The organism is Ferruginibacter sp. (assembly GCF_014377975.1).
GTDB lineage: Bacteria > Bacteroidota > Bacteroidia > Chitinophagales > Chitinophagaceae > Ferruginibacter.
On the sequence record NZ_JACMOO010000006.1, the window covers coordinates 1 to 57671 of the forward strand.

53 protein-coding genes and 1 pseudogene (1 of these 54 running past the window's edge) are annotated in these 57671 nt (G+C 37.8%); 35 read left to right on the plus strand and 19 right to left on the minus strand.

The features are described 5' to 3' along the window. Positions 1–238 precede the first annotated feature (238 nt). The 3 genes from H7254_RS00340 (at position 239) to H7254_RS00350 (ending at position 1374) form a co-directional block, all read left to right on the plus strand. Complete coding sequence (locus tag H7254_RS00340; protein WP_301922483.1) at positions 239–778, plus strand: gamma carbonic anhydrase family protein; 540 nt, start codon at positions 239–241, stop codon at positions 776–778. Between the two features lie 11 nt (positions 779–789). Then, positions 790–984: a hypothetical protein gene (locus H7254_RS00345; RefSeq protein ID WP_301922484.1), complete on the plus strand. Its 195-nt coding sequence runs from the start codon at positions 790–792 to the stop codon at positions 982–984. A gap of 87 nt (positions 985–1071) precedes the next feature. After that, positions 1072–1374 carry a hypothetical protein gene (locus H7254_RS00350; RefSeq protein ID WP_301931077.1) on the plus strand — a complete coding sequence of 101 codons (303 nt, stop codon included), beginning with the start codon at positions 1072–1074 and terminating at the stop codon, positions 1372–1374. An 80-nt stretch (positions 1375–1454) separates the two neighbouring features. Here the strand turns inward: H7254_RS00350 and rsgA are convergent, their stop codons facing one another. Next, positions 1455–2381 carry a ribosome small subunit-dependent GTPase A gene (rsgA, locus tag H7254_RS00355; protein ID WP_301931078.1) on the minus strand — a complete coding sequence of 309 codons (927 nt, stop codon included), beginning with the start codon at positions 2379–2381 and terminating at the stop codon, positions 1455–1457. A gap of 284 nt (positions 2382–2665) precedes the next feature. Here rsgA and H7254_RS00360 point away from each other — a divergent pair, with 284 nt between their 5' ends. The 3 genes from H7254_RS00360 (at position 2666) to H7254_RS00370 (ending at position 7019) form a co-directional block, all read left to right on the plus strand. Continuing rightward, positions 2666–4003, plus strand: a complete 1338-nt coding sequence (locus tag H7254_RS00360) for a pitrilysin family protein (RefSeq protein ID WP_301931079.1) — start codon at positions 2666–2668, stop codon at positions 4001–4003. 28 nt (positions 4004–4031) lie between these two features. Then, positions 4032–6128 carry a pitrilysin family protein gene (locus tag H7254_RS00365; RefSeq protein ID WP_301931080.1) on the plus strand — a complete coding sequence of 699 codons (2097 nt, stop codon included), beginning with the start codon at positions 4032–4034 and terminating at the stop codon, positions 6126–6128. A 195-nt stretch (positions 6129–6323) separates the two neighbouring features. Continuing rightward, complete coding sequence (locus H7254_RS00370) at positions 6324–7019, plus strand: response regulator transcription factor (protein WP_301922489.1); 696 nt, start codon at positions 6324–6326, stop codon at positions 7017–7019. Between the two features lie 69 nt (positions 7020–7088). Here H7254_RS00370 and ruvB read toward each other — a convergent pair whose 3' ends face one another. Continuing rightward, entirely contained in the window at positions 7089–8120 is a 1032-nt protein-coding gene (ruvB, locus tag H7254_RS00375; RefSeq protein WP_367875406.1) for a Holliday junction branch migration DNA helicase RuvB, read from the minus strand. Between the two features lie 1068 nt (positions 8121–9188). Here ruvB and H7254_RS00380 point away from each other — a divergent pair. Further along, the gene (locus H7254_RS00380; RefSeq protein WP_301931082.1) at positions 9189–10250 is read left to right on the plus strand and encodes a sensor histidine kinase; all 1062 of its coding nucleotides are present in this window, start codon (positions 9189–9191) and stop codon (positions 10248–10250) included. A gap of 12 nt (positions 10251–10262) precedes the next feature. Next, positions 10263–10991: a LytTR family DNA-binding domain-containing protein gene (locus H7254_RS00385; RefSeq protein WP_301931083.1), complete on the plus strand. Its 729-nt coding sequence runs from the start codon at positions 10263–10265 to the stop codon at positions 10989–10991. A gap of 20 nt (positions 10992–11011) precedes the next feature. On the opposite strand, the gene H7254_RS00390 is transcribed toward H7254_RS00385, so the two are convergent. After that, positions 11012–11770: a geranylgeranylglyceryl/heptaprenylglyceryl phosphate synthase gene (locus tag H7254_RS00390; RefSeq protein ID WP_301931084.1), complete on the minus strand. Its 759-nt coding sequence runs from the start codon at positions 11768–11770 to the stop codon at positions 11012–11014. Between the two features lie 104 nt (positions 11771–11874). On the opposite strand from H7254_RS00390, the pseudogene arfB reads away from it, so the two are divergent. From arfB to H7254_RS00405, 3 genes and pseudogenes are all read left to right on the plus strand, one after another. Continuing rightward, a pseudogene (arfB, locus tag H7254_RS00395) lies at positions 11875–12276 on the plus strand (alternative ribosome rescue aminoacyl-tRNA hydrolase ArfB); the annotation flags it as partial. A 3-nt stretch (positions 12277–12279) separates the two neighbouring features. Further along, positions 12280–13038: an MbnP family protein gene (locus tag H7254_RS00400; protein ID WP_301931086.1), complete on the plus strand. Its 759-nt coding sequence runs from the start codon at positions 12280–12282 to the stop codon at positions 13036–13038. Between the two features lie 15 nt (positions 13039–13053). After that, positions 13054–14091 (plus strand): cytochrome-c peroxidase, encoded by a 1038-nt coding sequence (locus H7254_RS00405; protein WP_301931087.1) that lies wholly within the window; start codon positions 13054–13056, stop codon positions 14089–14091. On the opposite strand, the gene H7254_RS00410 is transcribed toward H7254_RS00405, so the two are convergent. Together H7254_RS00410 and H7254_RS00415 are read right to left on the minus strand one after the other, a co-directional pair. After that, a complete protein-coding gene (locus H7254_RS00410) occupies positions 14088–14417 on the minus strand; it encodes a hypothetical protein (RefSeq protein WP_301931088.1) in 330 nt (109 codons plus the stop codon). The genes H7254_RS00405 and H7254_RS00410 overlap by 4 nt on opposite strands. Before the next feature lie 76 nt (positions 14418–14493). Next, positions 14494–15132: a hypothetical protein gene (locus H7254_RS00415; protein ID WP_301931089.1), complete on the minus strand. Its 639-nt coding sequence runs from the start codon at positions 15130–15132 to the stop codon at positions 14494–14496. 187 nt (positions 15133–15319) lie between these two features. Here H7254_RS00415 and H7254_RS00420 point away from each other — a divergent pair, with 187 nt between their 5' ends. The 9 genes from H7254_RS00420 (at position 15320) to H7254_RS00460 (ending at position 24362) form a co-directional block, all read left to right on the plus strand. Beyond that, entirely contained in the window at positions 15320–16828 is a 1509-nt protein-coding gene (locus H7254_RS00420) for a lipopolysaccharide biosynthesis protein (RefSeq protein WP_301931090.1), read from the plus strand. 13 nt (positions 16829–16841) lie between these two features. After that, complete coding sequence (locus H7254_RS00425) at positions 16842–17858, plus strand: metallophosphoesterase (protein WP_301931091.1); 1017 nt, start codon at positions 16842–16844, stop codon at positions 17856–17858. A 314-nt stretch (positions 17859–18172) separates the two neighbouring features. Next, positions 18173–19498 carry an O-acetylhomoserine aminocarboxypropyltransferase/cysteine synthase family protein gene (locus tag H7254_RS00430; RefSeq protein WP_301931092.1) on the plus strand — a complete coding sequence of 442 codons (1326 nt, stop codon included), beginning with the start codon at positions 18173–18175 and terminating at the stop codon, positions 19496–19498. A gap of 46 nt (positions 19499–19544) precedes the next feature. Beyond that, a complete protein-coding gene (gene metX, locus H7254_RS00435) occupies positions 19545–20615 on the plus strand; it encodes a homoserine O-acetyltransferase (protein ID WP_301931093.1) in 1071 nt (356 codons plus the stop codon). A gap of 237 nt (positions 20616–20852) precedes the next feature. Beyond that, positions 20853–22061 (plus strand): peroxiredoxin, encoded by a 1209-nt coding sequence (locus H7254_RS00440; protein ID WP_301931094.1) that lies wholly within the window; start codon positions 20853–20855, stop codon positions 22059–22061. A 29-nt stretch (positions 22062–22090) separates the two neighbouring features. Next, positions 22091–22540: a DUF4395 domain-containing protein gene (locus H7254_RS00445; RefSeq protein ID WP_301931095.1), complete on the plus strand. Its 450-nt coding sequence runs from the start codon at positions 22091–22093 to the stop codon at positions 22538–22540. 132 nt (positions 22541–22672) lie between these two features. After that, the gene (locus H7254_RS00450; RefSeq protein ID WP_301931096.1) at positions 22673–22837 is read left to right on the plus strand and encodes a hypothetical protein; all 165 of its coding nucleotides are present in this window, start codon (positions 22673–22675) and stop codon (positions 22835–22837) included. Between the two features lie 100 nt (positions 22838–22937). Further along, positions 22938–23168 (plus strand): hypothetical protein, encoded by a 231-nt coding sequence (locus tag H7254_RS00455; RefSeq protein ID WP_301931097.1) that lies wholly within the window; start codon positions 22938–22940, stop codon positions 23166–23168. A 129-nt stretch (positions 23169–23297) separates the two neighbouring features. Further along, entirely contained in the window at positions 23298–24362 is a 1065-nt protein-coding gene (locus H7254_RS00460; protein WP_301931098.1) for an NADH:flavin oxidoreductase/NADH oxidase, read from the plus strand. Positions 24363–24393: 31 nt separating this feature from the next. On the opposite strand, the gene H7254_RS00465 is transcribed toward H7254_RS00460, so the two are convergent. Continuing rightward, positions 24394–27072: a glucosidase gene (locus H7254_RS00465; protein WP_301931099.1), complete on the minus strand. Its 2679-nt coding sequence runs from the start codon at positions 27070–27072 to the stop codon at positions 24394–24396. Positions 27073–27343: 271 nt separating this feature from the next. Continuing rightward, the gene (locus tag H7254_RS00470; RefSeq protein WP_301931100.1) at positions 27344–29749 is read right to left on the minus strand and encodes a bifunctional YncE family protein/alkaline phosphatase family protein; all 2406 of its coding nucleotides are present in this window, start codon (positions 29747–29749) and stop codon (positions 27344–27346) included. Positions 29750–30000: 251 nt separating this feature from the next. On the opposite strand from H7254_RS00470, the gene H7254_RS00475 reads away from it, so the two are divergent. Beyond that, positions 30001–31287 carry an amidohydrolase family protein gene (locus H7254_RS00475; RefSeq protein WP_301931101.1) on the plus strand — a complete coding sequence of 429 codons (1287 nt, stop codon included), beginning with the start codon at positions 30001–30003 and terminating at the stop codon, positions 31285–31287. 388 nt (positions 31288–31675) lie between these two features. Then, a complete protein-coding gene (locus tag H7254_RS00480; RefSeq protein ID WP_301931102.1) occupies positions 31676–31927 on the plus strand; it encodes a hypothetical protein in 252 nt (83 codons plus the stop codon). Between the two features lie 56 nt (positions 31928–31983). Here H7254_RS00480 and H7254_RS00485 read toward each other — a convergent pair whose 3' ends face one another. After that, complete coding sequence (locus tag H7254_RS00485; protein ID WP_301931103.1) at positions 31984–32784, minus strand: carbohydrate-binding family 9-like protein; 801 nt, start codon at positions 32782–32784, stop codon at positions 31984–31986. Positions 32785–32937: 153 nt separating this feature from the next. On the opposite strand from H7254_RS00485, the gene H7254_RS00490 reads away from it, so the two are divergent. Together H7254_RS00490 and H7254_RS00495 are read left to right on the plus strand one after the other, a co-directional pair. Beyond that, positions 32938–33240 carry a hypothetical protein gene (locus H7254_RS00490; protein ID WP_301931104.1) on the plus strand — a complete coding sequence of 101 codons (303 nt, stop codon included), beginning with the start codon at positions 32938–32940 and terminating at the stop codon, positions 33238–33240. Positions 33241–33635: 395 nt separating this feature from the next. Beyond that, entirely contained in the window at positions 33636–34019 is a 384-nt protein-coding gene (locus H7254_RS00495) for a hypothetical protein (protein ID WP_301931105.1), read from the plus strand. 168 nt (positions 34020–34187) lie between these two features. Here the strand turns inward: H7254_RS00495 and H7254_RS00500 are convergent, their stop codons facing one another. After that, positions 34188–34388 (minus strand): DUF6496 domain-containing protein, encoded by a 201-nt coding sequence (locus tag H7254_RS00500; RefSeq protein ID WP_301931106.1) that lies wholly within the window; start codon positions 34386–34388, stop codon positions 34188–34190. Positions 34389–34413: 25 nt separating this feature from the next. Further along, positions 34414–34998, minus strand: a complete 585-nt coding sequence (locus tag H7254_RS00505) for a type 1 glutamine amidotransferase domain-containing protein (protein WP_301931107.1) — start codon at positions 34996–34998, stop codon at positions 34414–34416. Positions 34999–35791: 793 nt separating this feature from the next. Between H7254_RS00505 and H7254_RS00510 the strand changes: the two genes are divergently transcribed. The 3 genes from H7254_RS00510 (at position 35792) to H7254_RS00525 (ending at position 36772) form a co-directional block, all read left to right on the plus strand. Beyond that, complete coding sequence (locus tag H7254_RS00510) at positions 35792–35917, plus strand: hypothetical protein (RefSeq protein WP_301931108.1); 126 nt, start codon at positions 35792–35794, stop codon at positions 35915–35917. Positions 35918–36244: 327 nt separating this feature from the next. Beyond that, positions 36245–36373, plus strand: coding sequence for a hypothetical protein (locus H7254_RS00520; protein WP_301931109.1), 129 nt, complete (start codon positions 36245–36247; stop codon positions 36371–36373). A 54-nt stretch (positions 36374–36427) separates the two neighbouring features. Further along, positions 36428–36772: a hypothetical protein gene (locus H7254_RS00525; protein WP_301931110.1), complete on the plus strand. Its 345-nt coding sequence runs from the start codon at positions 36428–36430 to the stop codon at positions 36770–36772. A gap of 352 nt (positions 36773–37124) precedes the next feature. Here the strand turns inward: H7254_RS00525 and H7254_RS00530 are convergent, their stop codons facing one another. The 3 genes from H7254_RS00530 to rsmA form a co-directional block, all read right to left on the minus strand. Continuing rightward, positions 37125–37991 (minus strand): aldose 1-epimerase family protein, encoded by an 867-nt coding sequence (locus tag H7254_RS00530; protein ID WP_301931111.1) that lies wholly within the window; start codon positions 37989–37991, stop codon positions 37125–37127. A gap of 175 nt (positions 37992–38166) precedes the next feature. Next, a complete protein-coding gene (locus H7254_RS00535; RefSeq protein ID WP_301931112.1) occupies positions 38167–41664 on the minus strand; it encodes a methylmalonyl-CoA mutase family protein in 3498 nt (1165 codons plus the stop codon). Positions 41665–42155: 491 nt separating this feature from the next. Beyond that, positions 42156–42908 carry a 16S rRNA (adenine(1518)-N(6)/adenine(1519)-N(6))-dimethyltransferase RsmA gene (rsmA, locus tag H7254_RS00540; RefSeq protein ID WP_301931113.1) on the minus strand — a complete coding sequence of 251 codons (753 nt, stop codon included), beginning with the start codon at positions 42906–42908 and terminating at the stop codon, positions 42156–42158. 113 nt (positions 42909–43021) lie between these two features. Between rsmA and pdxA the strand changes: the two genes are divergently transcribed. Next, positions 43022–44110 carry a 4-hydroxythreonine-4-phosphate dehydrogenase PdxA gene (gene pdxA, locus H7254_RS00545; RefSeq protein WP_301931114.1) on the plus strand — a complete coding sequence of 363 codons (1089 nt, stop codon included), beginning with the start codon at positions 43022–43024 and terminating at the stop codon, positions 44108–44110. Between the two features lie 100 nt (positions 44111–44210). Here the strand turns inward: pdxA and H7254_RS00550 are convergent, their stop codons facing one another. Genes H7254_RS00550 through H7254_RS00560 form a run of 3 tightly spaced genes read right to left on the minus strand, consistent with a single transcriptional unit; the run spans position 44211 to position 46730 of the window. Further along, positions 44211–44918: a hypothetical protein gene (locus tag H7254_RS00550; protein WP_301922528.1), complete on the minus strand. Its 708-nt coding sequence runs from the start codon at positions 44916–44918 to the stop codon at positions 44211–44213. A gap of 11 nt (positions 44919–44929) precedes the next feature. Continuing rightward, a complete protein-coding gene (locus H7254_RS00555) occupies positions 44930–45862 on the minus strand; it encodes an ABC transporter permease (RefSeq protein WP_301931115.1) in 933 nt (310 codons plus the stop codon). After that, positions 45801–46730: an ABC transporter ATP-binding protein gene (locus tag H7254_RS00560; protein WP_301931116.1), complete on the minus strand. Its 930-nt coding sequence runs from the start codon at positions 46728–46730 to the stop codon at positions 45801–45803. The genes H7254_RS00555 and H7254_RS00560 overlap by 62 nt, the downstream gene beginning before the upstream one ends. Positions 46731–47018: 288 nt before the next feature. On the opposite strand from H7254_RS00560, the gene H7254_RS00565 reads away from it, so the two are divergent. After that, positions 47019–47453 carry a T9SS type A sorting domain-containing protein gene (locus H7254_RS00565; RefSeq protein ID WP_301931117.1) on the plus strand — a complete coding sequence of 145 codons (435 nt, stop codon included), beginning with the start codon at positions 47019–47021 and terminating at the stop codon, positions 47451–47453. A gap of 57 nt (positions 47454–47510) precedes the next feature. Here the strand turns inward: H7254_RS00565 and H7254_RS00570 are convergent, their stop codons facing one another. From H7254_RS00570 to H7254_RS00580, 3 genes are all read right to left on the minus strand, one after another. Further along, positions 47511–47801, minus strand: coding sequence for a transcriptional regulator (locus tag H7254_RS00570; protein ID WP_301931118.1), 291 nt, complete (start codon positions 47799–47801; stop codon positions 47511–47513). A 257-nt stretch (positions 47802–48058) separates the two neighbouring features. Next, entirely contained in the window at positions 48059–48700 is a 642-nt protein-coding gene (locus H7254_RS00575; RefSeq protein ID WP_301931119.1) for a hypothetical protein, read from the minus strand. Positions 48701–48757: 57 nt separating this feature from the next. Next, the gene (locus H7254_RS00580) at positions 48758–51010 is read right to left on the minus strand and encodes a carboxypeptidase-like regulatory domain-containing protein (RefSeq protein WP_301931120.1); all 2253 of its coding nucleotides are present in this window, start codon (positions 51008–51010) and stop codon (positions 48758–48760) included. A 475-nt stretch (positions 51011–51485) separates the two neighbouring features. On the opposite strand from H7254_RS00580, the gene radA reads away from it, so the two are divergent. The 6 genes from radA to ricT all read left to right on the plus strand — a co-directional run. Further along, positions 51486–52880, plus strand: coding sequence for a DNA repair protein RadA (radA, locus tag H7254_RS00585; RefSeq protein WP_301920706.1), 1395 nt, complete (start codon positions 51486–51488; stop codon positions 52878–52880). A gap of 66 nt (positions 52881–52946) precedes the next feature. Continuing rightward, positions 52947–53648, plus strand: a complete 702-nt coding sequence (locus H7254_RS00590; protein ID WP_301931121.1) for a ComF family protein — start codon at positions 52947–52949, stop codon at positions 53646–53648. A 49-nt stretch (positions 53649–53697) separates the two neighbouring features. Continuing rightward, a complete protein-coding gene (locus tag H7254_RS00595; protein WP_301931122.1) occupies positions 53698–55128 on the plus strand; it encodes a hypothetical protein in 1431 nt (476 codons plus the stop codon). A gap of 116 nt (positions 55129–55244) precedes the next feature. Beyond that, positions 55245–55751: a glutathione peroxidase gene (locus H7254_RS00600; protein ID WP_301931129.1), complete on the plus strand. Its 507-nt coding sequence runs from the start codon at positions 55245–55247 to the stop codon at positions 55749–55751. Between the two features lie 100 nt (positions 55752–55851). After that, entirely contained in the window at positions 55852–57066 is a 1215-nt protein-coding gene (locus H7254_RS00605; protein WP_301931123.1) for a hypothetical protein, read from the plus strand. 295 nt (positions 57067–57361) lie between these two features. Continuing rightward, positions 57362–57671 carry the start of a regulatory iron-sulfur-containing complex subunit RicT gene (gene ricT / locus H7254_RS00610; RefSeq protein WP_301931124.1) on the plus strand. It continues 1235 nt past the right edge of the window, so only the first 310 of its 1545 coding nucleotides appear in the window; the start codon lies at positions 57362–57364; its stop codon lies beyond the right edge, outside the window.

Consider the following 57671-nt stretch of genomic DNA (forward strand, 5'->3'; position numbering starts at 1 on the left):
AAGCACCAACCTGCTTTAAAGCCGCCAAACACAGGCTTATTAAAGTGCATTAGCAGATGGCAAATGATATCAACAGGCATAGCAGCCTAAAAAATAGGGACTGGCAGATTGCCTGTAATGAAATTAAAAACAAGTTGCAGGGCGAAAAAAATTTTTTTAAACCGCAATTTTTAGTTTTTGCACAGTCTGTCGTTGCTGCCATGGAAAACAAATGCCCGTAACAAAAAAATTAAAAAATATGCCAGTAATTCTTCCGGTAAAAGGTGTGATGCCCCTGATGGGCGACAATTGTTTTATTGCTCCCAACGCTACTATTGTTGGTGATGTTATAATGGGTAACGACTGCAGTGTGTGGTTTAATGCCGTGATACGTGGCGACGTTAACAGCATTCGCATGGGCAACAGAGTAAACGTACAGGATGGTGCTGTAATTCACTGTACATACCAGAAAACGAAAGCCATCATTGGAAATAATGTTAGCATTGGACACAATGCAATTGTACATGGATGCGTTATAGCTGATAATGTGCTGGTTGGCATGGGTGCTATTGTCATGGACAATGTTCAGGTAGGAAGCAATTGTATTATTGCTGCAGGGGCAGTAGTGCTTGAAAATACCATCATAGAACCAGGATGTATTTATGCAGGCATACCTGCAAAAAAAGTAAAAATGATCAGCGAAGAATTAATTAACGGAGAGATAAATAGGATTGCAGAAAATTACTTAATGTATAGCGGTTGGTTTAAAAATCCGGATGCCGCAGATATTAATGTTTAACTAATTAGATTATGAGAAAATTTTTATTTGCGGTAATAGTTTTTTCATTTTTATCCGGTGTAACTGGATGTTCGATATTTAAAAAAACAGAAAAATATGGTTGCCCAGGTAGCCCTCAACCGGGAGAATTGAGCAATGATCAAAAAATTGCCAAAGGCGAAAAAGTTAAGAAGTCGAATTATAAAGGTGGTAGAAAAATTTATTAACTCATTTTAAATAACCGATGCTTATTATTAGTAACCCAATATGTTTTTTATATTAATTTAACCCCAAACCCTAAACCCTCTACCCACATGTGTTATCATTTAAAAACTAAATTTGGCAATACCGAAGCCGTTATTGACGATAACTGCGGCATCTCCAAATTTTATGCTATCGCAGAAACTTTAGCCGCCGACCTGCAGATTAATTTTTTAAACCAGGTAGACGATAGTGAAACACTCGACTGGGATTTTCATTATAAAAATCATTTACTAACCCTGCATTACAATATTTTTAACGGAGTATCTATTTTTCCGCAACACATAAAAAGTGTACAGCAGGAAAATAATGCAGTGTTGGAAATTGCTCATTTTTTAGAGCACAAGGCGTACTGATTTTTAATGAAGTAGATTTTACTAATTATACGAATTTTACTATTTGAAATAATTATTATAATCCGTTTAAATCAGCGTGATCAATACGATTTTTCTTCCGTTTTATCAAGGATGGTGCAATAGCTAATGTATCGGTCTATGTGAATAATACCTGCTTCCACAGCGGCTTTTACAGCACAGCCAGGTTCATTGGTATGAATACAATTGTTGAACTGGCAATCGTTGATCAGTTGACGCATTTCAGGAAAATAGTGAGACAGTTCCTGCTTTGGAATATCAACCAGGCCTAATTCCCGTATGCCAGGTGTATCAATTACACGACCACCAAAAGGCAGGTTAAACATTTCTGCAAAAGTGGTGGTATGCAGGCCTTTGCCGCTCCAGCCGCTTACATCCTGCGTTTTTAATTGCAGCTCCGGAAAAATGGTATTGATGAAAGAAGATTTACCCACACCGCTGTGGCCGCTAAGCAAAGTCGTTTTGTCTTTCAATAAATCTTTTACGGCATCTACCCCTATATTTTTTTCAATACTCATGCCCATTACCTTGTAACCGATTGCTTCGTAAATTGATTTTACTTCCACAAATTTTTCCTGTTCCTTTTCTTTGTACAGGTCACTTTTATTAAACACTATTATAGAAGGAATGCGGTAGGCTTCCGAGGTAATTAAAAACCGATCGATAAAACCCTGCGAAGTTTTGGGATCTTTTAAAGTAGCAAATAAAAGCGACTGATCAATGTTGGATGCAATGATATGGTGCTTGTGTTTATTGGCAGGAGAAGTTCTTGTAATATAATTTCTGCGGTCATCAATTTCAGTAATAGTTACAGAACCTTCCAGTTCATTTTCTGCTGCGATGGTTACTACATCCCCCACCGCAATGGGGTTGGTGCTGGTTAACCCATCTATTTTAAACTTACCCAAAATACGGGCATTTAAAACGGCTCCTTCCTCGTTTTGCACTACATACCAACTGCCGGTACTTTTGTAAACTATTGCCTTCATTGTACACGAATTTCATCAATAAAAATGAATTAAAAAATTGTTTGCGTTCCGGCCTGAAAGCTAAAATTGAAGGTGGGAGCTTAACAGAGTTAAAAGTGGTACGTTGTAAAATTTTAACTGCTTGATTCAAAATATATATTTACTGTTCTGAAACTTATAAAAATTTGCCGGGATACAAAAATTTATTCCAGCGGATACCATTATCTTACCGCTTATCAATTTTTTATAAGCCGTTATTGATCCCATCAATAACGGCTTATATTTGTCTTTCAATTAAAACAAATATGAAAAAACAAATATTTTATTTTTTACTGATGACAACTACCATTTCGGCTACAGCCCAAAAAGTGGCCTACACCGAATATGATTTAAAAAACGGCTTGCATGTTATTTTACACCAGGATAAAACAGCCCCCGTGGTGGCAGTATCGGTGATGTATCATGTAGGCAGTAAGGATGAGCAACAGAATCGTACGGGGTTTGCTCATTTTTTTGAACATTTGCTTTTTGAAGGCAGCGACAATATTAAAAAGGGGGAGTTTATGAAAATTGTTAGCAGCAACGGCGGTCAAAACAATGCCAATACCTCACAGGACCGGACTTTTTATTACGAAGTGTTTCCCTCTAACCAATTGGCTACCGGAATATGGCTCGAAAGCGAGCGTATGATGCACCCGGTGATAAATGAAATAGGTGTAAAAACACAAAATGAAGTAGTTAAGGAAGAGAAAAGATTGCGGGTGGATAACCAGCCATATGGTAATTTTTTAAGTGAAATAATGAAACGCTTATTTACAAAGCATCCTTACAATTGGGTGCCCATTGGCAGTATGGCCGATTTAGATGCCGCTACGCTGGATGAATTTAAGGCTTTTAATAAAAAATATTATACCCCTAATAATGCGGTGCTGGTTATTGCCGGCGATATTGATATTGCAAAAACAAAAACGTTGATAGAAAATTATTTTGGTGATATTCCTGCTGGTGTTGCCATTACAAGAACTACCGCAAAAGAAGATCCGATAACCACTGAAATAATTGATACTGCTTATGATAACAATATACAGATACCAGCTATTTTAGCTGCGTACAGGGTGCCGGGCGAAACAGACAAAGATTCAAAAGTACTTGAAATGGCCAGTGCTGTATTAAGCCAGGGCAACAGCAGCCGCATGTTTAAAAAAATGGTAGATGACAAAAAGAATTCCCTGCAGGTAGGCTCCTTTAATTACTCGCTGGAAGACTATGGCGCTTATATTATTTATGCATTGCCTAACAACGAAACGCCGTTGGATACCCTGTTAAAAGATATGGATGAAGAAGTGGCAAAGCTTCAAAACGACCTCATCAGCGAAGCTGAATTTACCAAATTGCAAAACCAGTTTGAAAACGATTTTATCAGCAAAAATACCAGGATGCTTGGTGTGGCAGAAAACCTGGCCAGTGGATATACTTTTTATAAAAACACCAATAATATTAATACCGAGCTGGAGGATATAAGAAAAATAACCCGCCAGGATATCCGGGATGTTGCTAAAAAATACCTCAATAAAAATCAGCGGGTGGTGTTGTATTATTTACCTAAACAAAACCCCACAGTAACTGCTCCTCCTGCAAAATAAATTGAATACACACAGTAAAAATTATTTCATGAAAAAAGTAATCATAGTTGCATTAAGTATTGTTTTATTACAACACGGTTTTGCACAAATAAAAGTTGACAGATCAAAAAAACCAGCAGCAGGGCCAGCTCCTGCAATATCCATCAAAGATCCGGTAATATTTACCCTGCCCAACGGCATGACTGTTTTGGTGGTGGAAAACCATAAATTTCCAAAAGTCTCTGCATCATTAAATATTGATGCAGGCCCGATACTGGAGGGAAAAAGAACAGGTCTGGTAAATTTGATGGGACAGATGCTGGGAGAAGGAACCACCAATATGCCCAAAGATAAATTTGATGAAGCAGTGGATATCATTGGAGCTGAAGTGAGCCTCTATGCTTCTGGTGGCTCAGCCAGCGCCCTGACAAGGTATTTTGAAAAAGCATTTAATTTAATGGCTGATGGCTTAAAAAATCCTGCGTTTCCCCAGGCATCTTTTGATAAGTTAAAATCGCTTACCATTACTGGTTTAAAATCAAATGAAAAAAGTGCGCCTGCGATTGCGGCAAGAGTTAATGCCGCGTTAAGCTATGGTAAACAAACTGCCATGGGCGAGTTTACCACCGAAGAAACAGTAAAAGGTCTTATCTTAAAAGATGTAAAAGATGCCTATAAAAATTACATCACTCCATCCCGCTCTTACTTAACTTTTGTTGGAGACATTACACCCGCTGCTGCAAAAGAACTAACTACCAAAGCGTTTGGCAGATGGTCAGGAAAAAAACTTAGCCTGCCTGTTATTCCATTGGTAAAAAACCCAGCTAAAACAGAAATTGATTTTGTTGATGTGCCTACCGCTGTACAGGGAGAATTAAACGTTGGCAATCTGGTAAGTAACCCAATGAACAATAAGGATTACCATGCGTTGCTGGTAGCCAATCAAATATTGGGTGGCGGGGCAGAAAGTAAATTATTTATGAACCTGCGGGAAAAGCATGGTTTTACTTATGGCAGTTATTCCAGAATAGGCAGTGGTCGTTTTCAAAGCCTGTTTACGGCAAGTGCCGCTGTAAGGTCTGATAAAGTGGATAGTGCCACCGCTGAAATTTTTAGTGAAATTTTAAACATGAGGGATGGAAAAATTACCCAGGAAGAACTGGATATTGCCAAGGCAAAATACAATGGCTCCTTTGCACTTGGTATGGAAGACCCTTCCCGTACTGCTACCTATGCATCCAATATTCTTATTAATAATTTACCCAAAGATTTTTACAAAACTTTCCTGCAAAAGATAAACAGTGTTTCTTTAAATGATTTAAAAAGAGTGTCAGGTATCTATTTTAATGAAAACCATTCCAGGATTGTAATTGCCGGAAACGGCTCCGTTATTTTACCCAAATTGATGAGGTTGGGTTATCCGGTTAAAAAATTCGACCGCTATGCAAACCCCGTAATTGATAAAGCGGCAGATGTAAAAGGAATAGAAACAGCTAAAAATACCAATAGTATTTCCGCATCAGAAATTATTGAAACTTATTTAAAAGCCATTGGTGGTAAAGATGAAGTTAAAAAAGTAACCAGCATGTCTTCGGTTATTGGTCTTGATATGATGGGCCGTTCATTTGAAGGCGTGGAAAAGAAAATGAACCCCGGCATGCAGATGCTGGAACTAAAAATGGGCACCATGACGGTGATGAAAATGGTCTTCAATGGTACCTCTGGCTTTCAGCAACAAGGACCACAAAAGAAAGATTTATCCGAAAAAGAAATCAAGGAAGCCCAGGATGATAAAGGAGTGATTCCACAATTGTATTACATTACCGATGGCGCTTATAAAACCGATTATCTGGGAACAGGTAAAGTGGATGATGAAGATACCTATCGTTTAAAAGTAGTAATGCCAAGCGGCAGAACCTCTATCCAGGAATATTCTGTAAAAACCGGGTTGCTGTTAAAAGAAGAAACAACTTCAATACAGGAAGGCGCGGATATACCCATGACCATTGAGTATAAAAATTATAAAAAAACCGGTGCCTTGTTATTGCCAACAGAAATAACCAGGAATGCAGGTGGTCAGGAAATTCCTTTTAAGTACAAAGAAATAAAATTAAATGAAGGCGTAACTGACGCTGACTTTAAATAAAACTACCCCACGATTTTAAAAAATTCATTCCGTAAAAAGAATGGATTTTTTTTTATTTTTTAATTTTAGTTTTTTCAACACCAGCCATTGCTGCAATTAACCATAGGTATACATTACTACCTTTAACAAAAAAATAGGCATTATATTCGCTACATCAATTTTGAATTAATTTTATTTGCCATTAAACTTTAAATCATGGAAACAGCAAAACCCCAAATATTATTGTGTGAAGACGATACCAACCTTGGTATGGTTTTAAAAAATTACCTTGAACTGAATGATTACGAAGTGGTATTGGAAAGAGACGGCCGTCTTGGTCTGGCCGCGTTTCAGCGGGAAAAATTCGATATTTGTTTATTGGATGTAATGATGCCCAATATGGATGGGTTTACTTTGGCAGAAGAAATACGCGATATCAATCCTGATGTTCCGTTGTTTTTCTTATCGGCCAAAACCATGAAGGAGGACATTATACAAGGGTATAAATTAGGGGCAGATGATTACATTACGAAGCCATTTGACAGTGAAGTTTTACTGTTAAAAATAAAAGCAATTTTAAAGAGGAATGAAGAAATGCACCGGGAAGAAGTGAATGCAGAATTTGATATGGGTAAGTATCATTTTAACCCGCGTTTACGTGAACTGATTTATGAAGGCAAAGTGCAAACATTGTCACCAAAAGAAAATGAGTTATTAAAAATGTTATGCGAATATAAAAATGACCTGTTGCAAAGAGAGATTGCGTTAAAGAAAATATGGGGCAGCGATACGTATTTTAATGGCCGCAGCATGGATGTGTACATTGCAAAACTGCGTAAATATTTAAAGGAAGACAGTACCATCGAAATAGTAAATATTCATGGTAACGGGTTTAGGTTGGTAGCAGCGTAAAACGTATCATATTGACTTTATCAACTTTGCCAAAGTTTTAAACTTTGGCAAAGTTGTTTTTAAATCTTCTTAAAATAACGAACCGGCAATACCGCTATTGGGCAACACTCTTCCAAGATGCTGATATGCCTTAGCGGTCGCTTCCCGTCCTCTTGCAGTGCGCTGTAAAAAACCCTCCTGTATCAAAAAAGGTTCATACACTTCTTCCAGTGTGCCCGGCTCTTCGCCAACGGCTGTTGCAATGGTAGTTATACCCACCGGCCCGCCTTTAAATTTGTCGATGATGGCACTTAAAATACGGTTGTCCATTTCATCCAATCCATGCTCATCTACATTCAATGCTTTTAGGGAATGCTGCGTAATACCAATATCAATGATGTCATCATTCAGCACCTGTGCAAAATCCCTTACTCTTCTTAAAAGTCCATTGGCAATACGCGGCGTTCCCCGGCTGCGACGTGCAATTTCATCTGCGGCAGCGGCGGAAATACTGGTATTTAATATGCCGGCAGAACGAAGTATAATTTTCTGCAACGTGGCAGCATTGTAATACTCCAGTCTTGATTTAATACCAAAGCGTGACAGCAGCGGCGCTGTTAATAAACCACTGCGGGTAGTGGCGCCAATCAGAGTAAAAGGATTTAAATTGATTTGTACGCTCCTTGCATTGGGACCGCTGTCAATCATAATGTCAATCCGGTAATCTTCCATGGCCGCATACAAATATTCCTCTACCACATTGCTCAGGCGATGTATTTCATCAATAAATAATACATCGTTGGGCTCCAGATTGGTTAACAGTCCTGCCAGGTCACCGGGCTTTTCAATTACGGGGCCACTGGTTTCTTTAATAGCTACCCCCAACTCGTTGGCTACTATTCTGCTGAGAGTTGTTTTACCCAAACCGGGCGGTCCGTGAAATAAAATATGATCCAGGGCCTCCCCTCTTATTTTTGCTGCCTTTATAAATATCCGCAGATTTTCAATGGTTTGGGGCTGACCGCTAAAATCGGCCATTTCGCTGGGCCGGATATTATTTTCAAATTCTTTTTCCGCAGGGCTCAATGCTTCGCCATCCTTATTTAAATTGGAGTTTGCCATGTTGTAAAAATAATCAATTAACCAATGAAGAAAGATGGTAATTTTCACTTCCGGTTTTTAGTGAACCTATGCACATCAACTCCTAAAGCGCTAAAAATATTGACCATATAAATTCGTTCTGTTTTAAAATAACCCGAGGTGTTTGTCAGTGTATATTTTTTTATTTTAATTTTATAGTCATCTCTACCTTATGTCCATCACCCTTCCTTCGGTTGTTGCATTATCGATACCTGAAAAGTGCGGGTCATCTTCTTTTGCACCGGTGATTACTTTTGCACCTGCAGGCATTTTTTTAAGTGGGATACAAATGCACGCTGACTTTTTTTAAGAAAGAGCTATTTTTACTACAACATCTCCAATTGTATCTGTATAACTGCTCAACTTGAAACTGACTGCCGAAAAAGCTTTGCAGATAGCAATAACATTTTTAACTATTTTGAAACTGCGGTATCAATCTTTGAACTGTTGGATACAAAACCAATACGGGTGAATTGAAACCAATTGCGTTTAACAGTATCAATTGTTACCGCAGTGTTTTATAAAAAATTTGAACAGTGTGTTTTCTATCAAATTTGCTGTTAATATAACCGTACCGTTTGGCAAATCAAAACAACCATTTTGCACAGGTCATAAACATAATTACCACTGTTATCCACCTTGCCGGTAACTGCCGGCAAGGTTACTTCTACCGTTTTCTCTTTTGTTATTGTTTTCGAAGTCCGTATTGTTATTTTATTTGCCGTGTACCGCTTCTGTCTCCAGATAAATACCGGGCAGCAGCGGCGGATAATACCAGTAACAATATTGGTAAAAACCATTTTTAACCATTACTTTTTGGTTCCACAGCTTCTTCAATTATAGTAGATAACGTAATTTTTACTTTTTATTTTTGAACTGATTTAACCTGGTTTTATATTTAACTTTATGAACAAGGTTACGAACCGTTTTTAAAAAAACCAGCAGGCATGCTTAATTTAATAGTAGTTGTTAGCCTTTTACATCATCATATCGCCATTAATAAAAAAACTGCGTTAGTGGCACAAAAGGAATTGGTAAGTTTGTATTGTTATGCTAAATAAAATTCCTAAATATTGGATTTGTCAGATTGCCGGGTGGGGAACCAGCCTTGCCGTATCCACCTTCTTTTATTTAACTTTATCAGTAAGAAAGGTTGATCATTTTTTACTGCTTATTACCATCAGTGTGCTGCTGGGAATTATCGTTACCCACCTGATGCGGATGGTTATCAGGGAATACAATGTGTTAAATAAAACGCTGCAAACACAAATCATTTCTTTTGTTATTTTAACGCTGTTATTTGCTGTAGTGTATGCCTGTGCTGATGTAGCGATAGAAAATGTTTTTAATTTGAGAGATATGGGTGGGCCCAAAATTTCTTTGTCCAATGAAATAGCACGTACTGCCATCAACAATTTTTTCCTGCTTTTTATTTGGAATCTTATTTATTTTACTTATCACTATGTAGAACGCAACCGGCGCCACGAAGTAGATACTTTAAAACTACAATCAGTAGTAAAAGAGCTGGAACTTAAAACAATTAAATCGCACATCAATCCGCATTTTATTTTTAATGCCTTAAACAGCATACGTGCACTGGTAGATGAAAACCCTACCCGTGCAAGAACCGCCATTACAGAACTGAGCAATATTTTACGCAGCAGCATGCAGGCCGAAAAATTAGAAACGGTGCCGCTGGAAAGAGAACTGAACATTGTAAAAGATTACCTGGCATTGGAAAAAATGCGTTTTGAAGAAAGGCTTACTATTGAAATGGAAATTGATGAAGATACGCTGGGCCAGCCTGTACCACCAATGATGTTGCAGACACTTGTAGAAAATGCTATTAAACATGGCATCAGTAAAAAAATAAGTGGTGGAACTATTAAGGTAATTTCTGATTTTGTAAACGACCATCATGAATTGGTTGTACAAAATTCCGGTCAGTTAAATAGTTCTATTAACGAAGATGGTTTTGGAGTCAAAAGTACTCAATATAGGCTTAATTTGTTGTACCAGGGCAAAGCAACTTTTGAAATTAAAAATATAAATTCTGATATGGTAGAATCCAGGATCACTATGCCTGTAGCTGCTATTGTGAATATAAACTAATAAAACCATTTTATGCACAGAGCAATTATTATTGACGATGAACGATTGGCAAGAAATGAATTAAAAAAATTATTGCTTGAATTTCCGGATGTGGAAGTAATTGATGAAGCTGCAAACGCAGCTGAAGGTATTGAAAAAATTGATGCCCTTAGTCCCGACCTAATTTTTTTAGATATACAAATGCCAGGCAAAACCGGTTTTGATATGTTGACAGAACTGGACAAAGCACCGCATGTAATTTTTACAACGGCTTATGATGAGTATGCGCTGAAAGCATTTGAGGTAAATGCACTGGATTATTTAATGAAACCTATTGAGCCAAAAAGACTTGCTGAAGCTATACAAAAATTACAACAGGCAGAAGAAAAAGAACTGGCCGCTAACCAGGCATTTAACCGTGGAATGCTTACAGAAAACGACCAGGTATTTGTAAAAGATGGCGAACGTTGCTGGTTTGTAAAATTATCGGAAGTACGTTTGTTTGAAAGTGTGGGCAATTACGCCAAAGTTTTTTTTGCAGGCAACAAACCGCTGATTTTAAAATCGCTGAATGCGCTGGAAGAAAGGCTGGATGAAAAAATATTTTTTAGAGCCAACCGCAAACACATCGTAAACATGCGGATGATAGAAAAAATTGAACCCTATTTTAACGGCGGTTTATTGTTGGAATTGAGAGGGGGCGAAAAAGTAGAAGTAAGCAGAAGGCAGGCCGTAAAGTTTAAAGAAATGATGAGTTTATAAAATATCTAAACAGGTAAAAATCATATAACAGTTATTCCTGCGCTGTGCACGGCTGCGGCCATTTCTTTTATCAGTGAAACATCTTTTTCAATGGCATTGCCAACTACAATGATATCAGCACCTGCCCTGCAGTTAAGATAAACTTTTTCGGGTTCGGTAATGCCGCCGCCAATAATCAAAGGAACCTCAATCGACCGGGCCACTTTTTCTATCATGCTCTCGCTGATGGGGCGCATGGCTCCGCTGCCTGCATCCATATAAATTAGTTTCATGCCCAGCATTTCGCCGGCCATAGCAGTACACATGGCTATTTCATTTTTATCTGCCGGCAAAGGGCTTGCGTTGGAAATGTAAGAAACCGTTGTTGGCGCCCCCCCATCAACCACCATGTAACCGGTCGACATAATTTCGAGTCCGCTCTTTTTTACAACGGGAGCAGATACTACATGCTGGCCAATCAATAACTCAGGATTGCGTCCGCTTATTAAAGAAAGATACAATAAGGCATCTGCATACTTACTAATTTGCGCCGTGCTGCCGGGAAACAAAATGGCAGGAATTGTACAATTTTTTTTAATCAACAGAAGGCATTCATCCAGGTAATTAGAAATCACCAGACTGCCACCTACCAAAAAATAATCTACTTTGGCAGATACTGCCAATGCAATCAATTGTTCCAGATTTTCTTCATTAATCTTATCAGGATCAATTAAAACAGCAAATGATTTTTTGCCCAGCCGCTTGCGCTCCGTAAATGAATGATATATACCTTTTAGCATCAACTCTTTATTCGTTACCCTGCAAATGTAAAAATTTTTAGTCTTAATAAAATAAAGATTACAAATGAATGTTTTAACACCGCACTATTTGCATAAATAGGGTAAATTTGATAATGGATATTGCCGTAGAAATAAAATTTAAAACCGCCCGCAGTGGCGGTAAAGGCGGCCAAAATGTAAACAAGGTAGAAACTATGGTGGAGGGTTACTGGAACATGGCAGTTTCTGCCTTACTAAACGATGATCAAAAAGAATTACTTGCATTTAAACTGGTAAATAAGATAAATGCGGATGGCAACCTGCTGGTTAAAAGCCAGAAAGAACGCAGCCAGTTGGGCAATAAACTGCTGGTAATTGAAAAAATGAATGTACTTGTTACAAAAGCATTGATCGTTGCAAAAAAAAGAAAACCAACTAAACCGAATAAAGCTGCAAAGGAAAAAAGAATCAGTACCAAAAAGAAAGCAGGCGAGATAAAACAAACCCGGATGAAAGTTAAATTGTAAGCTATGAAAACAGGTTTACGTTTTTTTGTTTTGTGTTTTGTGTTATTAGATTTACTGACAGGTTCTGCTAAAAGCCAGTCTCAGCAAAAAAAAGGCAATGTAAAAATTACTTTTATCAATTGCATGGGCAATCAAACCATGTCATTGGATTCTACTTATACCAATTGCTGGAACGAAAGTTTTACAATTTCTCAGTTAAAATATTATATCAGCAATATTGCTTTGCAAACAAGTGATCATAGAGTGACAGGGGAACAGAACAGTTATCACCTGGTAAATGAAGCTGAAAATTTTTCAAAAAGTTTTTCTTTTTATCTCTCCCCTGATAAGTATACTTCCATTTCTTTTTTAATTGGTGTTGATAGCCTTAAAAATGTAAGCGGTGCACAAACGGATGCGTTGGATCCATTAAACGGAATGTTCTGGACTTGGAACAGCGGTTATATCATGTTTAAAATGGAAGGTAACTCGCCACAATCCTCCGCTATAAATAATAAAATAGAATATCATATTGGCGGTTTTGCCTGGGCTGATAATACAGTTAAAAAGATGGTAATTAATTTTCCTGGTGCCCCGGTTTCCTTAAACAAGAAAAATATTACCGAAATAATCATCCGCACCAATCTGGACAAATTTTGGAACGCAACCAATAAACTTAAAATTACCCAAACACCTGTTTGTACCACACCGGGCGTATTGGCTGCCCATATTGCGTCAAACTATGCACAAGCGTTTGAAATAGTAAAAATTATTCAGCAATAAAGATAGCGGCAACCTATGTTGAAGATAAAAATTATAATATCCATGTTGCTGACGGTTTTTATTGCCAGCGCTTTTATATACCATCAACCGCCACATAAACTTACCTATTTACAACTGGTAATGCCCAAAGGCTGGCCAAAACCACCCACCAATATTTTTGCTTCCAATCCATTGACTGAAGAAGGTTTTCAACTGGGCCGTAAATTATTTTATGATACCGGATTAAGTAAGGATAGCAATTTTTCCTGTGCCGGTTGTCACCAGCAGTTTGCTGCTTTTGCCACGTACGATCATGATTTCAGCCATGGTTTTAACAACAGCTTTACCAACAGAAATGCACCAGGCCTTTTTAATCTTGCGTGGCAAAAAGAGCTGCATTGGGATGGTGGTATTAACCATATTGAAGTGCAGCCCTTATCACCACTTACTGCGGTCAACGAAATGGCGGCTTCGATTCCGGAAATATTGAGGAAGCTAAAAGCTGACACTGCTTATATCCGCCTTTTTAAAAATGCTTTTGCAGATGGTATCATCAACAGCCAGCGTTTACTGAAAGCACTGGCGCAATTTACGGGCAGCATACAATCTTACAACAGCAAATACGACAAAGTAAAACGCGGTGAAGCTGTTTTAACGATCAGTGAAGCAGCTGGCTATCAAACATTTTTAAGAAGCTGCAACAGTTGCCACAAAGAGCCCCTGTTTACCGATAATTCATTTCGCAATAACGGACTTTCATTAAATGTGAAACTGATGGATAAGGGCAGAATGGGCATAACCGGCAATCCTGGGGATTCATTAAAATTTAAAGTGCCCAGCCTGAGAAATGTTTCTCTCACATTTCCCTACATGCACGATGGCAGGTTTGTGAGCATGGGTAAAGTAATTGACCATTACCGCAATGGTATTGATACTACCCAACCTTTATTGGATAAGCTGCTTAAAAAGAGGATTCTAATTTCTAACCAGGAAAAGGTTGATCTGATTGCTTTTTTGTTAACCTTAAAAGATGATGTAATGACCCATGATGCCAGATTTAAGCAACCAGATTAACGGTTAGGATCTCCTTTATACCAGCGGAAGATAAACCATGCAAAAGAAAAAAAAGCGGGAATTCCCAATAAGGAAGGGACCGCTTTCATAAAATCGGTCATTTTAATTTTAGCATCAGTAACAGCCCGGTCTATAAAAACATTATTGAGTGCAAATCCAAATAACGCCGTTGTCCAGCTTAGCAATAAAACAGGAAAAAGAATGCCGGCGTCCACCTTGTCTTTACTCCATATAAATACCTTAAAGCTAGCAGGCAATAAAAAAACAATACACAACAAAGTGCAGGAAATTACACTTAGCCACAAAGAATATCTCCAGAATTTCATAAGATTAAACGGAATAATTAATTAAAATATACCTGCAATTCTTGTATTGCATATATACAACGAATTACATAAAAAATTATTGCTTTCGTTTATCCTTCAGCGTTTGTAATATAAGCTGCTGTTTGTCCGATTCCGTTTTTTGTGCTGCCTGCTTTTTTAAATTATCAGCTATATCATTTTCAAGTTTTGCCTTTTTCTTCAGCAAATCGTCACCGGTTCCTGTCAGGTTTGTCAAACTTTTTGCTGACTTTTTTACTGCCGCATCCTGGTCTGCAATTTGTTGGTCAAGATCATAAGCTGCAACCCTGCCGGTAAGGCCCTCCAGGTAAGTTTTTCCATTGTTGATTAAAGTTGAATTGGTAGTATCCCCAATAAAATGATCGTAACCAGAAGACATAAGCATGGTAACTGTTGTGGCATCTTTTTCCTTCTTGTTTTTTCTACCAGTTTTAAAATACAAGTCATAAGTATCGGCACCAAGTTCTGGTAAACGTACCCCTTTAAAAATCAGGTACCCTTTTGTATCTTTTCCTTTATACCCCAGTTTTTGAAAGTATTCATCAATTGATTTACTCACAGTTTTTTCGGGAAACGGAACATCATATTCAATGGCTGGTTGTTGGGTTTTTTGATACTCGGCGGTAACAAGCCTTGATTGAGAAATACCATATGCAAACAGCACTATTGCAATTCCTGAGAGGAAAATTTTTTTCATAAACAGTTTAAATTTTTATAAAGATACAACTCTAAAAAAAATTATACGTTCCCTCGGAAATAAAAAAGCCTCGCTAAATTGCTATCTGTTTTTAGAAATTTACAGTATGAATATTTAAGCTGAAAAATATACAATAGCCCGTTAATTAAAATTTATACAAGTAAATTTGTTGCTAAACAATTTGTAATTGAGTAATATTAAAAAATTAGCATCGCAAACAATGTGGTATGGGCTTAGTTCTATCGCAGCCCGGTTTATCAATAACCTGCTTACACCCTATCTTACTTATGCAGATAATATTACAACGGCCGATTATGGTATCCAGGCCCTGGTATACTCGGCCATTCCTTTACTAAACATTATATTTACTTACGGTTTTGAAACTACCTATTTTCGTTTTTCTTCCAAAGAAGAAAATAAAACAACTATTTACAGCACCTCGTTTCTCTCACTGTTTTTTTCTACCATGCTGTTTACATCCCTGCTTTGGCTTAGCCGGGATATGTTTGGCAAAATAATAGGTATGGGCAACTATCCTGAAATAATTAAGCTGGCCATTTTAATTATAGCTGTAGATGCATTAAGCAGGATACCATTGGCCAGGTTAAGACAGGAAGGAAGACCGAAAAAATATGCTTTTGTAATGATTGCAGGTATTTGCTTTAATATTTTTTTTACCTGGTTTTTTGTAGGTTATTGCTCACATGCTGTAAAACAAAACCCTGATAGCTGGGTAAGTCTTTTTTATAACTCAAAAACAAATCCTATTTACTATGTCGTACTCTCAAACCTGATACAGTCCGTAGTTACACTATTATTACTCTCCTCCGAAATAGCACAGGTTCGTTTAAAATTTGATGGCAGGTTATGGAAGCAAATGATGATCTATTCGCTGCCATTGATCATTGTAGGTATGGGTGGTATGGTAAACGAAACCTTTGACAGGTTAATGCTAAAATGGTGGTTACCCGGAGATGCGTTGACTAAAAATACCCAGGTGGGTATTTACAGTGCCTGTTATAAAATATCTATCCTCATCACTTTGTTTATCAATGCTTTTCGCATGGGTGCTGAGCCCTTTTTTTTTAAACAGGCCGAAGGTGAAAACCCACAGCGTGTTTTTGCACGGGTGATGAAATTTTTTGTGATCATCATTTGCATGATGTTTCTGGCAGTAAGTTTATACATGCCCGTTTGGAAACATTTTATCGGGCCCCGTTACTGGGCTGGTTTAAGCGTTGTACCCATCCTGCTGCTGGCCAATATGTTTATTGGAATTTATTACAACTTAAGTGTATGGTATAAACTAAGCAACAAAACTTCTGCCGGTGCATGGATCACGGTTGGCGGTGCGCTTATCACCACCACTATTAATTTTTTATTTATACCACGGTTTGGTTATATGGCATGTGCATGGGCTACCTTTTTTTGCTATGGCAGTATGATGGCTGCCTCTTTTTTATGGGGACAAAAAGAATACCGCATACCCTATGCCTGGAAAAAACTAACTGCCTACATGTTAATTGTAGTAGTACTTTTTTTTATACACCAAGGCATTACAGCCATCTGGCCCAACATGGTTTTTAGTTTAACCATTGCTACAATTTTAACCGGTTTTTATTGCTGGTTTATTGGCAATGTAGAAAAAAACGAATTGCCTCAGTTGCCTTTTATAGGGAAATATTTTAAAAAATAAGTATTTTCAATCAATGCAAAAACTGCTTCAAAAAATATTCAGGCCGTTTTTTATCTGGCTGGCAAACAGGTTTGGTTCCGATCCAAAAAAGGAGGACGTATTTAAATCGCTGGGCAAACTATACAATACCATCACTACCAAAAAACGCCGCTCAGGCATTGTGCTGGACATTAACCTGGCAACCGACAATTTCATCATTTTCAGCGATCAGCACAAAGGAAATAAAGATTGGGCGGATGACTTTAAAACCAATGAGCATAATTATATTACCGCACTGCAGCATTATCACCAGCAGGGCTTTCATTTTATCAATTTGGGAGATGCTGAAGAATTATGGAAATATATTCCTGACCAGGTGATTCCCCAAAACCAGGCGGCGCTGAAAGCAGAAGCAAATTTTCAGGCCGGTAATAAATATTACCGAACTTTTGGCAACCATGATCTGTTATGGAAAAGCAACCTGGATGTTCAGTTACATTTAAAAAATATTTTTCAGATGCCCTTAGCAGTGTATGAAGGAATTGTTTTAAGAACATTTACTGGAAGCGGGAAAAAACTCAACATTTTTTTAACACATGGCCACCAGGGCGATAAAATGAGTGACAACAACCGCTTTAGCACCTGGATTGTGGCCCATATCTGGTCGCCCATTCAACGGTTTTTAGAGATTAATATTAACACCCCGGCCAATGATTTTTACCTGCGGGATAAACACAATAAACTAATGTATGAATGGAGTAGCCGTAAAAAAAATTTGCTACTGATTACCGGCCATACCCATAAGCCAGTTTTTGCATCCGGAAAATATGCTACTGATAAAGAACACGGGATTAATGTTATTGAAACTACAGGAACATTAAAACCGGGCTATTTTAATTCTGGCTGCTGTTGTTTCAATGATGGCGATATTACGGGAATTGAAATAGCCAGTGGCTTTATCAGGCTGGTTAAGTGGCACAGTGAAAACAATATCCCTGACCGAACAGTACTGGAAGAAAAAAAGCTGGACGAAATTGTACAGCAATTGTAAGCAACACGAATTAATGTATACCGATGCAATTATGTAAAATTGATGCTGACATATCCTTAGCTTTAAATTGCAAACTTAAATTTGAAAAAATGTTTTAATATTTTATATTTGTCTATCATTTTAATAGACTAACAACTTTTCCATTAAAAAACCTCCTTTAATTTCAGGCATTAATTTTTGGGTATATGGAATTCAATGGCAGATTACAATTTACAGATATTCAAAAAAAGCTTATCGGTAATCTCTAATTCGACCGATCTCAATTACAGGTAAACAAATAACTATTTTATAATCATACTTAAAAAAGAGCAATCATGAACCAACCACTTCATTTCGACACCTTGCAGTTACATGCAGGCCAGCAAATAGATTCAGCCACCAATTCTAGGGCAGTACCTATTTATCAAACCACTTCATATGCATTTAAGAATACGGAACATGCCGCTAACCTTTTTGGGCTAAAAGAATTTGGCAATATTTATTCGCGGATTATGAATCCAACATCAGATGTGTTTGAACAACGAATAGCGGCACTGGAAGGTGGTGTGGCGGCGGGGGCTACCGCCTCGGGTATGGCTGCACAGTTTCTCGCACTTAATAACATTTTGCAGGCTGGCGATAATTTTATTTCAACAACCTTTTTATATGGCGGTACCCACAACCAGTTTAAGGTTGCTTTTAAACGTTTGGGTATTGAAGCCAGGTTTGCTGATGGAGATAATGTGGAAAGTTTTGTAAAACACATTGATAAAAATACAAAGGCGATTTACCTCGAAACAATTGGCAATCCCAAATTAAATATTCCCGATTTTGAAAAGTTTGCAGCCCTGGCAAAAGAATATGATTTGCCATTGGTTGTTGACAATACATTTGGCACGGGAGGCTACCTGTTTCGTCCGCTGGAGCATGGTGCAAACGTAGTAGTTGAGTCGGCTACAAAGTGGATTGGAGGCCATGGCACTTCTATTGGCGGTGTAATTGTTGATGGAGGAAATTATAACTGGGGCAACGGTAAATTTCCACAGTTTACTGAACCAAGCGAAGGCTACCATGGTTTAAAATTTTGGGAAGTATTTGGTGAAGGTAATCCGCTTGGTTTACCCAATATTGCTTTTGCCATACGTGCAAGAGTAGAAGGCCTGCGGGACTTTGGCCCTTCACAAAGTCCGTTCAATTCCTTCCTTTTATTACAGGGTATTGAGACGTTAAGCCTTCGGGTACAGCGCCATGTGGACAATGCGCTGGCAATGGCAGAATGGCTGGAGCAACATCCATCAGTAGAGTTTGTAGATTACCCCGGATTGCAAAGCAGCCCATATAATGCATTGGCAAAAAAATACCTGCGCAATGGCTTTGGCGGTATATTAAATTTTGGCGTAAAAGGTGGTAAGGAGAATGCGGAAAAATTTATTAACTCCCTAAAACTCGTTAGCCATCTTGCCAATGTAGGCGATGCTAAATCACTGGCAATCCATCCGGCGTCCACTACACACGACCAGTTAAGCGCAGAAGAACAAACGGCCTCCGGTGTATTGCCTAATCAGGTACGCATCAGCGTGGGAATTGAACATATTGAAGATATTAAAGCAGATTTTGAACAGGCATTTGCAGCAGTATTTTCCAGCGAAATGGTTGCATAAAAATGTTTAGTAAAGTAGAACAGACAAACAAGATATAATCAACGGAATGGCAGAAATATTCAAACATACAAGTCCCTTCAAGCTGGAATCGGGCATTACTTTAATGCAGTACCAGCTTGCGTATACAACGCATGGAAATCTTAATAAAAACAAGGACAATGTAGTCTGGATATTTCATGCCCTTACTGCAAACAGCGACGTAACGGAATGGTGGCCCGGTTTAACAGGCCAGGGGAAATTATTTGATCCTGCCATCCATTTTATTATTTGCGTAAACATCCCAGGCAGCTGTTACGGAAGCATTGGTCCGCTGGAGATTAATTCTGCCACCAATAAACCCTGGTATCATGATTTTCCTTTTTTCACCATTCGGGATATGATTCGTGCTTACCAGCCATTAAAAGATTATCTCGGTATAGAAAGTATATACATCGGCATTGGTGGTTCAATGGGTGGCCAGCAATTATTGGAATGGGCTATTGAAGAACCCACCGTGTTTAAGCACATCATATTACTTGCCACCAATGCGGTCCATTCCCCCTGGGGAATAGCATTTAATGCAACGCAGCGGCATGCTATTGAAACAGATTCTACATGGAAAGAAAGTAACGAAAAAGCAGGCCTGCAGGGAATGATGGTTGCCAGGCAAATAGCACTGCTCAGTTACAGAAATTACAATACCTATAATTTGGGCCAGACAGAGGATACAAACGAAAAAATTTCTCATTTTAAAAGTGCTTCTTATCAGCAATACCAGGGAACAAAACTGGCAAAACGTTTCAACGCCTTCAGCTATTATTTTTTAAGCAAAGGGATGGATGCCCATAATGTTGGACGAAAAAGAAATACCGTACCTGAGGCTTTGCAGCAGGTAAAGGCAAAAACTTTGGTGATCAGTATTAGTTCTGATATTTTATTTCCTCCAACGGAACAGGAATTTATAGCCCGGTACATTAACGGTGCGGTTTATAAAGACATCCATTCAACCTTTGGGCATGATGGATTTCTGCTGGAGTTTGATCAGATTCACCTGGCAATAACCCAGTTTCTTGCTGATTCAGAAACAGGCCGGATTATACCAGTTGCGGCTACCGCAAATATGGATATGTACTTATAAATCTTTGAACGTACAGGCAATTTTTTTGCTTAAAATATATGTCGTACATTTGTCCACTATTTAAGTAGACTATAAATGAAAGCAACAAATACCGGCAGCTATTTGAAGATACTATTCCATTCTGCGGTTAATCCTTATCCACTTACAACAGCATACAACCAACAGCATAACAATGCACGATCTTTAAACTTATGCACTGCAATGTTTTGCTGGTGGCAAAAAAAATAAACTTATCCTATGCGCTTACTTTTTTTATTTACTTCCCTTTTTTCAACCATATTTACCGCTGCACAGCCCGGCAGCTGGGTAGCTCAAATACACCGTACTGATGGCAACAATATTCATTTTACATTTGACTGGAAAACAGAAAAGGGTGCACCTGTATGGTATATAAAAAATGCAGGTGAAACCATTCGTGTTGACAATATTCAACAGACCGGAGACTCACTGATTGTACAGATGCCCGTGTTCGAATCTCAGTTCAGAGTTTCCCTTGTCAATAAAAAAATCAGCGGCGTATGGGTGAAAAGGGGTGCTGAAAAAACACAAGCCCTGGTGTTTTCTGCAGCACCTGGCAACAACCGGTTCACTACCAAGGCTGTTGCTGCTAAAAACATATCAGGCCGCTGGGCGGTTACATTTGGGAATGGAGAAAATGCAGAAGCATCGGTAGGTGAATTTGTGCAAAAGGGCAGCCACATTACCGGCACTTTTTTAACAGCAACCGGAGATTATCGTTACCAGGAGGGCATTGTAACGAAGGATAGTGTTTTACTATCTGGCTTTGACGGAGGCCATGCCTATTTTTTTAGAGCACTTATAGCTGATGCCAATACCATTACTGGAGGGGTTTTTTATGCAGGTGGCACCAGCCAGGAGAAATGGACCGCCGTGAAAAATAACAACGCAAAACTGTCAACTGAACCGGCAGCCATGTTTGTAAAACCCGGCCAGGAAAAGCTGAATTTCACTTTTAAAAACCTGGAAGGTCAGCCAGTTTCAATCAACGACGACCGGTTTAAAAATAAAGTGGTTATTATACAACTCATGGGAAGCTGGTGCCCCAATTGCATGGACGAAACCGCCTTTTTAAGTGACTATTACAACAAAAATAAACAGCGGGGTATAGAAATTATTGCTCTGGCGTATGAGTATACAACCAATTGGGAAAGATCCATCAGCAGCCTTAAAAAATTTAAACAACGCTTTAATGTACAATATACAATCTTAAATACAGAAGTTACCGTAGGCGATAGTTTGCACACTGAAAAAACCTTACCGCAGGTAACACAGATAAAAACATTTCCATCAACAATCATCATTGACAAAAAAGGAAAGATACGGAAACTAGATACCGAATTCAATGGACCCGCCACCGGTGCACATTATACCGTGTATAAAAAAGATTTTGAACATACAGTGGATGAACTGTTGCGAGAAAACTAATTACCACAAAAAAAATTAAAAAAACCGTTATGGCAAATAATACTGTTGTATGCCCCGTAGATTTTGTATCCGTCAATGAAAACAAAGCAAGGCTAACCGCGGGGTTGGTGGTAATACTTACTTCGCTGTATATACTTACTAAACTGTGGCTCATACCTTTATTTTTATTATTCGATTTTTTTGCCCGGGGATTTAATCTTCCTTCGTATAGCCTTTTGAATATTATTAGTGACAAACTGGTTGCCATTTTTTCTATCGGAAATAAACCAACCGACCGGGCACCAAAAAGATTTGCAGCTAAAATTGGTTTCCTGTTTTCTTTAGCAGTCATTGTTTGTGTTGCCCTTGGTTTAAAAAATACAGCCATTATCCTGGCAATTGTTTTAGTAACATTTGCCTTGCTGGAATCTGGATTTGGCTTTTGTGCTGGCTGCCATGTGTATGGCTTTTATTCAAAATTTTTAAAGAAAAAAAGTTGAGTTGATATAGTATTATTCCCTATTATTTTCAACGCTTTACTTACAGTTGTAAAGACAAAAATCAGTTTCATCCTCGAAAATTAGTACAAAATAAAATAGGGACTTTCAGATAAGTTCATTCATTTATTTAACATGAATCAATATCTTCTTTTGAAAGAAGCCATTGAAAAAGGTAATATTATTTCTGTTACTGCAGCACATACAGAACTGCCCTGCGGAGAAGATATCGACCTGGATCTTAATTCAATCATCGTTTATAAAAAGAGCGATCAGCCTTTTAATGCAGTGCTGACATAGCCCTGCATTAAAAGGCTGTACCCGGGTGCAGGAAAATTAGAAAGGATGAGCACCGCCGTATTGAATTATTCATTAAAATGTAATAATTGATAAGGATACGGTGACTGATTTTGTAAAAGGTATTTCACCCACCAATTATCAAAGCCAGCTATCCGCTTTAGAAGCATTAATAAAAACTGCCCCGTCATTAATAGAAAATTATATTGTAGTATATCTCCATAAAGACGGGTTATGGGATTTCGCTAACAAAAGCCAGATACAAGGTTCAACACACTTTAACCATTTTTTGAGTGATACAAAAATGGTTGACAACAGGAACAACAATCGCTAATTGTTTTTGCAGAATAACTCCAGACGACATCAAACAATTAAAGGAATTAGCTGTTTAAGGTGCTGTTTCAACAAGATTAAACCGATGCGTCTTTCAAATAGATAATAATATTTATAAAAATAAAAAATTATGGCACTACTTTTTCAGCAGCTTACGATAAGAGATATTCAGTTAAAAAACAGGATTGCCGTTTCACCCATGTGCGAATACTCATCTACTGATGGATTTGCCAATGACTGGCACCTGGTGCACCTTGGCAGCCGGGCAGTTGGTGGAGCCGGATTAATAATTGTGGAAGCCACTGCGGTTTCACCGGAAGGAAGAATTTCTCCGGGTGACTTAGGGATATGGAAAGATGAACACATCAGTTTCTTACAACGCATCACTACTTTTATTGAATCGCAGGGTTCGGTACCAGCGATACAACTGGCGCATGCAGGCCGTAAGGCTAGTCACCATGTTCCCTGGAAAGGAAATAAATCGCTGACCGCTGAAGAAGATGCATGGCAAACCCTGGCACCAAGTGCCGTACCGCACACTGCAGGAGAACCTTTGCCTAAAGCAATGACTACAGAAGATATTGAGCAACTGAAAAATGATTTTAGTTCAGCCACTAAACGTGCACTGGAAGCAGGTTTTAAGGTAATCGAATTGCATGCTGCCCATGGATATTTATTCAACGAATTTTTGTCGTCACTGAGCAATTTCCGTACAGACGAATACGGCGGTAGTTTTGAGAATAGGATACGTTTGCTGTTGGAAATAGCAACAGACACCCGTAAAATAATGGGCGAAGCATTGCCGCTGTTTGTACGGATATCTGCAACGGATTGGGTTGCCGGAGGTTGGACGGGAGAAGATTCAGTACAACTATCCAACAGGTTAAAGGAGGTGGGTGTAGACTTAATAGATTGCTCATCCGGAGGAAATTCGCCCGATCAAAAAATTCCTGTGGGACCCATGTACCAGGTATCTTTTGCAGAAAAAATAAAAAAAGAAACCAGCCTGTTAACCGCTGCCGTTGGCCTTATTACCACAGCAGCGGAAGCAGAAAATATATTAAGTAATGGCCAGGCCGACCTGATTATTTTAGCCCGTCAGTTTTTAAGAGACCCCTATTTTCCATTGCATGCCGCCAAAGAACTGGGTGTTGATATTCCGTGGCCAAAGCAGTATGACCGGGCAAAAAGGTAAATGCTGTTTAAATTTACGGCGGTTATAATGTTTAACCGTCTTCTTCATCCTCATCGATAAAAACTTCATAGCCGGTTCCTTCTTTCCATTCTACCTTCTTTACTTCGCAGCTTCCTATAAGGTCTGCTATCAAAGAAGTCCAGCCTGTTTGGTGACTGGCACCTAAACCACTTCCTGTATCGCCATGAAAATATTCATAAAAGAGAACAAGCTTTTCGTTGCCAGTTTTTTTATAGAACCAGTTTTGATTGCCGTTTAGTTTGCGTTCCCCTTTTTCATCAATTGCTAAAAGGCTCACTACCCTTTCAGTTAATACTTTGGAAACATCCATTAAATTTAGAAATACGCCCGAACCTACCGGACATTCAACTTTAAGATTATCCCCATAAAATTCACCGTATTTTCTGATTGAACGAATGATCAGGTAATTGATCGGTATCCATACAGGCCCCCGCCAGTTACTGTTACCTCCAAACAGGTTGCTAGTAGAATCACCGGGATCATATTGAATTTCATACTTCGTTCCGTCAATCGTAACAGAGTAAGGATGAGCTTCATGATATTTTGACAAAGCTCTGATACCTCCGTGGGATAAAAATTCCTCCTCATTCAGCATCCTGTGCAGTAAATGAATCAGCCTGTCTTTTTTAACCAGGGATATTAAAATTTCTTCTCCATCACCGCGTTCTTCATTGGGCCAGAAAAGGTTATTTTTCGACCGGTAATTTTCAAACCAGGCCACTCTCTTTTTAAAATCGGGAAGGCGTTCAAATACTTCCTTATCCATTATACTTACTGCAAATAAGCTCGTTAATCCAACAATACTCTGTATGCGCATAGGTAATGGATCTGCATTGCCAATGCGCAAAGAATCGTAATAAAATTTATCTTCTTCATTCCACAGACTATGGCTGTTCAACGCTTCTGAAATCAATACAAAATGTTCAAAAAATTTAGTAGCCGTATCTTCAAATGCAATATCGTGTTTGGCAATCTCCAGTGCCATGTCCATCATATTAAGTGCATACATCCCCATCCAGCTGGTGCCATCCGCCTGTTGCAACTGCATTTGATCAGACAGGTTGTGACTGCGGTTAAAAACACCAATATTATCAAGTCCTAAAAACCCGCCTTCAAAAATATTATTTCCATTGCGGTCTTTCCTGTTGATCCACCAGGTAAAATTGATTAGTAATTTTTGAAATACTCTTTTTAGAAAAATGATGTCGCCGGTGCCGCAGGTTTCTTTTTCTATCCGGTAAACTTCCATGGCGGCCCATGCCTGTACCGGAGGATTTACATCGCTAAAATTCCATTCATAGGCAGGCAATTGTCCATCGGGTTTCATATACCATTCCCTCATAATCAGCAATAGCTGATTCTTGGCAAATTCCGGATCTACCATTACCAGCGAAATACAATGAAAAGCAAGGTCCCATGCGGCATACCATGGATATTCCCATTTGTCAGGCATCGCAATTATATCCTGGTTTTTTAAATGGGTCCAGTCATTATTTCGCCCTTTGCTTTTGCCCTCATTTACAGGAGTAATTCCATCGCTGGTTGTAAGCCAGCGCTTCACATCATAATGATAATACTGTTTACTCCATAACATTCCAGCCAGCGCCTTACGTTGTATATTCTTAAGATCATCTGATATGTTATCAGGCAGAATAACTTTATAAAATTCATCTGCCTCCTGTTTTCTAACGGCAAAAATTTTTTCAAACCCATTTATAAAAGGCTTGACATCCGCCTTGTTGGTAAGCCTGCAATAAATAGTTTTGGTTTCTCCTCCTTTAACTTTTAATTCATATACCGGCGAAAATTTAGTACCCTCATTTTTATTCCTAAGCCTTTTGCGGTTAGTTCCTTCAATAATTGCGTCGTGAAAAGCATCTTTTACAAAGGGTGTTTCATTTACTGCGCCGTTTACCTTATTCAGGTTGGTTTCGTTTTCTGTAAACAGACAATCATCCGGATTCTGAAAATAAAAGTAATACTCTCCCAACCGCTTGTGATTAACCTGAACGGATGTTTTAGTCAAATACCGTATACAAGGTTTGGGTTCATCCGGCGAGTAGCTCCACCGGTTGTAAAACCACAAGGTGGGCAATACAGTAAGAGGTGCCATATTAATTCCCCGGTTAGTTATATCAATCTTTATAAAAATATCCTGGGAATTCTGTTTAGCATAGGTGATATTCACATCAAAATATTCATCGGCATCAAATACCCCGGTATCCAGTATTTCATATTCAGGATCAAGCATTGTCCTGCTTCGGTTGGTGGCCTTAAGATCTTCATAGGGAAATTCATTCTGTGGATATTTGTATAAATATTCCATGTAATAATGAGTAGGAATATTATCCTGGTAATAATATAATTCCTTTACATCTTCACCATGATTGCCTTCGTAATTTCCGAGGCCAAATAAACGCTCTTTTAAAATTTTATCTTTGCCATTCCAGAAGGCCACCGCAAAACATAAATTTTGAAAATAATCAGAAATACCTGCAATTCCATCCTCGCCCCAGCGATAGGTTCTAAAATGCGACTGATCGAATGGCAGGTATCCCCATGCATCACCAAAATGACCGTAGTCTTCTCTTACCGTTCCCCATTGCCTTTCGCTGAGGTAAGGCCCCCATTGTTCCAGGGGAATAGATTTTTTTGAATTGATGGATAACCGGTTGTGTTCTGCTGACATGTTACTATTTTATATAGTATGGAGTTTCCAATATGGAAACGATGGCCATACCACAATATTCAAATAGTGATAAAAATAAGTCATTTTGAACGACCGGATAATGTGAATGCTAAAATTAATGCTTCAATCAATTGAAGCGGTGACGGAAAAATTACATAGTTGTAATATAATTGCAAACAGATTTTTAATTTTCCTTAAAGCTATTGCCTTAAAAAAAATCAGTTCACGTAAATATTTTTTGTAATAAAAAACAAATCTTTCTTAATGACGCTCAATCAACTTCTTTCTCCGCCACCCTAACAAACGCAGCCCGTTTTGGTGCAGGCATGGTGGAATAAATTCCTTTTACACCCTTCCAGATTACTTCACTAAATTCCAGATCGGGTACACGGTCTTCTTTGCTAAAATCGAAACCTGCAGATTTTTTAGAGAGCTCGTTCCATACCAAATTTTTCTCAGTGATGTCTACCTGTGCAGGCAATGCTGTAAACGTGGCTGCATCAGGCACCGCTGTAAAGCTGCGCCATAGCGGGGTTGCGGCCGCATCATACTGACTCATAGGCGCAATACCTAAAATCAATTCTATTGTACGCAAAATTCCGCTGGTAGTATACGGGGTATGATCCACAAAATTTCTTTTTACATAAGGCCCCGCAATATAGACAGGGCTGCGGTGTGCATCTACATGATCCGGACCGTTTTGTGCATCATCTTCCAAAATAAAAACAACACTCTCTTTCCATACCGGGCTTTTGCTCAGGTAATCAATAAACATACCCACAGCAAGATCGTTATCTGCAACATGTGCGAAAGGAGTTGGCCTTCCTTTTTTCATGCCTTCCGTATGATCGTTGATTAATCTAAAAGTATTCAGTTGTGATAATGCATTAATGGCTACCAAAGAATCAAAGTCTCTTTTCCACTGCCCTACCCTCGTGGTGTCTCTCACATGCTGGTCCCAACTGGTATAGAAGGGACAAAAATGATTTTCCAGCACAGGAATATTGGCTTTGTAATTATCTGCAAACTCTCCATAAGTTCGGTAACTAACACCTGCCTTTTTACAGGCACCCCAAATAAAGTCACCTTTGTTATTGGCTACTTTCCTGGTTCCTTCTGCATCATATTCACCACCGCGGCCACCATAACTTGTTACCCAGTTCTTTTCAAGGTAATCAGTTGCATAAGCACCCAGACTCCAGTTATGACCGTCTGCACTTACTTCCCCATCCACATAAAAATTATCCAGTAATACAAAATCTTTTACCAGTTTGTGTTGATTGGGTGTAACTTTTTCACCAAATAACACCAGGCTGGTATCGCCATTGCCTTCGGTTACATCACCCAAAACCTGGTCGTATGTTCGGTTTTCTTTTACAATATAAAACACATGTTTGATGGGAGAAGGGTTGCCGATTTTTTGCGGAATAGGATTACCCTGCTCCCCCTGGCTGGTTGTTTCTTTTTCTTTGTTATAGGGTGTATTGTGATAAACCTGTTGTGCATACTCGCTTAGTTGTTGCGGTGACGGGATATCAATCACACTCATGGTTCCTATAAACAACCCACCAATATACTGCTCTTTTACAGGTGCAGATTTATCATCTCCCTGAAAGACTACTTTGTGTTTTTCGTTCATTGGATTTGGCCCGTAAGGGTTGGCCTTTGAGGTAAAGCCCTTGCCGTTGGTAACCCATATTTTTTTACCTATTGCTTTTACACAAGTGGGATACCAGCCCACAGGAATAAATCCTTTCGACTTACTATCCCCTGGTTTGCTTACATCAAAAACCGCCAGGCAATTGTTATCGGCATTGGCAATGTACAATGTTTTTTCATCGGGACTTAATGCCAGGGCGTTGGTGGTACTGCCGGGAGGTGCACCGGCAAACAGGGACGCTGACAGTGTTTCAATCACTTCTACTTTTGCTACATCAATCACACTAACAGAATTATCATTCGCATTGGCAACGAATAAATATTTTCCATCGGCGGTCAGGCAAAGATCATTGGGATTATCTCCTACTGCAACCTGCTTTGAAATGACTTTTTTATCCGTATCAAACACCACCACTTTATCACATCCCCAGCAACTGATATACAATTTCTTTTTATTGGGTGACAATAAACAGGTATAAGCTTCTGCTTCCAGTTGTATTTTTTGAACCACTTTTTTGCTAAGCAGGTTTACGATGTACAATGCGTTGTTGTCTTTAGTTACCACATACAAAATATGTTTCGCATCATCAATGGCCATGCCCGCAGGAGAAATTTTATTGGGCCATTTGGCACCCAATGAAATACTATCTTTTAATACCAATTTATTTTTCACAATGGCATATTTTAATATCCGGTTATCGTTTCCCCCCCCTGCATACAAATATTTTTCATCAGCGCTAAAAAGCAGTCCCAGCCAGCTTTTAGCAATTTCAATATTGTCAATTACTTTTTCTGCAGCAATATCTATCAATTGCAGACTTTGGGTACTTTGACCGTTGTTGGTAACGGCCATCCATTTTTTACTTTTGCTTACTGCCATGTTCAACGGTAAATCGCCCAGCATAAAACTTTTACCTGCGGGAGATAATTGCCAGCCATTGGGCAGTGTAACTGTTTTTTGTGCGGTACTGTTTAGTGCTGTCAACAATACCAAAAATGGGATATAATATTTTTTCATACAAACTTTTAAATAAGTAATAAAGATACAAAATACAGTCATGCGGCATGTTTTGCACTACATTAAGTTAAAAACAATAATTGCCGTTTTGGTTTTTAAAATAAATTTTAAAAAAATAAACCGGCTTTGAATTAAACCTCATTCCAGGGATGAAAGGAAAACCGGATTGATGTGGAAGTAACGAGGATTAAATTTTTATAAATACCGTTTATGAAAGGAATGTTGTACTTTAAAGTCTTAAAAATAATCTGATGAAAATCTTGCTTTTTTTACTTTTCAGTTTTTTACTTTTTTCTGCGCAGGCGCAAAAAATAACATTGCTTAAATGCGGACAGGTGTTAGATGTTCGTAGCGGGCAGTTAAATAAAAACGTAATCATTGTAGTTAAAGGAAACAGTATTGAGAATATTTTGCCACCGGGTGCAATAGCAAAAATAAAAGCCGACACTGTAATTGATCTTTCCGCCTATACAGTACTGCCTGGAATGATAGATTGCCATACGCATGTTTTACTACAGGGTGATATTACTTCAGAAGATTACGATGTACAAATTTTAAAAGAGTCTGTTCCCTACCGTACTATCAGGGCAGTGCGGAGTTGTAATATTGCTTTGCAGCAAGGTTTTACCACCATCCGAGACCTGGGTACAGAAGGTGCAGGCTTTGCTGATGTAGATCTGAAAAAATCAATCAAAAATAATATTGTGCCCGGGCCAAGGATGTTTGTGTCAACATTGGCCATCAACACCACGGGGCATTACCCCATCAGCGAAAAAGACTATGCCTGGGAGCTAACCTTGCCAAAGGGCCTGCAGGAAATTACCGGTGCTGATGAAGCCCGCAAAGCAGTGCGGCAGCAGATTGCCCACGGTGCCGACTGGATAAAAATTTATGCCGACAGGGGATATTATAAACTATCTGATGGGAGTTACCGCAGCAGTGCAAATTTTACCACCGAGGAGATAATGGCCATTGGCGACGAAACACTCCGAAGCCGCCGAAAGCTGGCTGCACATGCCGTAACAAGAGATGGTATTCTTGCCGCTATAAATGCGGGTGCAGCATCCATTGAACATGGCTTCGGTATGGATGATGAATGCATTGCCCTGATGGTGCAAAAAAATGTATATTGGTGCCCCACCATTTATGTAAATGAATTTGTAGCTGACGGCCGTGCAAAAGGAGGCAGCCCTATCAATAAATATTTTGCTGAATCTGAACCTGCATTGTTTAAAAAAGCCATGAAGGCGGGTGTAAAAATTGCTTACGGAACAGACATCGGCGGGTACGACTGGAACATACCTGAATCGAAAGATTTTGAATACCTGGTGCAGTTTGGTTACACGCCGCTGCAGGCCATACAAACCGCTACCATCAATGCTTCTGCCCTGCTGGACCAGCCATTACTTGGTGAGCTGAAAGCCGGTAACCTTGCAGATATTATCGCAGTAAAAAATGACCCGTCAAAAAATATCCAGGCATTGAGCGATGTACAGTGGGTAATGAAAGACGGCGTGGTGTATAAATCTTCAAAATAAAGTAATAGCTTTTTATTTTCCAATAATGATACCCCTATTCTTTTTATGCATTTAATGAATATAATCTGACTATTTCAGCAAACGGACTATAATACTACTAAAATAGCAAGTACCTGCTGCAACAAATTTATCTTCGTTTATACGTATTTTTTATTGCAAGTAATTCTGGCTGTTTGGCTATACTTTATTTTATAGGCAGCATATGTCAACTTTATTATAATTAAAAAGATATAAGCACCACTTCAATTTATCAGGAAAAAAATACCTATTGTAGAATTAATTGCCGCAATTTAATTCCTGTTTTCCCGTTTATTCATTTGGCAAATATCGATACCTGTAGTAAAAGTACTGGCACGGTTTTATTGAAATATTGGTAAAACTGATAATAATGAAGAAACATATTGAGCTTGTAACAAATACCTATAAAATGAAAAACCAAATGCAAACTAAAAATACAACTGGCAAAAAAAGTACTCCTTACCTTTATACTGAATCGGATCTTGGAGAAGGATTATTACATGCGGGTGTAAGCCAGCTTTACTGGATAAACGAGGTTATCAATAAAAAATTTAAATCTGCCGCTGTATTAACAGGAATGGCGCAAAAAAATACCCCCCAAAATAATCTCAGATATTTATAAGATTTTATCTGATTGCAAAGAAGCCTCCTGTTTTAAGCAAAAGCTTAAAGTGGCACTCAATCTTCAAACACGATATTACTCCACTTTTCAGTTAAATGCGTATCGTAAACACCATGACAATTTAATGCCATTGCAGGGTGGGGCACAATCTCAACACCTCCGGGCATAAATTTTTGGAACCTACCTAAAAACATTGTCCATGCATCTCCGCTGACCGGAGGCACAGCTCTTGCTTCATCAATTATTTTCAGGCTGTTCCACGGTATAGCCAGTTCCAAAGACCAGCCCTGGTCAACATCACTATTATCATTCAATGTTCCCTGAACCTGAACGGCAGTTTGCAAACCAGGCATGTCAAAATTTGTAAAAGCCCAGCGTATGCCACGTGGATGAGTGCCTTTCCAAAAACTTGCACCAATGCGGTCGTAATCGCCACCAAAAGTATAGGTCTGGTGCTGGTGTACATCAAACAGGGGTATATCAAATCTGCCATTTTTTATGTAAGCATCTTTCCATATAAAAAATACTTCGTACAAGGTATTTGCAGCATTTACCTCCAGCTCGTAATAACAGTCTTTGCCTTCTATAAAAAGCTCCAGGTCGTTTTCTAAAAAAATAATACTATCTCTTTCTGTAAGGGTTGCAGATACAAATGGTTCTTCAGCCCTAAAGGCAATGTATAAATAAGTGTCATTCCATAGGATAGCACACTGGGTATTATACATTCCGACATCGCCACTCACCATATCCACAAAGCGTTTACTCCAGTTTGCCTGTCGCCACACTTCCTTTTCAATATTACCGTCAATGGCAATGGCAGTGGCAATTTTTTTAGCTATGTAATCCGTCTTTTTCATGCCTCAATTTTAAATAAAAATACATCGAAAAAAGAGTAAAACTTTTACCATACTGCTTTCAATTTATTTTTTAATAAATCTATTTTGAAATTTTTTTTTAGAAAAGAAGTGATTATGGCATACTTTTTTTGTTGGTAAGTAAAACAAATAATTATGAAAAAGAATAAAGATGTTGAAGCTGACCCTATTGCCCCGGAACTGAAACATGACACAATGGAATATGCGGCCTCAACAGAGGGCGATGACCAATTGAACCTAATAAATGAAGATGACGAAATTACAGCAGATGAACTGGATTCGTTGGAAGAGGATGATATGGAAGATGAGGCCTATGCACTGGATGCAGCCACCACAGACACCATAGCAGATGAAGATAATTTTTTAACCACACCAGATGATGTGGATGAACTGGAAAATGTTGAAGAAGAAGATGATAAAGATGAATTTAAAAGATAATTTACGATAACGTAAAGTGGGCCAATGTTTGTTTACACGCTATAACAAACTTGTACACCAGTACCGTTTTTAGATTATTTTTTGAATTAAAATGTAAGAGCCGACTCTTTTTTATAGAGGCGGCTCTAGATATATGGAGTTGTTGAATGCCGGACCCTTCCATCACACACTTACATCCACAAACATAAGATGGATAAATTTGAAAGGAGATATCAACAATATCCAAATTGTGTACCACTTCTTAGCTAAATAAATAATAAATTTAAAGACGCCATCCTGTACATCATATTATTATTTAAGGAAGCCAGCTGGATTTTATTTAATGGGCTTTGCAGGTAAATTATATTCTTTTTTATTGGCACGCTTTTGCATCATTTCCTTATAAAAAATATACAATGACAACACAAAAAAACGATAGCAATTCACCTTCGGATATAGTTGGAACAAATTCTTCAGAAAAGATCCGCAATTATGCTGCAGTCAACCCTGACGACATTATTTCTGAAAATAATGAAAAAGACAAGGACGCTACCATCACAAAAACTGAACTGGATTTATTAGACAATGCCGGAGCAGGAATGGAACAGGATGATATAAATGAAGAGAATGCTCAGGTAGACAACGAAGATGAAGATGGGGACGCACTAAACGAAGGAGGTGATTTAACAGGTGGAGACCTGGATGTACCGGGTGCAGACCTGGATGATGCAGATGAAATGATTGGTGAAGAAGATGAAGAAAATAACAGTTATAGTGAGGCAGACCAGGGTGACCGGTAATGTTTTAAAATACGACAAGATGTGTAAGAAAATTTTAAATAGGCACACATCCATACATCCAGGTAGTAGTAAACACTTTGTAATCTGGTTCATTTCTAACTATTACAAATTGTACTACCCGGCTAAATAATTAACCGGGGAGTATAATACTTATAAGTTATTCAATGATTATTTTTTTGCAGAAGGTGTCGGTGATTTCTTTGAAGGCACTTTGGCGCCTTTCTCCCTTGCCTCTGAAAGTCCGATTGCGATGGCCTGTTTTGTATCGGTAACTTTTTTATTTGATTTGCCAATTTTTAGTGTACCGTTCTCCATTTTTTTGATGGATGATTTTACACTTTTTTGAGCCTCCTTGGAATACTTTACCATTGGTTAATATTTAAACGTTATCACATTAATTAACATCACTGGGAGCAAGCGAATTTCTTGTTAAGTGAATACCTTCTGCAAATTCTTCAATAATTTTTTTATTAAAGGCCGGTAAATCTTCGGGGCTTCGGCTGGTAATAAGTCCGTTATCAGTTACCACTTCTTTATCTAACCAATATGCACCGGCGTTTGTAATGTCTGTTTTTAAAGATGGATAAGAAGTCATTTCTTTTCCTTTTATCAAACCGGTTTCAATTAATAACTGCGGCCCGTGACAAATAGCTGCTACCGGCTTGCCTGCTTCTAAAAATTCCTGGGTAAAAGAAATAAATGGCTTTTGCATTCTCATTTTATCCGGGTTTATTACTCCACCTGGTATCAGCAAGGCGTCATAATCATCGCTGCTTACCTGGGTTATGTCTGCATCAACTGGTAACTCAATAGACCAATGATCTGCATCCCAGGCTTTAACCGTTTGGTGCGTTGAAATAATATGCACGGTAGCGCCTGCTTCTTCCAGTGCCTTTTTAGGGCTGGTAAGTTCTATTTCTTCAAAACCATTTTCTGTAATAATGGCTATTTTTTTACCAGTTAAACTTGGGGTTGTCATAATTTCTAATTTTTAATGAGGTGAAAATATTTAAATAGGTAGTAAAAAAAATCGTGCCGTTGATTCATAATTTTTTATGTAACAATTTTTTTCTGCGCAATGCTGTTGAAATCTTACTGAAAATTTTGTGCATTTTTTATGCCATGGGTAAAGGCGGTATTATTAAAATAATAGTTCACATTTTTTAGATGAAGCGCATCCAAAATTTCGCCTGTAAAAATTTTAAAAGTTGTTTTTCTATAACCAAAAAAATACAAAAAAAAGTACGATATGAAAACGGTAATAAATAACCGCACCACTGCTAATAATATCATCTGGCAGGAATGGGTAACTTATGCCGCAAAAAAATTTATGATTTACAAACTGTGTATAAACTGCCTCATTCCGCTAGCTAGCATACATACATACTCCCTGATTTACAAAAGTTTGGTGGCTGTCAGTTTATCCGGATAAGAAATACCCGACATTCTTTATGCCCAAAACCTGAACAGCCAATAGTTTATTTCACAAAAATATTGTTGATATATTTATTGTTGCATACAATAAGAAACCATTTATACAAACAGCACACTTTGTCTGTTTCGGCAACAACATGTACCCTAAAAATCATCGGTTGTAATTTTAAAAGATACCGCTGGAAAAATATTTTCTGACTTATTTTACACATTATCTTGTGAGGGTTAGATATTCAATCGTACAAATTCAAATAACATTATTTGATTTAGCAATGAACCTGCAAAATAATTTGTCAACTTTAAAATATGGAGTATGGTTATACGTCTGACAGATATACATGGAAGATGTACTGACTATATTAACGGCGATGAGCGATGAGCATGACAAAAATATCACCGATATAATAAAAAGTATGAGCAAGCGCTTGCTTGGCTTTATTAAAAAAAGGGTAGCCAGTCCGTAAGATGCGGAAGATATTTTACAAGATGTACTGTACCAGTTTGCAGGAAACACGGAACCACTCAAGCAGGCCAGTAGTTGGTTATTTAAAGTAGCGACTAATAAAATAACTGATAGTTACCGTAAAAAGAAACTCCCATTGGCAGATGATATCTTCAGCCCGTCTTCAACAGAAGAAGATAGTTTTGACTGGAAGGAAATTTTGCTGCCATCTGATACCAACCCCGAAATGGAATACCTGCGCAATATATTCTGAGACGAACTTCAACTGGCCCTAAATGAGTTGCCGGCCGAACAGCGGGAAGTATTTATTTAACATGAAATGAGTGGCATGTCTTTTAAAGATATGGAAGCAATAACAGGTGTTAGTGTGGCCACACTCATCAGCCGAAAACGCTATGCGGTATTACATTTAAGAGAACAATTACACATTTTAAAAGATGAATTATTAAATTATTAAAAATCGAAGCCCTCTCATTAAATTGAATGACTACAGGCTTGCAAAAATAAAAAAATGAAAAAATACTGGATTAAAAAAGGATTAATGTTTTTCGTCTTCTTTACAGCGATGTTGCTGCTGGTTGCATTTATTGTAATGGGTTTATGGAACGCCCTGTTGCCGGCAGTATTGGGTGTAAATACAATTACGTTTATACAGGCGCTGGGTATTTTATTGTTGAGTAAAATATTATTTGGCGGCTTCCGGCGCGGTAGTTCCGAAAGAGGCAGGCAATGGAAAATGAAATTCCAGGAAAAAATGGCCAGTATGACGCTGGAAGAAAAAGAAAAATTTCAGTCGGAATGGAAAAACCGTTTTGGCGGAAGATGGAATATGCAGAGGCCTGAACCACTGATATAAATCAATAAATCCGGTGTATTATCAGGTATAATTTTAGTGAAATCCTCTGCCTGTTGTTTTTTAAAAGTTACGATTTAACAACCGTATCATTCAATAAAAACAGCGCTATGCAGCTACTTTTTTTAAAACCAACCTAACCGATGTTAACCATATCAGTGCTATCAAAAGCACTTTAAATATGCATCCGGCGATTTATAAATAAAATGTAGATCTCCAGTACTACGACAATATTTTACGGGTTGTTGCCAACGATATTCCTTATAAAGAAGTAAAGAATTTGTTAGCACTGGCTGGATATTACTATAAAAAACTTAAATGACTATATTAACATTTCCGATATTGACTCCGTTTATTAAAAACATTCCACCATCCAGCTTCGTTGCCATTTTGAATTGGCAGGCAGGTTATTGATGCCTTCTTTATCTGTTAGCTGCTGATTACTATTTACGCTGTCTGCAATACCGCACCAGGGTTCAAGGCAAATAAAATTGGCATCTTTAGCTGCCCAAATTCCGAAAAAAGGAAAGTGGTTGAAATTAAAATGAATGCCATGCGCATGTTTGGTACAGCCGATTGCAATCCGATTACTTTGCATATGTTTTAATACGATGGCATCTTCATAAAATAGTTCATGCCCTAGGGGAAGTATCCCATTTTGTGTGGGCAATGGTACGGCGTGATCAGCAATTAATCCATCTTGCAACTTCCACCGGTACAGTTGTTCTGTTGAATTAAAGTTTAGATAATAATCATCATAGTCAGTTCCCTTAACAACAGGTACAGCAAATGCGGGATGTGCACCAACAGAAAATAGTAACTCATCGTAACCGCTATTGCTCACTTCATAGGTTACGGTAAGTTGGTTATCATCCAACCGGTAACGCAATCGCAATATAAAAGCAAATGGATACAATGCCAGTGTTTCCGTATCCTGTGTCAATGTAAACACGGCTTCATCCAGACTCAACTGGTCTTTTAAAAAAATTTTGTCTCTGGCAAAACCATGGCGGGAAAGATGGTAGGCTTTTTCTTTATAAAAATAGGTATCAGCTTTTAATGAACCTACAATGGGAAACAGTACCGGACTGTGTTTTCCCCAATAAGCAACATCCCCACTCCACATATATTCAATACCAGTTTCTTTATTGATCAGACTTTGTAATTCGGCTCCCTTGGAAGATATAACTGCCTTTAATTTTTCGTTTTCAATTGTGACCATGCGGTTTAGTTATCAAATATGAATTATGAAAAATGAATTATGAAATATGAGTGATGAAATATGAATTATGAAATCTCCTTTGGAATAAATCTCAAAAACTACATTAATTTCCTGCCCGAATTCTTTACAATTCAAAAATGGTTTTTAATTATTAATTATCAATTATTAATTAAAACTACATATTCCTCCGGTACTTACCACCTACACTGTACAAGGCATTGGTAATTTGACCTAAGCTACAGTACTTAACAGTTTCCATTAGTTCTGTAAAAAGATTGCCGTTAGTTACCGCTACTTGTTGCAACTGCTGCAACATTACAACCGCTTTATCTTTATGCCGTTGCTGAAATAAGTTAACCGCTTCAATCTGGTTATCTTTTTCTGCCTTGGTACTGCGGATAACTTCTGATGGTAAAATAGTGGGGCTGCCGTTTTTATTTAAAAAAGTATTCACACCAATAATTGGATATTCACCGGTGTGTTTCAGCGTTTCGTAATACAAACTTTCTTCCTGAATTTTATTGCGCTGGTACATGCGTTCCATAGCTCCCAGAACACCTCCTCTTTCTGATAACCGTTCAAATTCCGCCAGCACCGCGGTTTCTACCAGGTCTGTCAACTCTTCTATCAAAAAAGCTCCCTGGTTTGGGTTTTCATTTTTGGCAGTACCTAGTTCACGGTTAATAATTAACTGGATGGCCATTGCCCTGCGTACACTTTCTTCTGTAGGTGTTGTAATAGCTTCATCATAGGCATTGGTGTGCAGCGAACTGCAATTATCATAAATGGCATACAGCGCCTGCAGGGTTGTACGGATATCATTAAAATCAATTTCCTGAGCATGCAATGAACGTCCTGAAGTTTGAATATGGTATTTTAGTTTTTGTGAACGTTCATTCGCCTTGTATTTATACTTCATCGCCTTTGCCCATATCTTTCTTGCCACCCTTCCAATCACACTATATTCGGGATCCATACCATTACTAAAAAAGAAAGATAAGTTGGGTGCAAAATCATCAATATTCATGCCCCGGCTTAAATAATATTCCACATAGGTAAACCCATTGGCCAATGTAAAAACCAGTTGTGTAATAGGGTTGGCACCAGCTTCTGCAATATGATATCCACTAATGCTGACACTGTAAAAATTTTGTACTTTATTTTCTATGAAATATTCCTGAACATCGCCCATTAATTTTAACGCAAATTCCGTAGAAAAAATACAGGTATTTTGTGCCTGGTCTTCCTTTAAAATATCAGCCTGAACGGTTCCTCTCACGGTTGCCAAAGCATGCGCTTTAATTTTTTCATACACTTCTTTTGGTAAAACATCTTCCCCGCTTAAGCCTAGTAACCGTAAACCAAGACCGTTGTTCCCTTCGGGAAGTCCAACAGTATTTTTGTTCAAGAAATCACTCAAATTACTCAATGTATTTAAAGCCTCCCCATTCGACGAAATTTTTGGGGAAACGGCCCCTATGTATTTTGGTAACGTTTTAATATCATAATTTTCTTCGATAATCTTATTTGCTTCTTCTCTCAAATTATTTTCTATGATATATTTTTCACATTGCTGATCAATGGCGGCATTCATAAAAAATGCAAGCAACATAGGTGCCGGTCCATTAATGGTCATGCTTACAGATGTTTTGGCGTCGCACAAATCGAAGCCACTATACAATTTTTTTGCATCATCCACCGTGGCAATGCTTACACCGCTATTGCCCACTTTGCCATAAATATCTGGCCTGGGGGCAGGGTCTTCCCCGTACAACGTAACACTGTCAAATGCAGTACTAAGGCGCTTTGCAGGCTGACCGATGCTTACATAATGAAAGCGCCGGTTAGTTCTTTCCGGGCTGCCTTCGCCAGCAAACATTCTTGTCGGGTCTTCGCCTTCCCTTTTTAAGGGAAATACACCTGCAGTAAAAGGAAATTCTCCCGGTACATTTTCCTGCAACTGCCATTTTAAAATATCGCCCCAGTCTTTGTATTTAGGCAGCAATACTTTTGGTATAACAGTACCCGATAAACTTGTATAAGTTAGCGGCTGCTTTATTATTTTAGCTCTTACTTTAAATTCATAGAAATCCTTACTGTAACGGTCACAGGTAAACGCCCAGTTGGCGAGTATTTTTTTTGTATCGGAATGCAACTTTTCTTCAAGCCTGTTTTTTAATTGTATCAGTTCCGTTACATTGATTTCTATAGCCTGCGTTTGAATCAAATGCAGCGTTCCGTGCAACTGGTATAAGGCTGTTGCCGTTTTACTTTGTTCTTTAACCCAGTCATCATACTCTGCAATGGTTTCTGCTATCTCTGATAAATATCGTACTCTTTTAGGCGGTATTATGGTTGAGTGGCTGGTGGTATTCTTGATATGAGCATGGTGTATAATCTTACCGTTAAATTCTATCTCAGTTTTTTTAGCCACAATTTCCATGAGTCTTTCAAACAACTCATTTATTCCGGAATCATTAAACTGTGAGGCAATGGTTCCTACTACCGGCAATTCATCCTCTTTTGCATCCCATAGCTCATGGTTACGTTTATATTGCCTGCGTACATCATGCAAGGCATCCAATGCACCTGCTTTATCAAATTTATTGATACAAATTACATCGGCGTAATCCAGCATATTTATTTTTTCCAGTTGCGATGGAGCTCCATATTCCGGCGTCATCACATACATGCTTACATCTACATAATCTAAAATAGACGCATCACTTTGGCCCACACCAGCACTTTCCAAAATAATAAAATCAAAGCCTGCCGATTTGCAGATGTCAATGGCTTCCTGCACATATTTACTCAATGCAATATCGCTTTCCCTTGTTGCAAGGCTGCGCATATATGCCCTGGGAGAAGAGATTGCATTCATACGTATTCTATCACCGAGCAAGGCACCACCTGTTTTTTTCTTGGATGGATCTACTGAAATTACTGCGATGGTTTTATCAACATACGTGTTTAAAAAACGACGGACAATTTCATCTGTAACAGATGATTTACCTGCACCGCCAGTTCCCGTGATGCCAACAACTACCGACCTTTCACCCTTCAACGGAAAATTGTTTGTGCTGTGTAGTTTTAAATATCCCTCTTTTAATTCGTAAAGTAAATCCGTAAATTTTTCCCCATTTTCTGCAAGAGTAATGGCGCTTGCAATTTTCTTAATGTCTCTCACTTCACCCAATGCAAAACAGGAATTGTTTGAAGTCTGTTCCAAAATATTTTCTTCTGGAGATAGTGAGCCTGCCTGTTTTATTACATCCTCAATCATCCCCTCCAATCCCATCGTCCTTCCATCATCCGGGCTGTAAATCCGTGTAATTCCGAACTTGTGCAGTTCTTCTATTTCAACAGGTAAAATTGTTCCGCCACCGCCTCCAAAAATTTTTATATGTCCGCAGCCATTTTCATTCAGCAGTTCTTTCATGTATTTAAAAAACTCTACATGGCCACCCTGGTAACTTGTAATGGCAATGGCCTGCGCATCTTCCTCAATGGCACATTCTACAATTTCATGCACACTTCTGTTATGACCCAGATGAATAATTTCTGCACCCTTTGCCTGTAGTATCCGGCGCATGATATTAATAGCTGCATCGTGTCCATCGAACAAGGCCGCAGCCGTTACAATACGAATTTTATTATTTGTTGCAGGAGGCATCTGGATTATAAATTAAAAGTAAATGTGCAATCGTTGGCAACTGCAAAAATACAGTTTTCTTTCGCAGTTGTATTTGAAGAAAAGGCGGTAAAAAGGTTTTTCCTCAATATGCAGGTATCTGAAAATCCAGTTTAAAAAAAATTTTTTGTGAAATAGTGGAAAAGTAATTAGGCATTCAACACAGTAAATATATTATCATACAAACAAAGCCTGTGCAGTCTAAAAGAATAGTATTCGTGTATAATGATTAATGGTTATAAATGTTCATTCGCAAAACAAGATCGCTACAATCAGAATAAATTTTATCAGTTAAGAAACTAATTAAGAGTAAGCAAACAAGCGACAAAATATATGGCTCACCTGTTGTTGAAATCAGCCTTCATTTTTATGACGCTGATTTTAGGCACGAAATGTGGAATCTCTCTATCCTTAAAATTCTACCACCTCAAAAATGCTCCAAAAAATCATCTATAAATACAAATTAAATTAAATCAACTCATTTTAAATGTCAGTTCGGCGAATGCTTCCACGCTCAAAGCCTCAGCACGTTTGTTAAAAATTTCCTCTTGTAAAACTTCGGCGGTAAATAAACTTTTTACGGCATTACGCAATGTTTTACGGCGCTGGTTAAATGCAGTTTTTACCAGAACCTTAAATGCCCGTTCACTTTTTACAATTAGTGGTGTGGTTTTTCTTTTAAGTCTTATTACACCACTTTGCACTTTAGGTGGTGGATTAAAACTTTGGTTGCTTACATCAAATAAATATTCCACTTCATAAAAAGCCTGTATCAAAACACTTAATACACCATACACTTTATTGCCTTCTCTGGATGCCGCCCGCTGTGCTACTTCTTTTTGAAACATACCAATAACTACTGGTACTTTATCTTTCCAATCCATTACCTTAAATAAAATTTGGGTGGAAATATTATACGGGAAATTACCGATTACGGTAAATGGTTCCTCAAATGGTTCATCAATATCTAAAAAGCTCTGGCTGATTATATGATCATTTAAAACAGGATACGTTTTTTTTAGATAAGCCGTTTTTTCATCATCCAGTTCAACAGCTTTAAAATTAATGCCGGGCAACTGCACCAGGTATTTGGTTAAGGCGCCGCCACCAGGGCCCACTTCCAGTAAATTAATAAAACTATCTTCTTTTAAAGCACCTATAATTTTTTGAATTACAATCTCATCTTTTAAAAAATGCTGGCCTAAGGATTTTTTTATTTTAAACATACAATGTGTTGGTGTTTCTTATTAACCGTGTAAAAATACATATTATGGCCTCATCAGGCTTCAAACTATGTATTGTACAATGTTGTATTTTTACAACTTAATTTTTTGCTGATATGATAAATGAAAATAAACCGGTTATCGGGCTCTCTTGTGGTGATATCAATGGCATTGGTTTGGAATTGATTATAAAAACAGTGGGCGATACTCGGCTGCTTGAAATGTGCACGCCTGTTATATTTGCAAGTAATAAAGTGTTGAACTTTTACCGCAAATCTCTCCCGGATATTAATTTTAATTTTTCAACTATTAAAGATTCCAGCCGCGTAAATCATAAACAGGTAAACCTGTACAATTGCTGGGAGGAAGAAGTAGCTGTTTCACCCGGATTGCTAAATGATACCGGTGGAAAATATGCGGTACTTAGTTTGGTAACCGCAGCACAAGCTTTAAAAGAAGGTAAACTTGATGGATTGGTTACTGCACCTATTCATAAAAAAAATACGCATTCTGAGGAATTTAACTTTACCGGCCATACGCCCTATTTAAAAAATTTATTTGAAGTGCCGGATGTGGTGATGCTAATGGTAGCTGAAAATATGAGGGTGGCACTGGTTACCGAACACGTAGCTGTAAAAGATATTTCCAGCTTTATTACCAAAGAAAACATCATCAGTAAATTGCAGATTTTAAACAATGCCCTGAAAAAAGATTTTGGTATTGACAAACCTAAAATTGCTGTGCTGGGCTTAAACCCACATGCGGGTGATGAAGGCCTTGTAGGTACGGAAGAAGAGGAAATAATAAAGCCTGCTATTAAAGAGGCAAAGCATAAAGATATTTTTTGTTTTGGCCCCTATTCTGCAGATGCTTTTTTTGCAAGAGGACAGTATGAAAAATTTGATGCTGTATTGGCGATGTACCACGACCAGGGACTGATCCCTTTTAAATCGCTTGCTACCGGGGAAGGAATCAATTATACTGCCGGGCTAACTGGCATACGCACTTCGCCAGACCATGGGGTAGCATTTGATATTGCTGGTAAAAACAAGGCCGATGAAGCATCTTTCAGGGAAGCTATTTTTAAATGCATTGACATCATTAATGCAAGAAAAGAATATGCTAACCAGCATAAAAACCCTTTAAAGAAAATAAGTGCCGCTTTTGTTGCCAATGCCAGGGATGAAAAAATTACTGAAGAATAATTAGGTAATTCCTTAGCTCCGGCCTGTTGTAAAATACCCACCAGCCTTTTTATAAACTTACAATTATTTTCGCCGGTTTGTAACATAATTGCTAACCGCGCTATTTAAAAACATCGTCCGATACGCCTTTATTAATAAGGTATGAACTAAATGTTATTTCAGCCTTTCCGGTTCTGCTTTTAGCTTTGTCGGCAGCTGACCGGTTGTTTTGTGTTCCATCATCAAAGTCAAACGTTATCCCTTTGGGAAGTTTATAATCTTTAGTATCAAAAGTAAAAAAAATTTTATCAGGTAAGCCATAAGAGGCATATTTACCATAATTCATGTCCAGCTGGTAACTGCCATTGGCTCTTGTGGTGGTTTTTGCCCTTCTTATTACAAGTAAAGCTTCATCAATATATACAGTAGATAAAACTACATCTGCATTATCATCTTCGGGTAACAATTTAATTACTCTTACAACTGTATTGGCTATTTTATCGGTACCTGCATCAATGGCTGTATATTTTCCACTACTTAAAATATTATTCAGGTTAATACTTACTGCGCCCTTGGGTACAAAAGATATTCCCTTTTCATTTTTTATTTTCAGCTTGTTGGGCTTTTTAAAATACACTTTTACATCTGCATCCGGTACTTTTAAAAAAGATACATTGGTAATCATCCGGGCGGTAGCCTCGTAATCATTTACCTTATCAATATTAAATTTCACTTTTGCGAGCAGGCTATTTACATCTTGTGCACGGACTGTAAAAATGGTTAAAAGGGTCAGCAGCAACAGGGGGATTATTTTTTTAAAACGGATCATTTTTATTTTATTTAGGATAGAATATCTTTCTTATTAAAAACCACTATTGAAGCAGTTACCAGGATAAAGATGTGTGCGATTAAAATCAACAGACTTTTTCTAATGGCTGGCCAGTTTTCCAGGCTCCCTTTAATTGTTTTTCCATCAATATCAGTACCAATATAAAAAAATCCCTTCCATCCAACCAGGTAAGAGGTAAATAGAAACGGCTTTACATTTTTATCAATAATGGGTACATTTATGTTGCTGATAATGGTGCAAACAATCACGATGCAAACGGTAGCAATGATGGGCCCAATTGAATTTTCTGCAAAAATAGAAAGCAGTAAAGATAATGCGGCAATTACAGTTAGTGCTACAGTTGCGTACGCAAAAGCAGCTAAATACCGCCACATAACATCATCCTTTGTAATCAGTAATATCTGAGATTCATCGCCCTTCGATCTAAACACCAGCATATCTCCGGTACCAAATATAAACAGGCTTATAAACAAGGCGGTAACAGCCATCCAAAGCAATAAAAAAATAGTAAAAATAGTGGCGGCTGCAAACTTAACCAGTATCAGCTGCGTTCGGCTGATGGGTTTGGATATCAGCAAACGAAGTGTGCCCATATTTGCTTCGCCTGATATGGAATCTGCCGCAATCAATGCTATTAAAATTGGCACCTGTATTAGCAGTGTGTTCAAAATAATATAACACATAAAGTAACCGTTGATGGCTTGTACCCTATCAAAAGAAAAAGTATCTTTTACACTTTGCAGCATCAGATCCATATAACTTTGTCCATCTGCTTTAAATGCAAATTGAAAAATAAATACGATGGCTGCAACTGCTACAAAGGCAATATAAGTTCTGGGTCTTTTAGAGATTTTGAACAACTCAATTTGCAAAAGCTTCCACATGTCCGGATTGGGTTGTAAGTGATAAAAAATAATTTTCAAGGGAGTGGCTTGTGTTTACCGAAAGTATCTGTACATCATTGGCCACTAAAAAATTTATTAATTGCGGTACCATTGTTTTATCCATCATCAATTGCAACTGATGATTGCCTTGCAAAGATGCAGCCCAGGCGGATTGTAACAATAATTGTTTGGCAGCCTCATTATTTAGCGTATCAATTTCTATTAATGTATGGGCCGGATCTAACAAGGTTGACACATTGCCTTCCACCATCTTTTTGCCCTTATGGAGTATGATCATCCGGCTGGCAATTAATTCTATTTCACTAAGTAAGTGAGAAGATATCAATACCGTTTTACCCATCTCTTTACTAAGCCTCAAAATAAGATTTCTTACATCGGCAATACCCTGCGGGTCCAGGCCGTTGGTAGGTTCATCCAAAATAATCAGTGCCGGGTTGTGTACCAGGGCAACGGCAATGCCCAGTCGTTGCTTCATCCCCTGGCTATAAGTTCGTACAGTATCCTTTGCCCGATCTTCCAGGCCAACCATCTGCAATTGCTGCATTAACAATTGCTTTGTTACTTTGATGCCACTCATCTTCGCAAATATGGAAAGGTTATCATAAGCAGATAAATATTTATAGAGATCAGGCTTTTCAATCACTGCACCAACTTGTCGTAAAATATTTGAGCGGTTAGCATCAAGTTTTTTTCCAAATAAATTAATTTCTCCGCTGGTTGGATGTATCAATGTGAGCAGCATACGGATAGTAGTGGATTTACCTGCACCGTTTTGTCCGAGAAATCCGTAAACATCTCCTTTATTTACTGTAAATGATAAATCATTTACGGCAACCGTGTTTCCAAATTTTTTAGTTAGATGATTAACTTCTATGATCAATGACATACTCCTTTATTAGTAACAAAGATAAAACGGAAGTAAAGAACAATTGTTCGTAACAAAAACTTTTCGGTGAAATCATTTTTAAAAAAGTTGGTTATCTCAAATAAAGTATTAGCTTTACATCAAGAAAGTTACTTACCATACTATCTACAATAACCACATTTTATTTTACTGTTATTTTTAGATTTCCTCATCCTCCTGAATTTCTCCTCTAATCTCAATTTTACTGTGTAGTAACTATTTGAACCATTTATTCATTTAGCTTATTTCTTACCTCAAAATATACACAAGATGAAAACAATTTTAACCATTCTATCTGCTTTATTTACATTTGTATCTATTGATGCGCAAGGCAATTTTGATACAGCTATTCAAACAACTTCAGCTACGTCCGGCAATAAGGTAAACAGTATGTCAAATGAGCAAACCTTATTATCTTCTGCTGTCAATAACTTTGATTTTACTGATAAAAAAGGTATTTCTATCATGCCCAATGGCGTAACCAACGATGTAAAAATTGTTTTTAAAACAGCTAAAGCGGCTACTGGTTCAATTGAAGTTTTAGATGAAAGCGGAAAAAAAATCTTACAACAAAATGTTTCAATTACCGCGGGTAATAATAATATCAACATCAATGATTTTCACAAGTTGAGTGAAGGAACTTATACCATACAATTAATCAGCGATAACAAAACTTATTCTTCCACTTTTATGATTTGGAAGTAACTTTTTAAAAAACCAGGCACAAATTAATGCTCTTCTTTTACAGAGGAGCTTTTTTTATTAACCTACCGGATTCATATAAGATTTCAAAGCATTTACATACCCTTCAAATGAATCAACCCCCTTGGCAGTAATTTTACATACGGTTTGAGGATAATTGTCTTTAAATTGTTTAGTTACATCAATATAACCAGCGTCTTTGAGTTTATTGATCTGAACACTCAGGTTACCCGCAGTAGCATTTGTTTTTTCTTTTAAAAAAGTAAACTCAGCTTCCTTTACATTTATTAGTAAACTTATAACGGCCAACCTGAGTTGCGAATGTAATAGTGGATCTAAGTCTTTAAACATTGGCTTTTTGTTTGATACTATTATTTATTGAAAATTACTTCATAAAATCAATCCATGCTTCTGTTTTTACATCTGCTCCTCAACAAATAAGGGATAACAGGTCTAATCAAAATAGAAAAAGCGGTTATTAAAATAGTAGTGCATAGTAAAGGCTGACAGATAAAACAGCCTGCAACTAAGCCCCAATACTTTCCCAGACCAATGGGATTTTTTATAATAGGCTGGTAACCGTTGCTGCAATGATGCATCAAAATAACTTATTTACAATCTTTCATCAGGTTTTCCACCCTTTCTTTACCCCAGTTTGGACTGATGTCGCTGGCGGGTTTAAAAGTAGCGTATTTATCCAATGCAGTCTGCAACTGGGGTTTAGCTGTTTTGCATCCACCGCCAAATTGTTCGGGTGTATATTTTAAACCCTGGCCTTTTAAAAAATATGGCCGTGGATTTGTGGCATCCTGGTGAATGGCTGCATCCATATTGCTGCTACTTTCCTGGCCATATTCCTGCCATCTTTGCATAGGGTTAACCATCATGTGGCAACTGGCTATCATACTTTTAATACAGGAAATTTCAGAATTATTTGGAGACAATGAATCTGCTTTTGCAATCAGCAAAGTTGCCTTATCTGCATAACCATCTATCTTATCTTTATCCGGCTCCATAAAACCATAATTTACCTGGCAAAAAGCAGCATAATAATACGGCAGCCATTGATTTTTTTCTGCATTGGCAATGCGTTCAAAATTGTTGGCAACATTTAAAAGTTCCGGAGCATTTTTGAAACTGCTATCCATTGCACTAAGATTTTTTTTCATAGCTGCAGTAAATTTTTCACTCTGTGCAAATGCAACAACAGTTGCTAATAACACAATTGCCGAAAGAATTAATTTTTTCATTTTTTTTAAATTAAATAGTGGTTGATTTAAATGATCGTTTATTTTAATTATTGTTATTTATAAATTATTATTGATGGCATCCTGTGTCCGGTCTATTCCGAAACTGAGGAAACATCCGATAAATACAAATCTTTTACTGGGCGGTGTTATCGCTTCTTTTCTGCTACCGTTGTAATTGTAGTTATAATTGTAAATAATATTCTGACCTAACACATTACTTATACCTAACACCCATACAGCAAAGGTTTTGGTGTTTTTATTGCCAATATTCGGAAGCCAGTTTATACTAAAACTCATGCTGTTGTAATTGATGGTTTTACCTGCATCGGTAATAACATATTTATTGGTTGCATCCTTTGCAATCCGGTAATACGGACGGCCAGTAGCGAAATTATAGCTTAGATTAAATTGCGTTTTTAGCGGTAAAAAAAATCTTTTAAATACAAAAGCAGCCGTATGGGTTGCCGCAAATGAAGGCTGTATCGCCGCAGGATAATTTAAAAAATCTCTTTTGGTATTGAGGTACGAATAAGAAAGCCAGTAATCAACATTTTTGATTGTCTTTTTGTCTCTCCAAAAAAATTCGATGCCTTTCGCATCACCATAACCATTGTTGTTAGCAGCAATTTCATGACTACTAAAACTGCTATCCGTTTTATACAGGTTATTGTATTTTTTGTAAAATAATTCCATTCTTAATGTATAATCTTTTGTTTGTTTACTGTATTGAAAAATATAGTGCGTTGCCCTTGAATAATCAAGTCCTGCAAAACCGGGTAAATACTTTCGTTCGGGGTTTTGATAAAAAATACCATACGCAAAAGACGCCTGGCTGTTTAGACCTGTTTTGTAAGCCAAAGAAATTCTTGGTGCTATATTCCATTTACCGATTAGCTCAGAATGCTCTAAACGACTACCGATTTTTGCTGCTAAATTATTGGTTACATAAATATCCGTTTCAGCAAATGCCGCCAGCAAATGATCATTTACCTGTTGCGAAAATCTTGTTCCGTCATACAAAGTATAGGTGGTTTTTTCATTGCTGTAAAAATAATCAGTTCCAAAACGGATGGCGTTTAAACCAAACAATTTTTTTTCAAAAACCATTCTTGCCTGTGCATACCTAGCCTCACTCAGCAGGTTAAAATTTTTATAATTAAACAATGGATTAGTGCTTGTAAATTTTTCATTGCCTGCATCCTGAACTTCGTTTACAATATTATCTTTATTGGTACTAAAACTAATGCCAGTATTTATTTTCCAACCGTTGCCTATTCTATCTTTCCAGTTAATGTTTTGATAAGTATTGATATTGGCAATTGAAAATGCGTCTTTCAAAATGGTGGAGTCAATATCTGGTGAGCGAAATCCCGTTTTGTTGGTACTGATATATCCGTAATATTTAATAAAGCCGCCGCTCTTTGTTTTTATTCTAAAATTTGCGTCAGCCTGCTTTACAAGTGGCACCTCAAAGAAATCCTGCTTTTGCTTAATTACGTTAAATGCCAGCCAAAGATTGGTATAATTAACCGATACACCCCAGGACGATTTTTTGTCTTTCGACAAATGCTGGATGCCTCCGCCTACACCTACCACAGACAAACTCAGGTCTGCCTCAGTCTTTTCCGGCAGATCCTTACTCTCTAATATTAAAGCAGAAGATAATGCCTGCCCATACAAAGCCGAGTAACCACCGGTACTAAAAATAGTACCCTTAAATAAAAATGGGTTAAATCGTCCACGGGTGGCAATACCGGGTGTACTGCTATAAAAGAAATTGTTTACCAGGTTCCCATCAATAAAAATTTTACTTTCTGTGGCTGTGCCTCCTCTTACAAACAATCCTTCACTCTCCCCCACCTGCTGGGTTCCAGGCAATGATTTAAACGCACTGGTAAGGTCGCCATTGGCGCTTGGGGTGGTTACAATATCAATGTCACTTAAAACAGCACCTTTGTTTTTATCGCTCGCCTCAAATGAACCTGCGGAAATTACTACAGCTTTCAATTCTGTAATTTGCTCTTTAAGGAAAATATCCTGTATTAAATCTGCCGGACCAATAATTATTTTTTTAGATATGGTATAATAACCTGATATGGTAGCTTCCAAAAGTTGGTCACTTTTTTCAGAAGTTGCAAAAAAATATCTACCGGCAGAATCGGTTGTTGCCCCATCATATGTATTTTTTAAAGCAACACTTACTCCACGCAAAGGCCTGTTTTTACTGTCTGTAATGTGTCCTGAAATAGAAATTTGTGCCTTTACGGTACAAAAAGCCAGTATAAAAACGAGAAATAATGATTGTTTCATTGCAGTTAAATTTCAATACAAACATAAAGTAGTTTACATCATAAACCAAATTAAATTATTTATTTTACTTTTGATTTTTAGCGAATGAAACCGGGAAATTTAAGAGAGAAATATCTTTTTATATAGCTTATAGTCAATAGGTTACAGCAAAGGGGTTGCAGGTTTTAACAGCTTACAAATTGATAAAAACTTATTAACATCCCAAAAGATTTATTTTTTTATGTGTGGGCAATTTGTAATTTAGCAATAGAATTTAATGGGTTAGTAAGTACAAAGGGTTAGCAGAAATGCTGACCCTTTTACTTTAATGCATTCTTCCATTGCATTATTCCTTCTTTATAAAATGATAATTTTTATTTCATTGCAAATCTGCAAAAATATTTTTACCCCTTGTTTCTAACACGATATACTTTGAAAAATATTGTTCCCTTGAAAAAATAAATGCTTCTTATTTTTTACGTTTTAATTTTACACAATGAGTAAAACCAAGTCAGCATTTTTTTGTCAGAGTTGCGGATATGAAAGTACTAAATGGACCGGCAAATGCCCTTCTTGTAATAACTGGAATACGTTTGTAGAAGAGGTGATTGTAAAAGGAAATGACAAAGCCGAAAACAATGAATGGAAAGAATACAATGGGAGTGGAAAATTAAAAACTATTTCAATAAACAATGTAATCAGTGCAGAAGAAAAAAGAATTGTTACAACGGATGCTGAAGTAAACCGTGTGTTAGGCGGAGGCATTGTACTGGGCAGTATTGTGCTGGTAGCGGGCGAACCGGGAATTGGCAAATCTACCTTGTTTTTACAAATTGGTTTACAATTGAAGGGGGTAGTTACCTTATATATCAGTGGAGAAGAAAGTGAGCACCAAATAAAAATGAGGGCAGACCGTGTGGGTATAAAAAGCGATAATTTTTATCTGCTTACAGAAACAAATACACAAACCATTTTTCAGGAAATAAAAAAATTAAAACCACAACTGGTAATTGTTGATAGTATACAAACGCTGCAATCGCCTTTTGTAGAAAGCGGCCCCGGCAGTGTAAGCCAGATAAGAGAATGTGCTGCTGAATTGCAGCGCTTTGCCAAAGAAACCAATACGCCCGTTTTTTTAATCGGCCATATTACCAAGGATGGAAATATTGCCGGACCGAAAATACTGGAACATATGGTAGACACTGTGCTGCAGTTTGAAGGTGACCGCCATTACGCCTACCGCATTTTACGTACTTTAAAAAACCGTTTTGGTTCTACTTCCGAATTGGGTATTTATGAAATGACCGGAGAAGGTATGCGTGCAGTTACCAATCCTTCTGAAATTTTAATCACTCAAAAAGAAGAGCAGTTAAGTGGCATCGCCATTGCTGCCACTATTGAAGGCATTCGCCCATTACTGATTGAAGGACAGGCATTGGTAACACAAAGTGTTTATGGTACACCACAACGTACGGTTAGCGGTTTCGATTTGCGCAGGTTACAATTACTGCTGGCAGTATTGGAAAAACGTGGCGGCTTTCATTTTGGTGTTAAAGATGTATTTGTAAATATTGCGGGCGGTATTAAAATAGAAGACCCTTCCATTGACCTGGCGATTGTTTGTGCCCTGCTGAGCAGTTACGAAGACATTCCCATTAATCAGCACTATTGCTTTGCCGGTGAAGTGGGTTTAAGTGGTGAAATAAGGGCAGTAAACAGGATTGAACAACGCATTGCTGAAGCAGAAAAACTAGGCTTTGAAAAAATTATTGTGAGTAAGTACAATGCTAAATCACTGATTAAAATAAAAGGCAGTTCGTCCGCAGGCAATACTGGTATTGAAATAGTGCCATTGGCCAAAGTAGAAGAACTGTATCAATATTTGTTTTAAGAAATCAGCCAGTTTAATAAGCAGTAATGGCTTTGAATATAAAATTGTTTAAAGTACATTTAGCCTGTGCCTTTTTTTAAAACCATATTATCAGATACTATTCATCTTTTTTACCCGCATGTTTGTACCGGATGCGGTAGTGATCTTTTGGACGAGGGAAATTTATTATGTATAAAGTGTATTGCGAATTTACCCGAAACAAATTTTGCAAAACACGCCAATAACCCGGTTGAAAAAATATTTTGGGGACGATTGCAATTAATCGCTGCGCATAGTGAATTTTATTTTTCAAAAAATTCACTGATACAACAACTCATTCATCAGTTTAAATACAAAGGCAATACCGATATAGGATTTTATATGGGTGAACTAATGGGCAAAAGTTTACGGGCAAGTAATCGCTTTGATACGGTTGATGTACTTATTCCCTTACCATTGTATCGGGATAAAGAACGAAAACGCGGTTACAACCAGGCAGCAATTATCTGCAATGGAATGTCTGCTGTTATGAATATCCCAGTTATAAAAAACAATGTGCTGCGCCAGCGTTATACCGATACTCAAACAAAAAAACACCGGACAGAAAGATGGGAAAATGTAGCAGGCAGTTTTATTATTACCGATACAAACCAACTGGCAGGTAAACACATATTATTGGTAGATGATGTTGTTACTACAGGAGCAACGCTTGAAGCTTGTGGCAGTACAATTGCTTTAATCAATAAGGTGCAGTTGAGTATAGCAACATTGGCACATGCTCCAAAATAACAACAGTTATGAAAAAAATACAATTGAAATAAATAACTATTTTTGAATCATGAAACATTTCGTAACCCATATTTTCCGACTGCCTTTTTTAGGTTGCCTGTTGATTACAATATTCTGCATCCCTTTCTCTTCCTGCCAGAAAGATTCGTTTATCACCAGCCAGAATGCACAGCTTTCTACCAGCACTGACAGCCTGAAATACGATACCGTTTTTACCAGCGTAGGTTCCATCACCCAATCTTTTAAAATTAATAATCTTAATAATCAAAAGTTGCTGTTAAGTACCGTTAAGCTGATGGCGGGATCTGCTTCTGCATTTAAAATAAATATCAATGGTACGCCGGCGGATGAAGCAAGTAATATTGAAATAGCAGCCAACGACAGCGTGTATGTTTTTGTTACGGTACATATTAACCCCAGCATTACTAACCTGCCTTTTATTGTGAGAGACAGTATTATGATTATGTACAATGGTAATAGCCACTTTGTACAACTGGAAGCTTATGGACAAAACGCCAATTTTTTGCGCAACAAGGTTATAAAAGGAAATATAAACTGGAGCAGCAGCTTACCCTACGTGGTGCTTGGAAGTGTACGAATTGATTCTGCAGCTACTCTGACCATTGAACCTGGATGTAAAATTTATTCGCACGCTGACGCACCGTTTATTGTGGACGGTACACTTATAATAAATGGCACCAAAGAAAAAAACGTAATTTTTAATGGTGACCGCCTTGATGCGGATTATAAAAGTTTACCAGCCAGCTGGCCGGGTATATATTTCAGGGAACGCAGTAAAAATAATGTACTAACCTATGCCAATATAAAAAATGCCTACCAGGCTGCAGTAGTGGAAAAGCCCTCTGTTAACAGCAACTCCAAATTAATTTTACATCAATGCATCATTGACAATGCGTACGACGCAGGCTTACTTTGCGTTAATTCAAGCGTGGATGCAGATAATAGTTTATTTACCAATTGTGGTACCAATGTAAGCTTAACCTATGGCGGAATTTATAACCTCACATACTGCACCGTTGCTAGCTATTCAACTAATTACACCCTTCATAAAAAACCGGTGCTGGTAGTAACGGATTATGCCTCTCTGAATGGAGGTATCCTTTCTGCAAGCCTCAACGCAGCGTTTCGCAATTGCATTTTTTGGGGTGATAACAACATAGTGGATAATGAAGTAGCGATTGATAAAAAAGGTTCCGGTTCATTCAGTGTTTTGTTTGATCATTGTCTTTATAAAGCCAGGGAAGACCCATTAAACTGCACTATAACGGAAGCCATTAAAAACCAGGATCCGCTTTTTGATAATGTGGACGCAACCAAACAACTATTTGATTTTCATACAAACAGTAGTGTCGCTCCGGGAATTAATAAAGGAATAGGTGGCACTGATTTTGCAAAAGATCTGGATGACGGTAACCGTTCGGTTGGAGTACCGGATATAGGATGTTATGAAAAACAATAATTGATTAAACAAACCCGTATTTTTATGTGTTATAAACTTAAAGTAAATTTATGATTAAATTATTATCAATCAGTTTTGCGCTATTATTTGGCACAGCTAAAACTAACAACGCTTTTATGAATAAGGATGTTTCCCCTTCAGCAACCTCATCTTCCAAATCAATTTATAATTTTAAAGTAGAAGCTTTAGACGGCACTACTATTGATTTTGCAAAATTTAAAGGCAAAAAAATATTAATTGTAAACACTGCTTCTGCATGTGGATTTACCCCGCAATATGAAGGACTTGAAGCCTTGTATAAAAAATATCAGGACAAATTAGTAATTGTTGGTTTTCCTGCAAATAATTTTGGCGGACAGGAACCTGGTACCAATGGAGAAATAAAAGAATTTTGTAAAAAAAATTACGGAGTTACCTTCCCGATGGCAGCAAAAATTTCTGTTAAGGGAGATGACATTGCTCCTATTTATAAATGGCTTTGCAGCAAAAGTGAAAACGGGGTTTTAGATGCAACCATTTCCTGGAATTTTAATAAATTTTTACTGGATGAAAATGGACACCTGGTTACTAAATTTGACAGTAAGATTACCCCAATGAGCGACGAGCTGACTAGTAAATTATAAAAATATAAAAAGAAATTTCCAAAGCGGTTCCTTCCAGAGCCGCTTTTTTTATTTACTCCCCGGTAGGTTTGTTAAACTTACTAAAAACTATATTTGCAGGGTGCAATTTAAAAATATAACAGGACAGAACGAAACGAAAGAGCAGTTGGTGCAAATGGTGAAACACAACCGGTTAAGCCATGCCTTACTGTTTTTAGGTAAAGAAGGCAGTGGTGCATTGTCACTAGCCATGGCATTTGCACAATACATTGTTTGCGAAAAAGTAAATGGCAAAAATAAAAAAAGCGCAGAGCCTTCTTTATTTGGCGAAGAAGCTGTTGCGGAAAAACAAGCAGTTACACAGCATGATTCCTGCGGAGTTTGCCCAGCCTGCATTAAGGCTGCCCGGCTCATGCACCCCGACATACATTACTCTTACCCTGTAATAACAAAAAAAGCAAGCCAACCACCCATCAGCACCGATTTTATTACAGAATGGAGGGAGTTTTTTTCTCTTCACCCTTATGGAAATGTGTATGACTGGCTACAGTTTATACAGGCCGAAAATAAACAGGGAAATATTACCGCCGAAGAATGCAACGATATTAACCGTAAAATAAGTTTAAAGAGTTTTGAGAGTGAATATAAAATTTTGATAATCTGGATGCCGGAATACCTCACCAAAAACGGCAATAAATTATTAAAACTTATCGAGGAGCCTCCACCAAATACCTTGTTTATTTTGGTGGCAGAAAATGAAGGATTGATTTTACCTACCATTTTATCAAGGACACAACTGGTAAAAATTCCCTTGCTCACCAGTTTGGAAATTGAAGCTGCACTGGAATTAAAAAGTGGTGTAGCAATGGAAAAGGCGCAACAGGTAGCCGCGTTAAGTGAAGGTAATTACAGGGAAGCCCTGCAATTATTACAGCACGCAGAGGATGATTGGCAGGCAACTGCAAGAGAGTGGCTAAACCTGCTGGTAAAAAAAAACCTGGCAGGACAGGTAAAATGGATTGAGGAGATGAGTAAGCAGGGGCGGGAAAAGCAAAAGCAGTTTCTTAAATATTTTACGCATTTACTTGAGCAAGCCATTCGTTTAAAAAGCATTCCTTCACTGATAAATACAGAGCAATCTGGTACAAACGAACAGGATTTTGCCTTGCGGTTAAATAAATTATGCAGCGTTCCGCAACAGGAAGCCATTATAAACGAACTGGATAAAGCCAGTTATTATGTAGAACGCAATGCAAATGGTAAAATGCTGTTTCATGCGCTGTCTATTAAGTTGTACCATATTATTAGTAACAATTCGTTAATTTTGACAAATTGAGGAAAATGGCCAGTGGTTTGGAGTTTAGAGAAAGACGCTTGTGTATTAAAAAAACTTTCTCAGCTGTAGTTAAGATGGTACGTCGGTACCCAATTAATTTTGGGCACCTATTAGTTATAACGATCCTGAAAGTACTGAGAGCACCATTCGTATTTTATGCCAGGTAAATAAGGTCGTTCAATATATAACTGTAGTACAAAAGTGCGACGCCGATGAAGCTTAACAGTTATTCTCCTGCTTGGTTCAAAAAAATTTTTCTTTTTGTAATATTATTCATTTTTAATTACTCAGGTATATGGGATGTGGAAGTTGTGGAACAAGTAAAGATGGCGCTCCGGGTGGTTGCCAAAGCCATGGCAGTTGCAGCAGCGGTGGTTGTAACCGCATGAACGTGCATGACTGGCTGGCAAACCTGCCTTTTAGTGACCCTGAAAGCGGCTGTAGAATTATAGAAATAAGTTTTAATAATGGAAGCCGAAAAGATTATTTTAAAAATACCACTACTCTTTTTTTTGAAAAAGGTGACATGGTAGCATTGGAAGGCGTTAGTGGTTTTGATATTGGCAGCGTAAATCTTACCGGCGAGCTGGTGCGGCTACAACTGA

Bases quoted from the DNA above. Each gene is read 5' to 3' on its own strand.
- H7254_RS00340 (WP_301922483.1), top strand. From the start codon at position 239: ATGCCAGTAATTCTTCCGGTAAAAGGTGTGATGCCCCTGATGGGCGAC.
- H7254_RS00345 (WP_301922484.1), top strand. From the start codon at position 790: ATGAGAAAATTTTTATTTGCGGTAATAGTTTTTTCATTTTTATCCGGT.
- H7254_RS00350 (WP_301931077.1), top strand. From the start codon at position 1,072: ATGTGTTATCATTTAAAAACTAAATTTGGCAATACCGAAGCCGTTATT.
- rsgA (WP_301931078.1), bottom strand. From the start codon at position 2,381: ATGAAGGCAATAGTTTACAAAAGTACCGGCAGTTGGTATGTAGTGCAA.
- H7254_RS00360 (WP_301931079.1), top strand. From the start codon at position 2,666: ATGAAAAAACAAATATTTTATTTTTTACTGATGACAACTACCATTTCG.
- H7254_RS00365 (WP_301931080.1), top strand. From the start codon at position 4,032: ATGAAAAAAGTAATCATAGTTGCATTAAGTATTGTTTTATTACAACAC.
- H7254_RS00370 (WP_301922489.1), top strand. From the start codon at position 6,324: ATGGAAACAGCAAAACCCCAAATATTATTGTGTGAAGACGATACCAAC.
- ruvB (WP_367875406.1), bottom strand. From the start codon at position 8,120: ATGGCAAACTCCAATTTAAATAAGGATGGCGAAGCATTGAGCCCTGCG.
- H7254_RS00380 (WP_301931082.1), top strand. From the start codon at position 9,189: ATGCTAAATAAAATTCCTAAATATTGGATTTGTCAGATTGCCGGGTGG.
- H7254_RS00385 (WP_301931083.1), top strand. From the start codon at position 10,263: ATGCACAGAGCAATTATTATTGACGATGAACGATTGGCAAGAAATGAA.
- H7254_RS00390 (WP_301931084.1), bottom strand. From the start codon at position 11,770: ATGCTAAAAGGTATATATCATTCATTTACGGAGCGCAAGCGGCTGGGC.
- H7254_RS00400 (WP_301931086.1), top strand. From the start codon at position 12,280: ATGAAAACAGGTTTACGTTTTTTTGTTTTGTGTTTTGTGTTATTAGAT.
- H7254_RS00405 (WP_301931087.1), top strand. From the start codon at position 13,054: ATGTTGAAGATAAAAATTATAATATCCATGTTGCTGACGGTTTTTATT.
- H7254_RS00410 (WP_301931088.1), bottom strand. From the start codon at position 14,417: ATGAAATTCTGGAGATATTCTTTGTGGCTAAGTGTAATTTCCTGCACT.
- H7254_RS00415 (WP_301931089.1), bottom strand. From the start codon at position 15,132: ATGAAAAAAATTTTCCTCTCAGGAATTGCAATAGTGCTGTTTGCATAT.
- H7254_RS00425 (WP_301931091.1), top strand. From the start codon at position 16,842: ATGCAAAAACTGCTTCAAAAAATATTCAGGCCGTTTTTTATCTGGCTG.
- H7254_RS00430 (WP_301931092.1), top strand. From the start codon at position 18,173: ATGAACCAACCACTTCATTTCGACACCTTGCAGTTACATGCAGGCCAG.
- metX (WP_301931093.1), top strand. From the start codon at position 19,545: ATGGCAGAAATATTCAAACATACAAGTCCCTTCAAGCTGGAATCGGGC.
- H7254_RS00440 (WP_301931094.1), top strand. From the start codon at position 20,853: ATGCGCTTACTTTTTTTATTTACTTCCCTTTTTTCAACCATATTTACC.
- H7254_RS00445 (WP_301931095.1), top strand. From the start codon at position 22,091: ATGGCAAATAATACTGTTGTATGCCCCGTAGATTTTGTATCCGTCAAT.
- H7254_RS00450 (WP_301931096.1), top strand. From the start codon at position 22,673: ATGAATCAATATCTTCTTTTGAAAGAAGCCATTGAAAAAGGTAATATT.
- H7254_RS00460 (WP_301931098.1), top strand. From the start codon at position 23,298: ATGGCACTACTTTTTCAGCAGCTTACGATAAGAGATATTCAGTTAAAA.
- H7254_RS00465 (WP_301931099.1), bottom strand. From the start codon at position 27,072: ATGTCAGCAGAACACAACCGGTTATCCATCAATTCAAAAAAATCTATT.
- H7254_RS00470 (WP_301931100.1), bottom strand. From the start codon at position 29,749: ATGAAAAAATATTATATCCCATTTTTGGTATTGTTGACAGCACTAAAC.
- H7254_RS00475 (WP_301931101.1), top strand. From the start codon at position 30,001: ATGAAAATCTTGCTTTTTTTACTTTTCAGTTTTTTACTTTTTTCTGCG.
- H7254_RS00480 (WP_301931102.1), top strand. From the start codon at position 31,676: ATGAAGAAACATATTGAGCTTGTAACAAATACCTATAAAATGAAAAAC.
- H7254_RS00485 (WP_301931103.1), bottom strand. From the start codon at position 32,784: ATGAAAAAGACGGATTACATAGCTAAAAAAATTGCCACTGCCATTGCC.
- H7254_RS00490 (WP_301931104.1), top strand. From the start codon at position 32,938: ATGAAAAAGAATAAAGATGTTGAAGCTGACCCTATTGCCCCGGAACTG.
- H7254_RS00495 (WP_301931105.1), top strand. From the start codon at position 33,636: ATGACAACACAAAAAAACGATAGCAATTCACCTTCGGATATAGTTGGA.
- H7254_RS00500 (WP_301931106.1), bottom strand. From the start codon at position 34,388: ATGGTAAAGTATTCCAAGGAGGCTCAAAAAAGTGTAAAATCATCCATC.
- H7254_RS00505 (WP_301931107.1), bottom strand. From the start codon at position 34,998: ATGACAACCCCAAGTTTAACTGGTAAAAAAATAGCCATTATTACAGAA.
- H7254_RS00510 (WP_301931108.1), top strand. From the start codon at position 35,792: ATGGAAGATGTACTGACTATATTAACGGCGATGAGCGATGAGCATGAC.
- H7254_RS00520 (WP_301931109.1), top strand. From the start codon at position 36,245: ATGTCTTTTAAAGATATGGAAGCAATAACAGGTGTTAGTGTGGCCACA.
- H7254_RS00525 (WP_301931110.1), top strand. From the start codon at position 36,428: ATGAAAAAATACTGGATTAAAAAAGGATTAATGTTTTTCGTCTTCTTT.
- H7254_RS00530 (WP_301931111.1), bottom strand. From the start codon at position 37,991: ATGGTCACAATTGAAAACGAAAAATTAAAGGCAGTTATATCTTCCAAG.
- H7254_RS00535 (WP_301931112.1), bottom strand. From the start codon at position 41,664: ATGCCTCCTGCAACAAATAATAAAATTCGTATTGTAACGGCTGCGGCC.
- rsmA (WP_301931113.1), bottom strand. From the start codon at position 42,908: ATGTTTAAAATAAAAAAATCCTTAGGCCAGCATTTTTTAAAAGATGAG.
- pdxA (WP_301931114.1), top strand. From the start codon at position 43,022: ATGATAAATGAAAATAAACCGGTTATCGGGCTCTCTTGTGGTGATATC.
- H7254_RS00550 (WP_301922528.1), bottom strand. From the start codon at position 44,918: ATGATCCGTTTTAAAAAAATAATCCCCCTGTTGCTGCTGACCCTTTTA.
- H7254_RS00560 (WP_301931116.1), bottom strand. From the start codon at position 46,730: ATGTCATTGATCATAGAAGTTAATCATCTAACTAAAAAATTTGGAAAC.
- H7254_RS00565 (WP_301931117.1), top strand. From the start codon at position 47,019: ATGAAAACAATTTTAACCATTCTATCTGCTTTATTTACATTTGTATCT.
- H7254_RS00570 (WP_301931118.1), bottom strand. From the start codon at position 47,801: ATGTTTAAAGACTTAGATCCACTATTACATTCGCAACTCAGGTTGGCC.
- H7254_RS00575 (WP_301931119.1), bottom strand. From the start codon at position 48,700: ATGAAAAAATTAATTCTTTCGGCAATTGTGTTATTAGCAACTGTTGTT.
- H7254_RS00580 (WP_301931120.1), bottom strand. From the start codon at position 51,010: ATGAAACAATCATTATTTCTCGTTTTTATACTGGCTTTTTGTACCGTA.
- radA (WP_301920706.1), top strand. From the start codon at position 51,486: ATGAGTAAAACCAAGTCAGCATTTTTTTGTCAGAGTTGCGGATATGAA.
- H7254_RS00595 (WP_301931122.1), top strand. From the start codon at position 53,698: ATGAAACATTTCGTAACCCATATTTTCCGACTGCCTTTTTTAGGTTGC.
- H7254_RS00600 (WP_301931129.1), top strand. From the start codon at position 55,245: ATGAATAAGGATGTTTCCCCTTCAGCAACCTCATCTTCCAAATCAATT.